Genomic DNA, 56,276 nt, shown 5'->3' on the forward strand with positions numbered 1-56,276 from the left:
CTGGCCCGGCACAGGAGTGGCATGTGACACGCCACTTTTTAGTTGAGACGAGGATGAACGCGGACCGCATCGGCAAGGTCGGGTTGGAGCTCGGGCCACTTATGTCGTAGAGCGTGAGACCCGGCAATCCTTGTTGCCCAGACCTGAAAGAATGCCGTATTGGGTGCAGCAGCCAGCTATGGCCTAGGAAACTCTTGGAAACGAACTGGACCGGCTGAGCAGCTCTGATGCCGAATCATGGTCTGGATCGTCCCATGCCGATGTCCAGTGCTGTATCCCTGTATGACGTTTCAGTGGCGAAGCATCTGGGTGCCCGGCTGGCGGGCACTCAGTTCGGCGTGCCTTCGCGGCGCTAGCCGCTAAAGAAACATGGCACTACAGATATACGAGCTCGATCGTTGCCGATCCATCCAACGCCACGGCTTCACGCAGCGGGAGTTCTTCGCTTTTGTTGATATTCGGAAGCAGCGTCATTCGGAAAAACAAGTCTTTCACTGAGAGAACCTCGTCCGAGGTGGGGCTACCGAATGCATACAATGCTCCTGTACTCCATTGGGTGGTTCTTACCCAGTTGGCGCCATCTTGCTTGAGGAATACTCCGCTCTGTCCGTCCGCGTGGATGGTAGACCATCCCGTCGTGAATTGGTATTGCCCGATGGGTTTGCCTGCTGCCAAACCAAGGCCAAGATAGTTGTCTGGCGAACTAGAGGCTTTTTTGGGAGGGGTAGCCGTTCCCGACCTGTTATCCACAAGGCGAAAACCGGTTTGCGTGGGAGCATCGCAGGAGACTGATACATTCAATGTCCGTGACTTCAAGGACGTGTACTCGGTCTAGCTTAAAGAAGAGGCGGGGATCGTTCCATAATCCACGACACCTCCGTCGCCCACATTAATTGCACGCTGCAGGGGTAACTCGACCTGAGACTTGGACATCTACGGATTGGGCGCTCGCTCCTGTTGTGGCTGCAAGGGTCGCCCCAAGAAGCGTCACGATTGCGAATCCTCGGCGCATTATCATATTTCATCCTTTTGACGTGTGGCGTCCCATGGGGGACATACCGCAGTCTCAAAGAGATCCGCTGAACACGTAATCCGAAACGGCATTGCTTCAGTGCGGCTGAGTTCATGCTAGACGTGCCGCTCAAGCGTGAGTCGGTATAAGACAATGGAAGGTCATATTGTCGCGGACTGAATTCGCGAGGGCGATAGGACGGGTACGAAAAACTGCTTGATGAGGTGTTCAATCAGGGCCAGCGTGGATGAAATGCACGGGCCGCGCTCTTAAAGCGCAGCCCCGTGCCTACACCGCTTAGTGGTGGAAGCCGCCAGATTCTTCCTGCGAACCCACTACGGCTACGGGATGCGCCTTGAAATAGTCGAGGCTGCGCCGGAAATCATCCAACAGCATGCCGGCCAAATCGCGGCTTACCCCGTGGCGCACGAGGATGCGTTGGATGACCAAGTCCTGGCGATTTGCTGGCATCGAGTATGCAGGGACCTGCCAACCGCGCGAGCGCAGGCGGTCAGCAAGGTCATACAGGTTAAATCCTGGGTACTCAATACCCTCTTTAAGCTTCCAGCAAAGTGCGGGAATTCCCTTGCTAGGGTCGCCATCGAACAGAATTTCAAACGGCCCCAACTTGCCAAGTTCGTCGGCCATGTAGCGGGCGGTGTCGTAGCAAGCGCTTTGAATTCGCTCGTAGCCTTCACGACCAAGACGCAGGAAGTTGTAGTACTGAGCCACGATCTGGCCGCCCGGCCGCGAGAAATTCAACGCGAAGGTTGGCATGTTGCCACCGAGATAATTCACGTTGAAGATCAACTCTTCGGGCAAATGGGCCGCGTCGCGCCAGACGATCCAACCTACGCCGAGGGGCGCCAAACCGAACTTGTGGCCCGATGTGTTGATGGATACCACTCGCGGAAGCCGGAAATCCCACTGCAGATCCGGCGCGCAGAATGGCGCCAGGAATCCACCACTTGCCCCGTCCACATGTATGGGGATATCGAGCCCGGTGTCTTGCTGCAACCTGTCCAGAGCATCGTGCACGGCCTTGACCGGTTCGTACTCACACGTGAACGTGACACCAAGGGTCGGCACCACACCGATTGTGTTCTCGTCGACGCGTTTGAGGACTTCCTCAGGCGTCATGATCAGACGCCCGTTCTCCATCGGGATCTCCCGCAGTTCCACGTCGAAGTAACGGGCGAACTTGTGCCAGCAGATCTGAACGGGACCGCAGATCAGATTGGGCTTGTCGGTTGAGAGTCCGGCAGCCTTACGCTTTTTCCTCCACGCCCACTTCATAGCCAGGCCACCCAGCATGGCCGCCTCGGACGAACCGGTGGTCGAGCAGCCCAGCGTGTTTGCGGCATCCGGAGAATTCCACAAGTCGGCGAGCATGTGCACGCAGCGGGCCTCGATTTCGGCGGTCTGGGGGTACTCGTCCTTGTCAATCATGTTCTTGTCGATCGACTCATCCATGAGTTTGTGGACTTCCTCGTCGACCCACGTTTGACAAAACGTGGCCAAGTTCTGGCGGGAGTTTCCGTCCAGCATCAACTCGTCGTGCACGACTTGATAGGCATGACGAGGAGCGTGCTCAGCCGAAGGAAACTTGTACTTCGGCATCGTTACAGCGAGGTCGCTGGAGGCGTATACGTCGTCCAGCAAATCCTCGCGAACAGCGTCTTTGGAATGCAGTGGCATTGAATTTTTCCAGGTGGTTTGATAGGTCGGATTGGTGCGCGATCCGGCGGTGTCGCGACTGGATCGCGTGGAGAAGTTGGCCTTATTTCTTTGCTTTTGACCAACTCTGTACAAGGGCATCCCGCAGGGCGATCTTCGGGTTTTCCTTGCAGAACGTCAGGAGTTCGGGCTGGACCCTTGTAATCCCGTCGACATCCAATGTGGCTGATTGCGGCTCGCCCTTTCGATTCACAGCTTCGGCAAAGCCGAGCACTGTCGGGCGATAGTTATCTTCGACGGCGAGATAATCGCTGCAAAGCCATAACGCAATAGGCTTATTCGAATCTGCCACCGCGGCGGAAGAGACGGACAGCGCGCCGGTTATAGACAGCGCGTAAAAAAAATTTTTCATCGGACACCCCTGACGACGAGTTAACTCCCAAGAAAGCGAAGCTCCGGCGGTCGTGGGAGGTGCCGAGCCGCTGAGCCTAGAGCTACTGCAAAAGTGGCTGCAACAAGCTGAAAATTAATACTGTGGCGCTAGCTCACACATTAACGACCAGCGTGGTTGCGCGTAACATATCATGCTTTTGTGAAATGTGGGGCTACATCGGAAAAGTGTCGTGCCAACGCGACGTCTGCCCCGACACGCTGTGAACATTGGAGTTTGACACTTTGATCGGGTATCTTCTGTTCTCGGAAGTATGTCAAACGTAACCATACGCTTCTTGAAAATCTCAATTTGTTTCGTTCCTTTCGAGGATTTAAAAAGCGAGCACTTATGTCAAAACTCGATTCAACCGCGTCACGGTCACGCACAAAAAAACTAACAATAGGGACTCTGGCGATAATGAACATCGTCGCCGTTGTGAGCCTGCGCGGTCTTCCCGCTGAGGCGGAATATGGTTTAGGCTCCATCTTTTTCTATGTTTTTGCCGCGTTGGCTTTTCTTGTGCCGGTATCGCTAGTCGCCGCAGAACTAGCAACTGGCTGGCCAGAAAAAGGTGGCGTCTTCAGATGGGTGGGGGAAGCATTCGGCCCGCGAATTGCATTCCTGGCCATGTTCATGCTCTGGATAGAAGTGACCGTCTGGTTTCCAACGGCCCTGACTTTTGCCGCGGTTTCTTTGGCGTTCGTCGGTCCGGATCAACGGTGGGACGAGGCGCTCTCGGCAAACAAATATTTTGTTTTGGCCATTGTGCTCGCCGTGTACTGGCTGGCGACGTTTATCGCCTTTAAGGGGGTTGAGACGTTCGCAAAGGTCGCGAAGTGGGGCGGAATTATTGGAACTATCGTGCCCGCGGTGATCCTAATTGGTTTGGGATTTGCCTACCTGTTTTCCGGCGGAGTACCCCAAATTTCGCTCGCTTGGGACACGCTCGTCCCGGATTTCGGGAATTTCAGTAACGTGGTCTTGGCGGCAAGCATTTTCTTGTTCTATGCGGGCATGGAAATGAACGCCATTCACGTCCAAGAGATCAACAATCCGACGCGCAGCTACCCGATTGCGATCATGCTGTCGGCCCTCGGGACCGTGTTGATCTTTGTGCTTGGAACACTGGCCATCGCGTTCGTGGTCCCTCAATCGAATATCAGTCTTACGCAAGGCCTGCTTGTCGCCTATGGAGAGATGTTCCGATGGGCGGGGATCGAGTGGCTCGGACCGGTTGTCGCAATCGCACTTGCCGTCGGCGTACTCGCTGGCGTGGTTACGTGGGTGGCGGGTCCTTCCACTGGCTTGCTAACGGTGGCGAAGGCTGGTTACTTGCCGCGCTGGTGGCAACATGAGAACAAGAATGGGATGGCGACACATATCCTGTTGGTGCAGGCATTCATCGTGACGCTGCTGGCCACGTTGTTCGTGATTCTGCCGTCCGTCCAGGCAGCCTACCAAATCATGAGCGCGCTCACCGTCATTCTCTACCTGGTTATGTACCTGCTGATGTTTGCGGCTGCCGTTCGTTTGCGATACAGCCAGCCGACGCGCAGCCGGCCATACCGAATTCCTGGTGGCAACGTGGGGATGTGGATCCTGGCTGGTGCAGGCTTTCTCGGATCGCTGCTGGCGTTTGTCTTTAGCTTCATCCCGCCCGACCAGATTTCGGTGGGCAGCCCGGAAACCTATGTAGGCATCCTCGTAGTACTCACAGTGTTCTTCGTTGCGTGTCCTTTCTTCATCTATGCCATGAAGAAAGACAGCTGGGAGAGCCCAGTCAGCGATTTTGCGCCGTTCACCTGGCAGCCCGCGGCTAAACCGAAAGCCGCATCGGCTTGACATAGCTTCTTGTGCCGCGCTTCAGGCGCGGCACGAAACAAACGAGATGAACGTAATGAAATCTGAACAATCAAGTCTTTTTGATGCAGTGCTGGCAGCACATGCGCGTTACGGCACGGCGGAAGGTGGCGCGAACGCGAGCTATATACCTTTTCTCGCCGGCGTCCCGTCTAACTTGGCTGCTATAGCCGCAATGACTGTTGACGGTGCAATATGCGCAGCCGGCGACGCCGACTATGCTTTTGCTCTCGAATCCATATCCAAAGTTTGCACTCTTGCGCTGGCAATGGAGGACGTTGGGCCCGACGCCGTCAGGGAGAAGATCGGCGTGGACCCAACCGGGCTTCCCTTCAACTCAGTCATGGCGCTGGAACTTCACAACGGCAAGCCGTTGTCTCCTCTGGTGAATGCAGGCGCGATGGCAACCGTAAGTTTGCTTAGAGCGTCGAACAACGAGGAGCGTTGGCAGCGAGTGCTGGATATGCAGTCCGCGTTGGCAGGATCGCCCGTGACGCTCTCGGATGAAGTCAATAAGTCCGAACAAGCCACAAACTTCCACAATCGCGCCATCGCGTGGTTGTTGAGTTCTGCAGACTCTATGTTCTGTGACCCGATGGACGCATGCGACGTCTATACACGGCAATGTTCGACGCTTGTCACCACGCGGCAGCTTGCGAGCATGGCCGCGACGCTTGCGGCGCAAGGCCGTAGTCCGGTCACGGGCCGGCAAGTACTCAAATGCGAACACGTCCCGTGCGTTTTGGCCGAGATGACGATGGAAGGATTGTATGAGCGATCTGGCGATTGGGCGTACACCGTCGGAGTTCCTGCAAAGAGCGGCGTCGGCGGCGGCATTATGGCGGTCGTGCCAGGAGTCATGGGGCTAGCCGCGTTTTCGCCGCCCTTGGATGATGCGGGTAACAGTGTGCGCGGACAGTTGATGGTTGCAGACGTCGCCAAAGCACTCGGGCTTTCGCTGTTCGACCGAAGATAACGGACGGCGCGAAATCAACTTCTGGATCTCCAGTTAGATCGTACATCTCGGTGGTTATGCCTGCCCGCTGAACATGGTGCACCATGCAAGCATTTCAAAATTTCGACCTTCATTCGATGTTAGATACGTCGCTGAGCTTGGTCGTGGCATTCGTACTGGGCGCACTGATCGGCCTGGAGCGCCAGTATCGCCAGCGCACGGCTGGCTTACGGACAAACGTCCTCGTCGCGGTGGGCGCTGCACTGTTCGTTGATGTAGCGAACCGACTCGCCGGTGCCGACGGTGCCGTGCGAGTGATCGCATATGTCGTCTCCGGTGTCGGCTTCCTTGGCGCCGGCGTCATCATGCGCGAGGAGGGCAATGTCCGGGGGCTCAACACGGCGGCCACATTGTGGGGATCGGCGGCCGTGGGCGCTGCCGCTGGGGCAGATCTACTTGCAGAGGCGATGCTCGGTGCTGTGTTCGTGTTAGCGGCTAACACGCTCCTACGACCATTTGTAAATGCGATTAACAGGCAACCCCTAGATGCAGAGGTCGTCGAAGTGACCTATGCCTTCCACCTCATTGTTTCAAAGCATGCGCAAAAGAGAGCGAGGCAGTCATTCTCGGAAGAGCTCGAACGCATGGGGCTTCACGGCTACACGCTAGAAGTCAGATCCTTCTCGGCCGAAGAAGTCGAGATCGAAGCGACGTTGGAGGATGCGACGCCGGACGCGATTGAGCGGGATGCGTTGTTGGACCGACTTGGGTCTATGCCCGGTGTACGGCAAGCGTTCTGCGCGCCCAGCACGCGGAATTGAGCACGCTAAATGCCGCGCAAGGCCCTTGCACTGCGACGTGCACAGCCCATTGAGAATTTCTACTAGTTGTGGGCGACCACTACAGGACTGATTAGATGACGAAGTCGGATTCGCCCGCGGGGCGCATAGTTGCAATTGTGTGCGCAACGGCCGCGACATACCTCGCGACGTCGATGGGCGGCGCGGTGAGCTTAGTTTTGCCAGAAATCGCCTCCGACCTTAGCCTGTCTTCGGCCCAGGTCCAATGGATTCTCGCCGGCTATCTCCTTGCGCGGGTGGGAATGTTGAAGCCTTCCGGCGCGTTGTCGGACCGGCTAGGAGCCCGAAAAATGTTCCTGGTTGGCATGACTTTATTCGCGGTCACATCCTTAAGCTGCGCACTGGTTTCCAGCGAGGCCCTCTTGATCGGCGTACGCATTCTTCAGGGCGCAGCAGCCGCGATGATTTCACCCTCGTCGCTTGTGCTATTGAGAACGTGTATGCCGGGATCTCGACAAGCTCGAGCGATGACCATCTGGTCGTTTGCTGGGATCGCCGGGTTTGGGTTGGCGCCTGCTCTAGGGGGGCTGCTTGTACACGTCTGGGGCTGGCCATCGATATTCTATTTCTGTGGCTTTGGCGCAGCGCTTTTCGGAGGCTTGTTCCTCATAGGCGTGAAACACGAAGACGCTTCTGCGGTTCCTCAAGGCCTCCCACCGCCGCTAGCCCGAAACTTGTTGATGTCAACGGCGCTGGTGGTGCTTGCTTATCTCATCGGCAAAGATGATGTCAGGGGGACTGTTTATTTCTTGGTTGGCGTATTGTTGACCACAATGGAGACGGAACGCGGGGTGCTTCTGCGTGCGGCCATATGGGAGGCTGGACTATCTCGTCTTCCCGCGATGCTGGCGGGGCTATCCGGGTTTGCTTCTATAGCTGCCGTCGTACTGTGGGCGTCCTACTTCATGCAGGGCGATCTCCGACTGAGCGCGTTGGAGTTTGGGCTGAGCTGCCTGCCAATGGCAGCGACGGGCGTCATTTCATGTCTCATCGCTTCTCCTTTGCTCTCATCCAAGCGCGCCGACCTGGCGTTTGTTTGTGGTGGCGCTGTGACGATCTGTGCGGCCTTACTCGCGTTCGTCGCGGAGGCTCGATCTTCCCAGGCGTGCGCTGTCGCAGCGCTAGCGGCAATCGGATTGGCCTATGGTTTCATTAATGGCGCCGTCTCGAGTGCGCTACTCGACACGTTCCCCGCGTCGCAATCGGGGGACGGTGCCGCAATGGCATCTCTCAGCAAGCAGTTCGGGCAGCTAATCGGAGTTGCCATCGTGGCAGCATGGAGGACGATGTCGGTCGATACGCCGGGAACAAATAGTTGGTTCTTCGCCTTCTTGGGCGGTGCGGGAGCTATTCTGCTGGCTTCCGCGACACTCTCCAGCACGGTCAAGCGCCCGTCTATAGCGGCGTAATCAGTACATGTGGTGAGTTTCAAACCTTAACCCCGCGTGGGCGACTTCGAAACCTTCGTGGCCAAAGACTGCCTTGTCAAAGTCAACTACGTTGGCGCACGGCAAAGAGGCCCGTTCGAGATGGCCGCCGCGAACGCTGATTGTCCACGTGCTGCAAGATCCTTGTCCCCTCTTTTGAGCAAATCGTAGACGACCGAGAACCGGGGATGCATCAAATATTCGATTCTCTGCCATTTCAAGAGCATGGTCGATCTCGATCTTAGCTAGCGATCTGACACTGGACGAGCAAATCCTGCAGGAGGTAGTGCGATAAAAAGTGGCCGCCGAGAGGCCTGAGCTGGCGACTTGGATGCACGAGCGCTGCCGGGTTGGCGCGAAGCGCGCTCGCGTACTGACGTTGCTGCGACGGTCGGCCTGGCCCGCCAAGAGTCATGCGCGAGCCGCTGCGGTTCGGCGCCAACGGAGTGTGTTAGTGATGCTGCAACGCAATGGCCGGCGCACACGAGGCAGGGTTTAAAGCTATGGCGGAACTATCCAGGGCACGACGGCAGCCACTCGGCGAAATAGACAAGCGATCAACGCCCGTTTTGTATGCGGAGGCCGGTCTGCTCCCGGCGAACGAAAGCGACTGCGTTGTAGAACGCCAACTAGAACGGGCAATACGGGTACAGCCCGCGGGGAAGGGCGCCTCGGCTTTCGACGGGTTGTGGTCGCAGCATACAAGTTGCAAAGGCGCATCAACGTCGTGAATATGCACGGATTTGGATTTTAGCGCCGCAACTCCGTCCTGGTCTGATACTACGATTGGCGCCAAGGGGATACTCGTTAGCATCCGGTCACCGTCTTCTGTCGGCACATGCTGGAGGCGATCGGAAGGGCCGAACGGCAAATGCGCCATGCTCGCCGCGGCGGAAAAATTGAGTTTGCCCTCTCCCCGAGTTCAGGGCAATTGCATCCCGGTGCATTTCTCGAACTCGTCCGATATTTGCGCCACATGCGGAGGTGCAAAATTGCCATGTCGCAACGTTGAACGCCTCCCTCGCTGCGAGGGTGGATGACCAAGCGATTAAACAGCCCTGCCGCGTATATACACACGCGCACCGCCGGGGCTCTGGACGAACCTCACGAAATAAAGGCAATACAATGACACTATTGAAATTAGGATTCGCGGCATTGCTCGCCAGCGGCATGGCGCTCAATGGCGTTGCAGCAGCGCAATCTGTAGACATTAAGGTGACCGGCTCCATCACGCCGGCCGCATGCATCCCGGTCTTCGAAGGGGGGGCTACGGTCGATTACGGCAAGATCGCTGCATCGTCGCTTAACGTTTCAGAGTCCACCTCACTTGGAGTTAAAGAGGTATCGATGTCCATTAGCTGCGATGCTAAGACACGGGTTGCGATCAGGTTCAACGATAACCGCGAGGGCACTGTCCCCACCGAAATGGCGGGAAGTTCCGCTCACCTTTGGTATGGGCTGGGCAAAGCATCAGGGACACCGATAGGCGGCTACCAGATGTATTTGGCGAACGAAGGTGTCACCCTCGACGGCGAGAAGGGTTTTGCTGTGTATTCGAGTGACTCGGGCGAGACTTGGAAAAGCGACAAATCGGACATCGTGGTCAACAAGACGGCGAGACAATGGCGGAGCTGGTCGCTGACCTCAGGCGGCCAGCCTGACGCTTTTAGTCACTTGAACAGCATCTTAAAAGTTGAGGCGTTTGTAAACAAGGCCGAAGCGCTACCGCTCGAAGACAAGATCCAACTGGACGGATTAGCGACCATAGAGTTGGTCTATCTTTAAACCAGCTAGCCTCCTAAGCCGGTGGGCCCGCGACCGGAACGGTGGTGCTAGGCATCGCACCAAAATCGGCGCTTTTGGCTCTCACAGTGCAGAGCCATTAGCGCTTCTACAGCGTACTTCAAGACAGTCCTGTAAGCCATTCAAGCATTATGTTCCACGTTGCTCTCAGCCATAGGCCCCCGGGTTCTGCAGTTCAGGTCCGATGTCGACCCCGGCGGCTTCTTCTTCAAACCGATCAATGACATTGGAACCTCAACGGTATCGCTAGTATCGCTGTCTGGGCTCGAGAGCGCGAAGTTTCGACATAATAGAAGTCGCGCTGCGTGGGACGGCTACTCCTCCTCGAGTCGATGACCGCGCGAAAACTCGTAAACGCATGAGCGCTAAGGTTCGTACGCCATTAGGCAATGTCATCGGTACTACAGTCCACTTAGCACATATCGGCGCGCGCACTCATCATGCCCAGGAGGACGTCGCAGCCAGCCTCGGGATCGGTTGGGTTGGCATCATCTATCCGTTAGGGCTGACACCGGTAAGCGCCTGCCGAACACACCCTTGACGGTTCGGCCTACGCAGCGGGCTGCCACCGATGCGGCAGCAGGTCGGCGATCTGATGGTTTTTTTGCACCGGCAACCGCGTGAGCACGTCCTTCAGATAGGCATACGGATCGTCGCTATTGAGCCTCGCCGACTGGATCAGGCTCATGATGGCGGCCGCACGCTGCCCGCCGCGCGGCGAGCCCGCGAACAACCAGTTCGAGCGCCCGATCGCCCAGGGCCGGATCTGGTTCTCCACCCAGTTGTTGTCGATCGGTGCATCGCCATCATCAAGATAGCGCGTGAGCGCCTCCCAGCGCTTGAGGCTGTAGTCGATGGCGCGTGCGGTACCCGAGCCATCGGGCACGCGCTGGCGCTGCGCGATCAGCCATCGATGCAAGGTCTCGGCGATCAGCTTGGCGCGGTCCTGACGTATCCGCCTGCGCTCGTCGGCAGGTAGATCCGCCACGTCTCTTTCCACGCCGTACAAGGCGCCGAACAGCTCCAGCGCCTCTTTGGCGATCTGGCTCTGGTTGCTCGCATGCAGGTCATGGAACTTGCGCCTGCCCGGCCATGCTCTCGATGATCGGTGCCGCGATATCTTCGAACGCGGATTGGTGAAGGTGGATTCGCGTGCCTATCTGATCGCCGTAACCGTTCTCTCGGAGCACGTGCTCAAGATGCGAAAAATTAGATCTGCCCTTTTCGACAAAGTGGTAGGTCGCATCGATACGCCGCTGGGTGGTGTGCCTATCAGTGTTCAGCTCGCGAACAGCTTCTTGAATGGTGCGGAGCAGCAGTAGGGGCGAACCCGGAAGCTCGTGGCCGCTTTCGTCCCGGGTACATACCTCCACCAGCGAATCCGTCAACGAGCGAAAGTGGCAGCACCGGTCGCTGGGGATTCGCCATGAGGACCTTGATATACCGGCTCAGGTAGTCCTCAATGACGAGATGCTTGATTCGGCTGTGGGCCTCAATAATGGGCGGAGGTTGGCGGATCACCCAAGCCCATTTGTCTTCAGCTGGTTTGCTCACGTGGAGGGAAGCTGCATTAAGCGCAGAATGTTGAATTGTCACCAATGTAACTAAATTGGTCGTGCATTTCCTCTGGCGATTTGTACAGTATTTTCTCCTGAGTTCCGGACGCTCGCGGTGCTGGCCGGGAACTCATGGACCCAATGGCTGCGCTAGTCCGTCATGACGTAGTCGGCGTAACTGGGAGAACGAACATCAACTGGGAAGAGGTGTCGCGAGGCTCTTTCAGTGTTGGTACAATTGGCCGGTCGGGACGCCGAACCGGATGAGATTGAGCGCTCCCCAGCAGCCGAAGGCTGTACTCGCGCAAGGCGAGTTGCAAATGGTGTCCGGATCTTCGCTTGGCGGGCGCCTATGAGCGGCTCGTCGTGCGGCCCCAATCTGCAGGCAACAAGCCAGCGTTCCCTGCACTGGTGCCCTTCTCCGAACTTTACTTGCTTGACTTTGACGGCTCCACCACTGCATGCATCCGATAACTAAGCTCCGATACCGACTTTCGCTCAAATTTCTTGCGAAAGACTCTCTGAATCGGGAGAGGTACTGACTCTGGGGTGTTTTTTCTTATTCTGCGACCTTAGCGATTTCAAAGACTTGGCAGAATTTCGCGATACAGACTTTATTTCGCTTATTCAAAAGAGGTCTGCTGGCTCGACGTACTTTCCGCCCAGTTACGGCCAACTTCAGTAAACCATGCTAAGAATCTGCCCCGGGTCCTACGTAGGGCGCGCGTCCACACGCCGTCCAATCGTCACATTCCTCGCGGCGTCTCAGCCTCTCGAATTCCGATTTCCCCGGTTCCGATAATGCCGCGATTTCGACATCTGGGCGGCCGGAGCCGGAGGCCGCCCGTTGGCGGGCGGCAGTGACGATGTTCAGCGATCGCAGTTGTGAAAAGGTTGCCGCCTTCTTGACCCAGGGAATCTGGCGCATCCGTACCTGCCGAAGCTCAACAAGGACGTCACGGTTCGAAAAGATCATACGCAGAAATTCCCAATCCCAACAATTGACCAAATGTGGACTTCTGTCCACGCCTCCATCCTGGCATTGCGCCGCGAGCAACTGTTGCTCGCTTGGAAAAAGGACGTTCATCTCGTCCAGGAGAAAAGCGGTGCTTGAAGATAAACGAGCCAGGGTAAAGACCTTAGCGTTTAGGTACTCCTGCACTCGCCGAGTCGGGCGCGAGCAGCACGTGCGTCAAAGTTTCAAGCGAATACGGTTTTTGCATCACCGGAAACGGGACGACCTCTTGGCCACTGATTGCGTCACTGTAGCCGCTGGCGAGTACCACCCGTATGTCAGGCCATTGCGCTCGAATACGGCGACCCAATTCAACGCCATTCATACCAGGCAGGACGACGTCGAGGATCGCGATGTCATAGCCCCCCCTTCCCTCCGTCAGATGCGCCAGCGCAGCCTCCGCGTCGAGAAGCCAGGTCGCATCTTGGCCCATGTCCTTTAACATCGAGACCACCACCTCGCCCACCATGCGATTGTCTTCGACCAGCAGGACGCGATTCCGGACCTGCGGGTCATCAGACTGCCGAACGCTCGCACTGTTGGGTTTGGTTGCGGGTTCCGCAGCTGGGAGATAGAGGGTAAAGGTCGTTCCCTGCCCCAGCCGGCTGTGGACTTCAACATCGCCGCCGGACTGCTGGACGAACCCCTGCACCTGGCTCAAGCCCAGGCCCGAATTTTCGTGCTGGCCTTTAGTTGAGAAGAAGGGTTCAAAAATATGCTTGGCCACCTCATCTTCCATCCCGATGCCAGTGTCCTTAACCGCTACTGCAACGTGCGGCGCATCCAAATCCAGACTTGCGCCTAGCGTAGGCGGGCGCTCTATTCCTTGCACCGAAATAGTGAGACGACCGCCGGCGGGCATCGCGTCCCGGGCGTTGATCACTAGATTCAACAGCGCCGAGTCAAGCTGCGCCGGATCTGCATAGATAGTCGTATTTCCTGGGCCAACCTCATAGGCTAGGGCAATGGACGATCCAACAGAGGCCTCGAACAGTTGGCGAAGCGATGACAGGCTGTCGCGCACGTCAAACACATGCGGTTTTAGAGGTTGTTTTTTTGCGTATGCCAACAGCTGGCGGGTGAGTTGTGCCGCCTTCTCCGTAGTGTCAGAAATGATCCCGACATAACGCATCAGAGAGGCAGGCATCTCGCCCGATCTTTTCAAAAATTCGGCGGAGAACCGGATAGCCGTCAAGAAATTATTGAAGTCGTGGGCAACGCCTCCGGTCAGGCGTCCAATTGCCTCCATGCGATGTGCGTGGTGCATCGAATCACGCGCTGCTTGGAGTTCTTCCCGATGCTTTTTCTGCTCAGTAATGTCGCGCGTGATCTTCGCGAAGCCTACATGTTGACCTTTTTCATCATGGACTGGGTCGATGACTACGCTACACCAGAAGCGAGTGCCATCCTTTCGCACGCGCCAGCCTTCTGCCTCGAAGCGCCCATCATTTCTCGCCGTTTCCAGCGCGCGCCTGGGTACTCCTGAGGCGCGGTCTTCCTCGGTGTAAAAGACAGAGAAATGCTGACCGATAATTTCCTCTTCTTTATAGCCCTTGAAACGCTCGGCGCCTGGGTTCCAACTGCTAACCCGACCCTTCGTGTCAAGGAGATATATCGCGTAATCCATCACGGCATCTACAAGGAGTCGATACCTGTCTTGTTCGGGTAACTCTGAAGGTGATTGCATCATGCTCGTTCTAGATGGCCGTAAATTTGTTCGCATCCCCAGGCGGTACTGTCTAAGCCCCCTGGTTTCGTGATCGTACGCTCGGAACCCCATATCGAAAATGGTGACAATCGTCATCCCGGAAAGCGCCTGGACCCGCCAGCCGCCCCGCCTGATCCAGACGACGCCGTCGCACCAGTACCCGACCGGCGCGGTGCTGTCGCTGACCTCTACGGTGGCGGACCCGCACTGGTCAATTCGGGCGGCCAGCTGTGGAATGCCGGCTACATCGATACCATCGGCGATCCGTCGGCGGACCTGCGGTCCAACATCGCCGCCGAGGCGCGCGCCAAGATCATCTATGAACGGTTGATCAACGCCACCGACGATCCCGGCGTGAAGGACGCGCTGGGCTTCCTGATGACCCGCGAGGTGTCGCACCAGCGCTCGTTCGAAAAGGCTTTGTATTCCATAGAGCCGAACTTCCCGCCCGGAAAGCTGCCCGGCGATCCGCGCTTCGCGTCCGTGTACTTCAACATGTCGCAGGGCGAAGGCGATACGCGCGGCCCCTGGAACAGCGATACAAATTTCACCTACGTCTCGGACCCCGAGCAGCAGGGCTCCATCGACGGAGACGGCATGCCGAACGTCAATCTGACGGAAGACGAGGTGTTGGCGCTACAGGCGATGGCCGGGCGAACGGCGTCGGATCCCAGCAGCGACCCGGTAACCGGCACCGAACTTGGTCAGGTAAATTCGCCGGACGACCCGAAACCGTAGGATCTGACGGCATTTGCGCGGCGTTTGTCGGAACGGCCCACACTCAGGGACGCGGCCAGGTTGGCGGCGATCAATGATGTTGGCTGCGGCAAACTGCCTACCCGGCCCAGGTCTCCCGTAATCGGTCGGCGATCTACCCCGCCACAGCAAGGGGACAGACGTGCTAGTGGTTTTCTCGGACTCCAGCATGAGTTTGGCCTGGACCGGCCGATGGGAATACAGCGAGTCGATCAGTCTCAGCGGCGTTCTCTGGCTTTAGCGGTCAGGCACGCCGCTTGCGGCATAAGCTCCCGTATCATCATGAAGGGAGCGCCATGCTGAACAGGTCCGCAGCAACGCGGAAGCAAAAATCTAAGCCGCGAAAATCGTCAGAGACGAAGAACCAGGGGAATGCGATTGCCCGGTTCTTCGACCACTTTGCCGCCCAAGTGACGAAATGGGCCGGATCCCCCCTCGCATTTGGCATCGCGTTGATCGCCGTCGTCGTCTGGGGCATTTCGGGTCCGGCCTTCGGATATTCGGCAACTTGGCAGCTCGTTATCAACACCGGCACTACGATCATCACGTTCCTTATGGTATTTCTGATCCAGCAGAGCCAAAACAAGGATAGCGAAGCCCTACACCTAAAACTGGACGAGCTGCTGATTGCAGTCGATGGCGCCGACGAAGGCCTGGTCGACGCCGAGCGTCTGGATGAAGAAAAGCTACTGGCTCTCGCCGCGGCCTGCACGGCACGTGCCAGGAAGCGGCACCGCCAGCGAGCACGGTCGCGCACGCCGAACAGTCACTGAGAGGAAGGCGCCCCGCACTGAACCTCGTCGGAGCACCCACCGATGACTCGTTTAAACAGCCACGGTGAGCGCGCTTTGCGGGTTCGCTCCGAACGCGCACATGTCGGAGCGCCTCATCGAGATACATGCACAGTAGTTAAGCGGGATCATGGTCTTCCAGAGACCTGCCGGTTGCAGCTCGCTGCCAGATCTTCTGCTTGGGATGACCGGATCGATATCACCTTCCGACCGCCGGAAGTGGATGTTGACAAGCGTCAGCTTCGCGCCCGAAAGCAGGCGGCCGGAAGCGCTGCCTTTCGCCCGCCCACCCCGGTGGCCCACGCTCGGCGCGAGCTGTGGTCGGCGGACAATAGCCGCAGTTGTGGTGGCTTAACCCGCTTGGCTTTTCTGCTGCGATATGACGCGTAGTCGTACCTACGCGGGCCTGTGCAGAAGAAGTTACGTATCTTATGGCTGCTTGATGGGGGCCGGTGGGTATGTGGGATAAGCGCGGGGTATGCGGTGGGCATACCCTGTGGTCAAGCGCGTGGGCAGGCGGAGCCTGTCCACCGTTTGTCCATAGCGGTTGTCCACGGGCCGAGCACAGCGAGCCGGCGGTCGCGGAGCGATCATCCATGTATCCACGGGTTCGGATAAACGTGGTTTGAATTTGGTGTTTAGCGGTTAAACAGAGCTGGAATGCCTGCAACTACCAGGTGCGAAAATCCGGGCCCTTCGCGTAAAGTTATTCAGTCATTCCGTCGATCCTCGGCCCACGGGCTTAGCGCTGAAAGGCCAGCGGTGGCCCAGCACGTCGCTGCGCGGCGCGGCACAGCACTTGCTGCTAGGGAAATATCGACATGCGGTCGGTTCAAACTAGCGGAGCTGAACAATGAGCCAAAAAACCTTGCAAGACCTTTTTATTCACGAGCTTTCGGACATTTACAGCGCTGAAAAGCAGCTGACCCGAGCCTTGCCTAAGATGGCGCGTGCCGCGAGCGATCCGCAACTGGCGGAGGCGTTTACCCTTCACCTGGAGGAAACGCGAGGCCAAGTGGAACGAATCGACAAAATCGTTGAGGCGTCGAAACTTCGACTAAAACGCATCAAATGTGCGGCAATGGAGGGATTAGTCGAGGAGGGCAGCGACGTCATCGACGATGTGGAAGAAGGCCCTGTACGAGACGCAGCGCTAATCGCCGCAGCCCAAAAAGTGGAGCATTATGAGATCGCGAGCTATGGCACCTTGTGCACGTTCGCCAAACAGCTAGGCGAGACTGAAGCATTGAAGTTGCTGAAAGAAACGCTGGCCGAAGAGAAAGCGACTGACGAGAAGTTGAGCATGCTGGCCCTACAGCAGACTAACGCCGAAGCGGCGCGCGAAGGAAAAGCCAAATAGCTTGTCAAACGCTGCGCAAGCCTGGACAGTGTGGGAGAGGACTATGGAAGAGCCGTCCGACAGCTCGCGAGGTTTCGACCTCTTTAGCCACTATCGAGAGGAGGATCCGTTCCTCCAGTACTTGGTTGCCATCGCCAACTCGAATTCACCGGTAGAGCTAGGAATCATCGTTACGTCGGGCGGTTTCGTCATCGGGAGTTTTGACGTCTGGCGCGCTGTACTTTGAACATTTTGCCAGCGCATTTACAGGTGCCACAGCAGAACGTCTTTCCCGTGTGCAACTGACGATCAAGGATGAGATCGAGGGGTTTGGCACACCATATCGGGAACACGCGAACGGCGGCGAGACCATATCTGACCCTAGGTACTTTCACATGAGGGAGGGCATTGTGGTCGGGGCCGACGGGAGCGCCACCATCGGCCCGGTTTGGTGGCATGGCCGCATCGACTTCGTCAGCGGCTTGGTGCTCGGCATCATACAGCCTGCGACAGCAGCAGATTCATAAGCCCACGCCGCGCGGGCAATCCGTTACGACCTATGTTTGCTGTGCAAGACGGGCGATGACATGCATTGGCATCATCCGCTTCCCGAAAGCCGGATGCCCTGTATGTCACGTTTCCTGGTGCGACTGATGCCTGGCAGGACGGACGGCTGATGCGACTCCGATCTGCTCACGGTTTGGTCCGGTTTGGTCCCGGTTTGGTCCCGATTTGGTCCCGGTTTGGTCCCGGTTTGGTCCCGGCTTGGTCCCGGTCGTGTCACATCGATTCAGCCTTTTTCGAGTTCAATTCGGTTTGTATACGGTCTCTACACCTCCCGGGCCCATATGCCGCGCGGTCTTTGCCTGGAGCCGAAGTTTCGTTGTCAGACAAAAGAAACAGCCAGCCGCAAGAAAAGCCCAAAAAAATCAAAGAGATGAACCCACCCGGAGGGTGCGTCCTGTGTGGTGGCTTTAAGGGACCCGCCGCCGCCCTGGCGGCGGGGGCCTTAAGGGCACCTGTGAGCGTCCGGGGGACGCTCACGAAGTCCGCAGGACGGCCCCGCCGGCGCAGCCGGTGGGAACAGCCGCCCCGCCCCAAATCCGACGCCGCAACCAAAGCAAAAGGCCGCCCGAGGGCGGCCTTTTGCTTTGGCGCAGGTTTTCTGCGCATGGACAAATGGAAGGCGATCAAGTCATCTGGTGCGTTTTCAGCCAGTCCTTCAACGCATTGTTCATACGGGTCTGCCAACCCTGGCCAGTTGCCTTGAAGGCAGCCAACACCTCTTCATCCAGGCGGATGGTAGTAGCAGATTTACGCACGGCGGCAGTACTGCCGACGGGTCGACCACGCCGCCGCACAATCTCATCGGGCGTGTGCACCCGGGCATATTGACCATCAACAGCCTGTTTGGCGCTGCGCAACAGAGCGGCTTCAAACTCGGCCATTTCGGCATCTGGTTTCTTAGGCATCAAAGCACTCCTTGAGTTTGGCCAGGAACGACGCGGGCAGGTTATCGAACTTGGCTTTGGCGTATACGATCAACAGCACCACTTCGCCGCTCGCCAACCGAAGGTAATAGATTACGCGGGCACCGCCCCGCTTCCCCATACCGGCGCGGGACCACCGCACCTTCCTGCATCCTCCCGAACCAGGGATAACATCCCCCGCTTCGGGGTTCGCCGCGATCCAATCTACGAATGCCTCCCGTTCGGAGTCGCTCCACACCTTCGCGGCCCAGGTGCTGAATTCGTCGGTTTCTATAACGGTGAGCATGATTTAATTGTACTAACAATTTATTGTTGATGCAAGATGCTGCGTGGTGGTGCCAGCCGGGGTTGTCCGGCTGGCTCAGCATTTATCCGTCTGTTCGTCCGCGTCCTCTTTTTCATCCGGGGACCGCCGAGAGAACTCGGCGGACACGCTCCTTATTCCTCAATTTCTCCCATCGGGTGTTCCACGGCCATTGCGACCTGAAGGGGCTGAGTGCGCATCAGTTCAGGCACCCAGCCCTTTCCTTCCAGCAATTGTTCGGCTGCGGCGGCGGCCTGGGCCTTCTTCATCGCCAGCAGCGGCTTCGCCTGCTCGGCGTCGACCGCTTCCGTGACCACTGCCGCGATTCGCTCCTTGGACACGTGGGCAAGGTAAGACTGCGCGGTCGGCTTCCACCACTTGCCCATTTCCAGGCCGATCACTTTGCCCAAGCGGTCCAGGTGCCGAGGCTCTTCGCCGTAGGAATTGCTTTGGCGGCGGTAAATGGAAACGCTGGTCAGGACGGCGAGCAGGTCGATGAGGTCAGTGTGCGACTGATTCAGCAGCCAAGGCAGCACCGCTGCGTGGTCTTCCGGCACATTCATCGTGACGGCTTCGATCTGCGCATGCACCGCAGCCCAAGCCGAACTTTCCTTGATGCCTTCGTCAGTCTTCGCCAGCTCGTCGTGCGCTGTCCGCAACGAAAAATCGAAGGTGTCTCCGGCGCTGCTGCGGCGGGTCCTGTCGAAATCCCCCAGCATTTGTTCGATAAGCAGGCAGAGCGCGAGCGTCGGACGCATCATGATTTCGGCCTGGAGTGCAATCACGCGCTGTGCTTGGAGCCGGTTGGTCAGCGCCTCCGAATGCACGGGTCGGGTCAGCACGGGGGGCAAGTCCACGTCCGCCGTCTTCTGGCCATCTGCGTCGTTGCTGCGCGTGGCCTGCGCCACGGCGTCGCGCTCGTCCTGGCGGATCAAGCCGCGAGTGACGGTCAAGTCGCCTTGATAGTCCAGGTGCACAATCGCGCCGCACAGGGCTTTCAGGTCGGCGGGGTAGTCGTAAAGCTCGGCCCGGATTTCACGAAGCTGCCCTTCATAGCCGCGAATCACGCCGCGAACCTTGTCCAGGTCGGCCGCGTCTTGGTCTTCGGTCTCTTGCAATTGAGCCAGCTTTGTCCGCGCCGTCTCGATCTTCTTTTGCAGTCCGTCGATCTGCTTGGCCTGGGCCTTGCTGGGCTCCTGAAGGACGCGCTGAATCTCGCCGAAGGACTTTTTATCGGCGTACTCGAACGACACGCGGCATTCCACCCACAACCAGCCTTCGGCCTGCACCGCCTTGAACAGCTTGGACCGCTGCATCTTGGCATCGGCCATGCTGCGCACCTTCTCCAGGTCGGTCAGATAGGCGTCGTTCTCAAAGAGGTCGCGGCGAACCTCGCCGCCCGCCTTCTCGTAAGCGGCGACGGTCACGTACCGCGCCACGGGCGTATCGCCGCGCATTTCGGTTTCCGCGAGCAACTGGCGGATGTAGTAGTCCCGATTCCAGGGTTGGCTCGCCGAAGTCTTCCATGCCGCCTCCTGACGGGCGTGGTCCGAAACCGACGCGAGCGCCTGCATTTCGTCCATCTTGATTTTGCCGTCGCGGAACAACTGCATGAGCGTGGGCGACACGCTGCCCAGCGCCAGCAGCTTCTTGACCGCCGATTCGGACGCGCCATGCGCGGCGGCGATGGCCGCAACCGTCCAGTTTTCGGCACGCAGCCGCGCATATCCCGCATACACGTCTGCCGGGTGCATCGCCTTGCGCCCGATGTTCTCGATGAGGCTGGCGTGGTGCGCGTGAGCGGTCGGAATCACAAGGCAAGGCACCGGGTAATCGGCGGGGAAAACGCCGTCCTCGATCAGCAGGCCCAGGGCCGTCCAACGCCGTCCGCCCGCGCACACCTCATAGGAACCGTCCGGCGCTGCGACCACCACGAGGTTTTGCAGCAACCCGCCCATCGCCTGGATGGTGGCTTTCAGTTCCAGAATCTGAGCGTCCTGCTTGCGGTCTTCCAGGCCACGGGCCTGATACGCGTCACTGAGGCGCAGTTGGGAATGCGGGATCTCCATGCGCGTGGCGGCGGCGTGGACGGCGGCGAGTTCGTTGGAATCGAGTTTCATCAAAATGCTCCAGGGCGATATCGAGATCAGTGCAGTTGCGTGGGGACTTCGGGCGCATCGAGCGCGGCGATGAGGGCGGTAAGCTGGCGCATCGTCATCGCGGGGATGCGAAAGCCGAGGCCCAGCAAGTGGGCGCGGCGCATGTCGTTCGCCAATCTGATAAAGTCGTGGTTCATCACGATTCTCCTAGTCCGAGGGTTGCGGGTGATGGCCCTTGTCGGTTGCCGCCGACAGGGGCCTTTTACTTAGTAGCCAAGCCAGTTCAGCAGGTCGCGCCCGCGATACAGCGGCTGATCGCCATGTTCGGCAAAGAATTCTTGGGCGTTCGCTTGGTGGTCGCGCAGTTGCAGCACCACCTGAAACCGGGTCAACACGGCTTCCTCTGCCGCGTCTCTTTCGCGCAATCCGTCCGCATCGACCAAGCCGGTATCCAGCAGGTCGGCCAACAGTTCGATGAGGTCGGGGCGATGACCTGTCCAGGCGATCAACTCGTTTTCGACGGCGACGGTGACGACGGGTGCGAAGTCATAGCCTTTACGAGCCAGCGCGGGCGCGTAATCCATCGCGCTGCGCTCGGCGTATTGAAGGCCGCGCTGCGCCAGGGCGGCTTTAGTCAAGGCGCATTCAGCGCCACCCAGGACGGTGTAAAGGACGATAGCCATATCGGTCGTGTCCTGTTCTTGGGATGCGTTCATGAAGCGTCTCCTTTCGTTGCTCGGTTGGTTTATCGCGGTGGTTACATCGCAATGGGGGCCAGGGAGCGCCCGCCGCTCAACTCTTTGGCGAAGTTCCAGCCGCTTGTCCAAGCGCCGACCAGAACGGGCACGTCTGCCAACAGCGCGGGTATATCGGCCTGTTCGTGGCCTGCCTCGCACTCTTCTTCACCCAGGTTGAAAGCCATGTCCATTGCCCGCGTCCACAGCAGCTTGCGGTGCTCTATGCGTTGCCGCTCTTGCGACAGAATCCACGTATCGAGCACGTCCACGCCGCGCCGGTCTTGACGCGCCTGCGCACCGCGCAATGTCTCTTTAGCTGCGGCCAGAAGGTTGGCATTGAGCGCCGCGTGGTCAGTCATGTTTGTTTGCCCCAAAGAAAGAGGTAGTGCGTCAGCCGATCCTGAAGAAGTCGTCCGAGCGTAGGTTTGTTGGATTTGGTTGTTCATGGTGTTTCCCTCCGCGTTATTCGCATCCGTTCCCGTGAGGCCTGTCCGTGCCGTCCGTGGCCACGTAGTGACGACTGGAAAGGGCCGGAGCAGAGGCCGCACGCGGAGCGCAGCCGAAGGCGAGCACCGAACGGGTGAGCACCGGACCCTTGGAGGGAGGAGCGCAGTGGTACGGTCGGCGTTTTAGGACGGGGCTCGCGGGAATGGATGCATTGCGAGAGACAGGGCGGCGACACCAAAGCCAGGCGCGCGCCGAGCGCCCCTACCCGCGCGGAGCGCGGGTCAAGCTGGCCGCAGGGCGGCCCGCAAGCGGTAGCGCGCAGCGCCGGCAGGCGCGAAGGCGTGAGCCGACCGCAGGGAGGGACGGCTGGAAGCCCCACCGGGGGTGAGACTGGCGGGGTTGGCCAGGCTCAACGCGAAGCGCGAGAGCCCGACCCGCAGCCGCAGGCGTAGGGGCACGCCCAGGGGTGAACACGCTGTGCGAAAACGGCCCGCGCCGGCGTCCTGACCCGGCTGGCCTTGCGCGATTCAGTGCTGAGAATCCGTCGAAGGCGGCATTGAAATGTTCAGCAGACCCATGGCCTTATTTGCCCTATCCGTCGCTTGGCCGATGATTTCATGCTGTCGAACGATGTAGTCGAACAGCGCTTTCGGACGATGTTCGGTCTCTACCAACGACTGATCGTTGATGATCTGGTTGCACATTTCCATGCACTCATCGCAGATCGTGATCCGGTTATCGCCATCTCGGGCAACCAGCTTTCGCACCTCGTACTGGGACTTATCGCAGAACGAGCAATGCAACTCTGGCGCCTGCTTTTTGGTACGGCGTCTCTTTTTCGGCTCATCCATCTCGGAACGGTACGTGGGTCGGGAAGGCCGGCAATCTAACACGAGCTGCGACACGGCGGATGCGTGTTTTTCCTAGTAGCGCAGCACTACTGGAGTGGCATTCTTAACTCGTGAATAAAGCCTCGAAGTCTATGTGGCAAGGAGGGACAATGGATGGCACCATGGTCGTAAATGGGGTCAGGGCTGCGTACACGATGACGCGTACGGATGACGGCGCCGGGATTGTGGCCAGCATCCGGTACGGACAGCAGGGATCGTGGGAACGTGTAGGCCCGCCCGGCACTTTTTTTACCACCGCGCTTGAAGCGCGCGCGGCGATTCGTAGCCAGATCGAAGCCCATAGGACGCGCGTGCTCGGAATAGTGTGAAGTGCAGCGCCGGCCGGCAGGCCGGCGCCGCTTTTCTCATTTCCGGCGATAGTGGTTAACCATGCCGGCCAGGTACGCGGCCTCCAAAGCCGCGCGCAACTCTGAAACGGACAGCCTGTAAAAGTTCAAATGTTCGCTGCCGCGACATTGCAAGGGCTCCAGTTTCAGAACGCGGCTGGCGATGTCCGCAATGGCGGCGCGAGCCGCCATGGAAAGTTCTACCATGGCCATGGGCTCACTCCGGGTCCAGCTCGGCCAGCACTCGGCGGGCCAATTCATTGGGGTCGATTTCCGACCGGGCAATCGCTTGCACTTCATCCAGCGGCAGTGATTCGATAATTCGCGCCATGCGCCGCTCGTTCTCGCGGGCGGCCAGCGCCGGCCAGGCGCTGTATCTGGCGATCGCCGCCAGGCCGTCCAAGTCGTGTTTTCCGTAGCCCTGCAAGAATGCGACCAGGCCACCCGTCATTGCATTTTCGTCCCGGCTCATGCTGCGATCCTCTCTTGGCGGGCGAGCTGCAAGCGCTGCGTTGCGGCTGCGTGATACTTCGGGTCCATTTCGATGCCGTAGAAGCGCCGGCCGACCTGGCGGGCGGCCACGCACGTCGAACCCGAGCCGGCGAACGGATCCAGCACAATGTCTCGCGGGCGGCTGAACGATTCGATCAGCGGCGCCAGGCATTCAACGGGCTTTTGCGTCGGATGGTGGCGGTTGCCGCTGTACTTCCATGGCATGACGTCCGGCAAGGGCTCGGCCGGCAACGCCGGCTGGCCCTTGGCCAGCAAGTAGGCCGACTCGTGCTGATACGCCAGAAATCGCGCTTTGGATTGGTATTGCTTCGCAAACACGAGGTGGCCGACGACGCGAAAACCGGCCGCGCGCCACGCGGCAAAGAATCGGTCTACGCGGTTCCAGCCGTAGAACGAGATGCAAAAGGCGTCATCGCGAAGGACGCGGAACATCTGTGCGAACGCCGGCGCCAGCCATTCGTCGGTACGATCGTTGGCGATGCTCCGGCCGGAGCGGTCCACGTAGTTGACGAGGTATGGCGGATCGGTCAGGACCAGATCGACGCAGTGATCGGGCAAGGTGGGGAGAACGGACAGGCAATCGCCCAGGACAACACGACTCATGGTTGGCTCCTTGCGTGCAGCAATGTCAGCCGATCTGCATTGCACTGCACGGGGCAGGCGGGCGCAGCCCACGAAAGCGCGGTCAAGGGACGTGGAATAAATAGCGAACGCAGTGAGCGGTTTATGCCGCGAAAGCCCTTGAAGATGGGGCCGCGGCTACAAAGCCGCGCGCAGCGGCCCTAGCGTCCGTGCGGGAGTGGGATGCGACTGTATGCTCCGTGCAGTGTTTGCGGTTCTCCATGAGCCGAAGATGGCGCGTCGCCGGCGCGCCCGGCCCCGAGAGGGGCCATAGCAACCTCGCTAGAAGAGCGACATCTGGCCAGCGGCAGCAGCTTGGCGGATGGCCTTAGGAATCGCCTGCATGGGCGCATCCATCTCGGCCGATCGACTGTCGGCCGCCACGTGGTCGACGTGGTTCTCGTCCATGGCCACCGGCGCCTGCAGGAGCGCTTGAGCGCCCTCCTCCGCTTCGCGACGGCGAAGCCGCGCGCCCCAGCCGCCCAGGATGTGTGCGGGCGTGAACCACTGCTCCCGGCACTCGCCCGTGAGGCCGTTGCCATGAATCACCACGGCCGGCACGTGCAAGAGCGCCAGCTGGATGAACGTCATATGCACGCAGCGCTGATCGATGTCGATTGCAGTGGCGTGCATGCACTGCTGATAGTTCAGCTGCGCATCGTGCATCGCGTGCGCCGCCGCGATCAACATGCCGCCAGCGCCGCAGGCCGGTTCCAGAACGCGCACGAACCCCTGCGCGCCCGTCTTGTCGACCAGGTCCTGGCCGTTGCCCATCATCATGTTGCCCATGAGGCGCGACACCTCGTACGGCGTGAAAAACTGGCCGGCGCCGGCGTTGCCCATGTCCAGCATCATGAACGTGCTGCCCAGCACGTCGCCAAAGTCTGCTGCCTGAACCCGGACCTCGTAGGCCATGACCAGGTGCGAGAACGCTTGCACCAGCAGGTCCAGCTCGGCCCGCTCGTACTGAGCGATTACCTGCAGGTAGCGCTGCTCGCGCGCCTCGCGCTGCGCGAGATCGGCACGGGCCAATGCGATCGCGCAGATCTCCACCCAATCGCTCCACACGCGGTCGATCCCCCGCGTGTGCGCGACCTGCCGTATGAGGCTGACGATTTCCTTCTGATGGGCGTCGGCGCCGTTCAGGAAACGGCGTTGTTGTGCATTTGAGGTTTTGGCCATGTGGTCTCTCCGGTTGCCAGGGCGGGAATGCCCGGAACTTGAGAGGCACGGCGCAGCGCAGCGCTTGTATGTTGATGCCAGGCCAGCATGGTAGATTTTTTACACCGTGGAAGCGGTTAGACCGGTCCGTGCAGTTAGCCTAGCGCTGGGGCGTCATAGCCCGTACTTGAGTAAAAAACGCACGAGCGCCGTGCTGGTCTTCCTGAAGCCCGAACGGTTACGCGCGCCATTCTGAGCGCGCATGCACAAGCAAGGGAGCTGAAGATCATGTCTATCTCGTCCGTAACGGTGGGAATTGACGTCGCAAAAGCGCACTTAGACATTTGTGTACTGGGGGCCGAGTTCACCGCACTCAGAGTCACTAATGACGTAGGAGGATTTGCGGAAATCACAACTTTTCTACGACCGCATGCGGTTGGCTTGGTGGTAATGGAGGCAACAGGGGGTTATGAGGCAACACTCGCGCGTGCGCTTCAAACCGCAGGTCTGCCCGTAGCGGTGATTAATCCAAGGCAGGCACGCGACTTCGCGAAATCCATGGGTCGCTTTGCGAAAACCGACACTGTGGATGCTCGAATGCTGGCGGAACTGGCCGCCGTATTGGTACGTCGAGATGATGCGGCTCGCTTTGCCCTTCCCCCTTTTGATGACCACCGCGCCTGGCTGGCCGCCCTGGTGACGCGCAGGCGTCAGTTACTGAGCCTTCTCAACTCCGAGCGCCAGCGTCTGCACACCACGCCCGTCCGATTGCATTCGAGTATCAAGGCTGTAGTGGAGGCGATAGAAACCCAGCTTGCTGAACTCGAATCCGAGATGGTCGCTCATGTAAGGCAGCAGTTCTCCCAATTGAGCCGCCTTCTTCAGACAGTCAGTGGGATCGGGCCCGTGGCTAGTGCCACGTTCATTGCCGAGCTTCCGGAACTCGGGCGATTGAACAGGCGCGCGGTAGCAGCATTGGTCGGAGTTGCTCCTATGGCTAATGACTCGGGAGGAACCAAAGGCAGGCGAAGAGTTCAAGGCGGGAGATTTGAGATACGGCGGGTGCTCTACATGGCTGCGCTAACTGCCGCACGTCACAACTCGGTCATCAGGGACTTCTACAAAAGATTGAAGGCAGCTGGAAAACTTCCCAAGGTGGCGCTGGTCGCTTGCATGCGCAAGCTATTGACCCTCATTAACGCGATGGTTCGAGATAGCAGGGAGTGGGATAGCTCACTTCACGACGCTTCGTCTTGCGTTCGTTTGAAGCCATAGCTTCGCAGCGAGGGCTCGCGCGGTGGGACAAGTGCGATCTGGGGCGCTTCAATCGCCTCCCCGGCAGCACTGCTGCGACCTGCGCCAGCTGCGCGGAGCTAGGCTGAAATTAACTCCCCCATTTAACGACTGTTACAGCCCTTGCCGGTTGACTCTCCCAGATCTTTCGCTTCATTGAGGCACTCATCGGCGCCTTCGACTTCGGCACCAGCATCAATAAGTAGCTGTGGTCGGTCACTAGCCCCAAGGCCACATCCTGCCAGGATGTGACGACGATAGCCCCGACCATCCGAACCGCTGGAAAGCGGGTTGAGGCAGGCTGCGAGCCAGCGTTTGCCGAAGCCAATCAGTGCACAAGCGTCCACTCAAGGAGACCACGGCACAAAGCGCAGATTTCGATGTCTGCCGTCGGCCAGAACCCGTCGTTGCCACCCTGTAAATTTGACTGTTGTGACGGCGTAGCCCTATCCGGCCACGGCGGCGGCTGGCGAATCGGTCATGCAGCGGAAGGGCACACTTCAATTTCGTCTAGAACCCGCTTGAACCGCTTGGGCAGGCTGTCGGAGCGGCACAGCTTCGGCTTGAAGCATTTGCAGCTGTGGTCGCGTGCGCACTGCTGACGGTTCAGATCAGCGCAGCGTGTGCGCGGCAGCGATCAGCATGCTGCCGGCGAAACGCATGCACGATCCAATACGGGAAGGAATTCGTGCGCATTCGCCGTGGCGACCGGTTCTCGGACATTCCCGAGCTGATCGCACTCAGCTCCCCCAGTCGCTCCGGCCGAGGGAGACCAGGCCCCGCAAGCTTCCTCGGCGTTCCGGGGTGCGGGGCCGAGGCCTCAGAAGCGCCAGCGGCCGAATATGAAAAGGACGTTACCCGTGCCGCTTGCACCTGGGATATAGGTGGCATAGAGCATGGCTCCCTTGTAGCTCGCGCTGACCAGTGGCAGGATGCCGGGGAAAGGTACATAACCCATGATGTCCTGGCGCGCGGTCAGAAATACGGTATAGCCCGCGCCCAGTCGGAAGTTCTCGCTGACCTGGCCGATTTTCAGGAAGCCATAGCCCGCCGCGGGTTGGACCTTGCTGTGTGAGTCCAGAAAGGCCATGGCGTACAGGCCCTGCCAATCACCGTCTTCGTCATAGATGCTGCGACCGTATCCGCCGCCCCAGGCTAATTCGTTAAAGCCGTTGATTTGTTCTTTGCTGTACGTGGCGCGGTTGTGCCACGTATATCCGCTGATGTAGAGATCGTTTCCGCCTTCGGTCCAGATCTGGTCAAGCCGGTTGCAGGCGGACCGCGCCCACGAGGGCATGCTGTCGCAAGACTGCGCAGGGGCCGCGAAAACCGAGAGCAGTACAAACAGTATCGCTACCCGCAGTCTTGCGGTCATTGCGGTCATTGCGGCCGTCGAGGAGAAACGACGGGTCCGGTACTGTAATGGGACAGTCCTTAATTTCCCGGTCATATCGACGTTCCCATTACGGCTGAAAAAAGCCTAGCCATTGAGTCTGTAAAGCGTATAGCGCCGACTTTTATACATCTCCACCAATCGGGCTCTAACGCTTACTGCTATTGAAGACTCCTTTTTTTTTGGGATGGCGACGATAGCCGATTCACCCTTCTGCAAGACCAGCTTTTCCAGCTCGCCCAGAGCGATAAGTTGGGCCTTGCCGTCCGAGTAGAAGCGTGCCGAGAAAGGTCGGCTGTCCACAAAATAGAGCTTCTTGCCATCGCTCATTTGAGACCGGGCGACAGCCACCAATTCCTTCTCGGTCATCAGTGTGGTGGGCGCCGTAAGCGAGATCACCCCGAGACTAACTGCCACTATCGGCACCAGTACTGCCGCCCCGATCAAAATCCGACTCAAGGACGGTGCAACGCCTGCGGGAAAAAACGCTTGCGCGTATATCGAAATAAGTAGTGCAAGCGCAGGCAAGCTTGGCAACACATACGTCCAAAGTATGTTTCCCGAGAAGGTGAAGAAGACGGGAGCAGCAATGGCCCACAGTGCCAGGTATCCGACGACAGGTGACTTATGAACCTCAAATGCCTTGGACCTGCGTGATGCGCTGGCACCGATCCAAACAGCTAGCAGGACCCCCATAATTCCCCACGGCAAGGACGCCAGCAGCCACTGCCCCCAGATACTGCCCAAGGGGCTCTTGTGCGCCGTCCCATACAGATCTCCCTGCCAGCCCGCATCCACGAATCGCAGGAAGTGCTCTCCCACTAAAAAATACTGGAGAAATCCGGGGGTCTTTATCTCTGCGCAGAGGTACCAGGGAACCGTCAGCACGAGCATGACCAGCGTACCGGTGAACCACGGAAGAACGGTCAGATGCACCGTGCGCTCGCGGTAGATGGCCAGCCAAGGTATTACGACCAACCCAACGAGGACGAACGTCAGGGGCCCTTTCGACAACAGACCGATCGCCAAGCCTATGAAGAAGCCATAGCGCCAGAACTTGGTAGGCGTCGTTGGCGCAACAATGAACGCCAACATCGAATAGGTGACTCCCAGCGCAAAGAACGGATCCGTCAGTACTGCGCCGGCCGCGACCTGAGGTAGAAGCATGGTGGAGAGAATGAGCGTGGCCCATCGCGCTGTCTCTCGACCGAAAAGGAGGGTGGCCGCGCGGTAAAGCAAGGCTGCCAGCGCGGCCATGGCAAGGAATGACGGCAATCGAACTGCGAACTCCGACTCCCCCAGGATTCGCATCCCCAGGGCTTGACTCCAGAACGACAGCGGCGGCTTGCCCCAGAAGGGCACTCCGGGTTCAAACCAGGGCGTTATCCAATCGCCGGTTTCGACCATAAGACGGGCGATCTCAGCGTATCTCGGCTCTGAGGGATCCATCAGCGGCACTGCCGCCATTGAAAACAGCCGAGCGATGACGATGCCTGCCAGCCCCCAGAAAAACCAGTTAGCCTTCAACTGCATTTTTTTCTCGGAATGGGGCGTAATGCGAGTGGGTCTCAGTGGCGTAATCGAGCACGTCGCGTACGACGAAGACTGGACGCTGTTTGCTTTCCAAATACCCCTTGCCTACGTATTCGCCCAACAGGCCGATAGTCAAAAGCTGAATTCCGCTCAGCAACGTAATCATGGCCATCAGTGACGGATAGCCCGGTACGTCATCACCGAACATCAGGGTTTTGAAGATAATCCAAAACCCAAATGTGGCGCCTGCCAATGCCACAACGGCGCCTATCCCCGTCGCCCATCGCAACGGAGCGGTTGAGAAGGAGGTGATTCCTTCAAGGGCGAGCCCGAACAGGGCGAAGTAGTTCCATTTTGTCTTGCCGGCAGCCCTGGGCGCGCGGTCATAATCGATGACTTTGGTCGGGAATCCAATCCAGGAATACAGACCTCTCATATAGCGGCACCGCTCCGGCATTTGAAGCAGGGCCTCTACCGTTCTGCGACTCATAAGGCGAAAGTCACCGGTGTCGGCGGGTATCCGCGAACGGCTCATACGACTGAGGATTCGGTAGAACGCATACGCAGACAACCGCTTCGCTGCACCTTCCCCCTCGCGCTTGCGTCGTCGCATGGAGACGATGTCGAAGCCGTCGCGCCAAGCCCTTACCATATCTGGAATGAGCTCCGGAGGATCCTGCAGGTCGGCATCCAACATAATCACGGCCTCACCGCGGGCATGCGCCAACCCTGCGCTCATCGCAGCTTCTTTTCCGAAGTTTCTGCTCAGGCGCACGACTCGCACCGTGGGATCCCGTCGAATCAGCGCAGCCACGAGCTCCACGCTGTTGTCCGTGCTTCCATCATCCACGAACACGATTTCGTAGGGTTGGGCCAGCCCTCCAAGAATCCCTTTCAGCTTCGCATAACAGACAGGCAAGACGTCCTGTTCGTTCAAGAACGGGACGACAACCGAGATCTGAATTGTGTTTACCGCTTTCTTGACGGCTTCAGACGGACTTGGTAGCGATGTGATCAAAGTATGACCCCGCTCGATATCGAAGGGCTGCCGACCTACAGAAGTTCACCACCATACTCGTCGAACGTGTGTGCAAGCTCGGAAGCGCTCCTGCCGCAGCATTCCCACGACCGTTGGCGCCTATTCGCTATATATCCGCATTTGATCTCTCGTCTGGAGGATGGCTCGAACGTTAGGCCAAGGGTAAAACCATACGCATAGAAAAATGCGCAATAAATTCCGCTGCGGCTTCGAGTAATAGCGGGAGACCTAGCCCTATGCACAGCCTGAGAATAACGCCTACCAAGACAGTCAGATAGCAGGGAATACCAGCGACCGATGCCTAACCTTTTTAAACATTCCACACAACAAGAAAACCACCAAAAGTAAAGGCTCCTGAAACACCGGCCAGATCAGTTGGCCGCCGACGCGATGCGCGAAGTTGGCACTTGGCTAGGCTCCGTCGCGAGGTGTCCGAATTTTGCTTCCAGGCGCACTCTCGGGCGGATAGATTTGCAAAAATCAACAGGCTCATTCGGCGTTGTCTTCGTCGGTGGGTCGTTCAGTTGACGCCTGCCCTGACAGATGGACCCCTACTACTCTGAGCAACGTTCCGTCTTCAAGTTGGAAGCGGCCATCCCCAAGACGCCAGACCCGCTCCCCGTCGGGCAAGCAATAATGGGAAGAAATGACCTTCCCGGCGGGAGTTGTCGCCCGAAGGCCCCTCTCGATACGATACGAAATGCCGTCGTCGCCCATCGCAATGAATGCCAATAGAGTTTCTGAGTATGCACCCGGCATGCACTCTCCTTCCGATGACACAGATCACAGATCGTTCACGCTAGCAGGGTCCGTGTGAATCCAGCATTTTTCTCGACTTCGCCTTAGGCGTGGGAAGTGGCCATCAAGTCACAAGCAGAAGAGGCGCCTTGTACCGGTGGCGGACCGGCGCGGCGACGCTTATCACTCTACTTACCGGCAGAGGGATGATCCATACGCCAAATTGGGTACGGCGACAGCACAGCAGGATGGATAAGTCTCACGCCTCTGTCTGGCACCACACGCATACAGGTCGCGTACCGATGGCACGTGCCCACTGGGGCAAGGGCTTGGCGACCGACGCGCTCCGGCAGGCCTGCGACTACGCGAAAAGCCATTTGCTTCTAAAAGAGCTGGTCGCTGTCGTTTGGCCTGCTAATTCCAGGTCGCAGCGGCTCCTTGAACGATCGGGATTCAACTTCGAGTGTGAGACACATCACTACGGCCGAGACGTGACGCTATACGTTCGTCCACTTTGAATGCGGGCCGTTATTCGAAGCTACATGGTTGTACTCCTTGTTCATGCCTAGATCTCGAACAGGGTGTGCACGGGATACCTACACTCGCGAAGCAAACCCTTGGCTGATCTTGTTGTTGCCGATGGCGGGCTTTGTCGTCGGTTGGCGCTATCTGCGGATGGGCCGGCCCGTAACAAAGCTCTTTACGCTTGACATCGAACACAGTTACTCAAGTGTCGAAGACGGCCCGCGGCCGCCAGCGGCTCGGGCGTAGCCCGGGGCGCGCCGCACTTGAACGCGAGAACGACGTGGCACACTGACCGGGAAAGCAGACCCGCCACCCCGTATGGCTTTCAACGGTCCAACTTCAAAGCGCAGCCGTTCCCCAGCAGCGCCACTTAGCAGGGGCTGCGCCGCGATGGTCTGCTGGCGCGCAGAAGAAAAAAGGCCCGCCGAAGCGGGCCGTGATGGCGTCAATCGATCGCCGCGAAGATGGCGTTTGCCTCGGCGTGTTCGCCGGCGAAGTCGCGCAGAGCGTGGTACTTCTCGGCCAGGTCGTCGCTACGGTATTGGCTGCACAGTTCGCAGAGGGCGTACAGCGTGGCCACGATGCCGGCGGCGTCAGCCGACATGTCCCGTTCGAAGTAATTCATCGGCCACACGATGCGAAGCTTGTCATAGTCGGCGGGCGCCATGTAGAAGCCGTTGGGGATCTCGTAGTAGTGCCAAAAACCGCCGCTGTATTCCTGCGACAGGCGATCCAGCCAGTTGTAGACGCTGATTTCTCCGCGCAACATCAGGCGACTACCGAACGCCTTGGGAAGAAAGTTCATGCGTTCGCCATCGGGAACCAGGCGTGCGACGGAAAGAGTGGCTTGGGTCATGTCGTGCTCCTCAGAAGTAGGGCCCGGCCGGGTGGCGGGACGGGAGCACTGGCGCCCTGCGGAACAAGCGCCGGGGGCAAGGGGACGTGGAATATAAAGCGAGCGCAGCGAGCGGCTATATGCCGCGAAAGCCCCTTGCGCCTGGTGCGCGCAGGGCAAAGATGCGCCCAAGGCCTGACACCAGCGCCAGGCCCGGCACTGCGGGTCAGGGCATGATGCCTTTCTCCGCGAACGAGACGATCCTGCTGCCGCCCACGATCAGGTGATCGAGTACGGTGGTGCCGACCAGCGCGAGCGCATCTTTGAGCTGACGCGTCATGTTGATGTCGGCCGAGCTCGGCTCGGCATGCGCGCTCGGATGGTTGTGCGCCAGGATCACGCTCGCCGCGTTGTGCGCCAGCGCTGCTTTGACGATTTCGCGCGGATACACAGGCGTAGTGCTCAATGAGCCGCGGAACGGTTCTTCGTATGCGATCAATTCTGCGCGCGGGTTCAGGTACATGATGCCGAACACTTCGTGCTCCAAACTGAGGTTCAGCCGCAGCTGCAGGAACTCGCGCACGAGCTTTGGCGAATCCATGAGCTGGCCCCGCTGGATCTCCTGCAGGACGACCTCACGCGCCGCAGCGAGGATCTCTTTCGGCGCAGCCGGGCGAACCGCGCCAGCGGAATCCTGTACGAGGAGCGCGCCGGCGCCGTGATCGTTGGTGTTGAACGCGATGGAATACTGCATTGCTGGATCTCCAGTGCCGGGCGGGATTGCCCGGCGATCCTGGGATACGCTGCAGCGGAGCGGTCAAGTGGCCCGCCGGCCCCTGGCCGCAAGCGGCGCCGGCACCGCCGGCGTTGCGCAGCACTTGACGGCGAGAACAGCGTGTCACAATCGCCAAAGACGCAAGACTGCCCCTCTCCCCTGGCGTTGACCTCCTGCCGTACACCACGCACGCGCCTATACTGGTCAGACATCTGCATTCACAGGGGTGATTGATGTGCGGTCGAATCGTTCAGAAATCAGGTCCGCTGGACTACGTCGAGCGGATCTTCACCAACCAGAGCCAGATCTTCGCGGACCCGACGGGGCCGCGATTCAACATACCCCCGGGCACGCGCCCGCTCACTTTGCATCGCCTGGCTGAAGGCACCGAGGCGATGGCCAGGCTGCCGTGGGGATACAAGCGTCCCGACTCCAAACACTTCATGAGCAACGCGAAGCTGGAGACCATTCTGAAGAACGGATGGCCCTGGCGCTTTCTCATCGGAGCCGGCCGCATCCTGGTGCCGGCAGACGGCTGGTACGAGTGGCCTGTGCTGGCGGACGGCACGAAGCAGCCGCACTATATCCACGGTGATGAACCGCTCTACTTCGCCGCGCTGACGGCCTGGTCACCTGGCGCGTCGCTCGATGCCGCTCATGGCTTTGCGATCGTGACTAACGACACGAAGGGTGGGATGGTGGACATCCACGCTAGGCGCCCGGTGGCATTGCCGCCCGCGATCGCGCAGCGCTGGGCTGATCCAGCAATCTCGGCTGCCGATGCCCGCGATTTGCTCCACGAAGGCGTACCCGAGGACGCCTTCACCTGGCACCCGGTGCGGCAGGAAGTGGGCAATTCGAAGTATCAGTTGCCGGACGCCGTCGAACCGATCTGACGGTCAAGATCGCGGCTGATGGTCAAACAGGGCGAGCGCGGCTTCAAATGACGCGCGCATGCCGATCAGCCGTGCCGTGTCCCCTCGGCTGTGCCATAGCTCGTGTTGGTAACGACCGTCGACCCAAACGCGGCAAACGGTCCACCCAGGCGGTCCCGCCCAGTAGTAGTCATCCATACGCCGCCAATCTTCGGGATTGATCATGGCCGTGGCCCAGTGTTGCCCCAGGGAAATAGGGGCTTATGGCGCGGATTCTAGGCTTGTTTATACTGTATGTCCATACAGTGGTACAGCATTATGCCGTTCAAGCCTCCGCTTCGCATAGCCCAGCTGCGCGCCATCCAAGACCGCCACCGTGGTCCGGACGGCAAGATCAGCGACGCAGATCTCCTGGCCCTCCTGCAGGAGGTCAAGCGCTACCGCTCGTTCATCTTGCGCACCAAGCAACTGTCCGGTGGATTCAAACGGCCGTCTGGCGTGCTGGGTCCGGTCTACGACGAATGGTTCGAGATACTGTCGACCGAGCCGTGCGTTGCCGAGCAAGAGCAGATGGTCCGCGAACTGCTGGAGGCGCCGGACAAACTCCGCAAGGGAATGGGGCCGCGATAAGACTACCCCGCCCAGTACAGGGGCACCATTGATTCGAACGTCGTTTCATCGGCATACTGGACCCCCGTAACTTTTGGAGGGCGAGGCCATGCTCGACGACATCCAGAAGCTGGGCGCGGAGGCGGCCCGCAGGGGGTTGAGCCTCTTGGATTGCCCTTATCTAAAGGCGGACGCTATGCCAGGTCACACCGGGGAAACTCCCGGCGAGTGGCTCAAGCGCGTAAATGCCTGGGAAGAAGGCTGGAAGAGAGAGTCGGCGCAACGCGGGGCCAAACGATCCACCAGTCCGTTTGCAGTCTCCGTCGCCAAGAGACGACCGGACTTCCGCCTACCGGCCCCTTGACCGGCCCACAAACCAGCGCCCCGAATGGGGCGCTTTCGTTTGCGGGATGTTCGCAGCTCGTTTAGCAGCTAAACACCGGCCACGCGGTCGCGATGATCCTCCCCACATCGACCAGGTCAGGACGCGTCCTTTGTGTTTAGCTGCTAAACCATGCTGACTTGCCGCTCAGTAGGCACGCTAGTTGCTGCGACTATGGGTCCAACACGAGAAGGAGGTATTCATGTCGGACGATCTGAAAAATCGGGGTGCGCAGGACCGGTCGCGTATCAACGTGAACGAGGCCCACGAGCTGCGTTACTGGACCAACGAGTTGGGCGTAAGTGACGAACAGTTGCGCAAGGCTGTGCAGGCCGTGGGCGTCTCAGCAACGGCGGTGCGAGAACATTTGAAGAAGTAGGCCGGCTCCAAGCGCTCTTGACTATCATGGCGGGGCAAGACCGTGGGCAACGTCCGAAAATTTATCGTTTATCGGTCCTTGACTCATCACGAGCGGTTCGAGCTCCAGTTGGAGATGGGCGAAAACATGCGGCGCTGGACGGTAATCAACGGGATCCCGCTTGACGCGCAGGCGAGACGCATCGCGGTGGAGCAGCCGGCAGTTCCCTCGGTCGGACGGAAGCGTAGAGGACGTAATGCGGTATCACCGCTCTCCGGTGAACCGGTATCTGTATGGGACGCCGGAGAGTGGTACTTGGCGGGCGATGCAGGCGGATACGAGGCCGGTCATCTGAGATTCCGCCTACACGGCGCGCTCCTGCAGGGCCGCTGGGCCCTCGTGCGGATGTCTGGCAGCGGAGCCGTGGAACGGCCCCCTTGGCTACTCATCCTCACCTCCGTTCGTGACCGGCAGCGGAACTGAACCATGTCTACCCGACTTCGGAATGGGAAGGCCCGTGCAACCGGCCGCTCCGACAGCAGAGCAGCGCCCGCTGCATCAAAGCTTCCAGGCCTCGAGGCAGATCTGCCACCGTCCCTAAAGCCCCAGTTGGCCACATTGGTCGACGGCGTCCCGAGGCACGGAGATGATTGGCTCTATGAGGTCAAATTCGACGGATACCGGATGTTGGCTAGGGTCGAGGGTTCCCGAGTCCGAATGTTCACCAGAAATGGCCACGACTGGAGCGCAAAGGTTCCACACCTGGTGGCGTCTATCCAGCAAATGCACGTTCCTTCCGCGTGGATCGATGGCGAAATCGTCGTACTGGCAGATAACGGTGTGCCAAGTTTCCAGGCGCTGCAGAACGCCTTTGATGGAAAACGCACGTCGAACATCATCTACTACGCCTTCGACCTTCCTTTCATTGGCGGGCGGGATATTCGCGGCGAGCCACTGCGCCTACGCCGTGAGCTGCTCGCCCAGCTGGTCGCGGCGGGCCAGGACGATCACATTCGTTTTAGCGAGGCATTCAGCGCTTCTCCTACGGACCTGGTCGCATCCGCATGCCGCATGGGGCTCGAGGGAATCATGGCCAAGCGCCAATCGGCCCGATATGTCTCGAGTCGCACGGACGATTGGGTCAAGATCAAATGCGCCCAACGGCAAGAGTTCGTCATCGTGGGATACACGGCGCCAAAGGGCGGTCGCGTCGGGTTCGGCGCCCTTCTGCTTGGCGTCCACGATGCGGCGGGAGGTCTGCGGTATGCCGGCAGCGTGGGCACGGGCTTTGACGATCGTGGTCTTTTGGATCTTCACAAAAAGCTCACCGCGCTGAACCAGAAGGCAACGCCTCTCAGCGCCGGAAAGCCGAAGTCGTTGCGGGACGTGCAGTGGGTAGCGCCAGTCCTTGTGTGCGAGGTGTCGTTCGCAGAATGGACCGAGGGCGGGCATGTCCGGCACGCGACCTTCCGCGGCCTTCGAACCGACAAGCCAGCACCTGCGATTACCAGGGAACGGGCATTGCAGGCCAGCTCGGTCGAACCGAAGACCAAGCCGCCGCCGCCGGCACCGTCAACGCCGGCCCAGCGGCCACCATCCACGCGAACAAAGTCTGGCAAGCTATCCAATCCGGACCGCGTCATCGACCCGTCGACCGGCCTGACGAAGCTGGACCTCGCACGCTACTACGGCCTAGTGGCGCCCCTACTCGTGACGCACTTGAAAGCCCGGCCTGTCTCCTTCGTGCGTGCGCCGGGCGGCATTCAAGGGCAGTTGTTCTTTCAAAAGCACCTTGACGCCCCGATCCCGGGCGTTACCGCCTTGCCAGAGGGGCTTCATCCTGGCCACCCCGCCTTGCTCGAAGTGCCTACGCCAGCCGCAGTCATGTCGGCCGCGCAGATGAACGTGATCGAATTTCACACGTGGAACGCTGTGAAGAACGCTATCGAGAAGCCCGACAGGCTGATCTTGGACCTGGATCCCGGTGAAGGTGTGTCCTGGCCAGCAGTCCAGCAAGCTGCCCAGCTGGTGCGCGTCCTACTTCACGGACTTGGTCTGGAAGGGTGGCTGAAGACCAGTGGTGGTAAAGGGCTTCACGTGGTGGTGCCATTGCGAAAGCAGCATGACTGGGATGTCGTGAAAGGCTTTTCGGCGGCCATGGTGCGCCACCTGGCCAGGACGCTTCCCCAGCTTTTCGTCGCCAAGAGCGGGCCAAGTAATCGCGTGGGCAAGATCTTCGTGGACTATCTTCGCAACGGCTTCGGCGCCACCACCGCCGCCGCCTGGTCGGCACGGGCTAGACCCGGGTTGGGCGTCTCAGTGCCATTGTCTTGGGATGAGCTGGGCGACGTCACTGGTGGCGCGCAATGGACGATTTCGAACATCCAGGATCGGCTGGACGTGGCCAACTCACCGTGGGACGACTACACGCCGCAAACGATCGGCAAGGCCATGAACGCGATCGGCTACAGCCGGGAGCGGACAAAGAGTTAGCCCGCCTTCAGAACGCCCATGCTGCAGCATTAGCACTGCTGTTTTGAGGTTCTGTATCTAATGATTGGCAGATGGGAGCCGGTGGGTATGTGGGTGAAACTCGGGGAGCCGGTGGGCATACCCTGTGGTCAAGCGTGTGGTCAGGCGGAGCCTGTCCACCGTTTGTCCATCAGCGGTTGTCCACGGGTTGAGCGCAGCGAGCCGAGTGGTCGCGCAGCGATCATCCACATATCCACGGGTTCGATGAACGTCTTTGGACTTGGTGGTTTAGCGGCTAAACACAGGCCCCCAGCAGTCGATGCCCGCGCCTCCCTCGAGGGTAAGACAGAGGGTCTGGTTCTGCGCGGGACCATCCGGCCGCGGCTTGATCCAGCAAGGGATTAATTAATCGTCTGTCCGCTCTGTAGATGGGCGCTGGCGGATGCGGGAGCCAAGTGTACGACTTGGCGCAGGAGCAACACACATCAAGGAAAATGCGATCTTTCTGAAAACGGCTCGAACTTGGCTTGGGATTGGCGCGGCTGGGAAATAGTATGTTGGAGTGAAAACTAACAGGATCTCCAGTGGCAACTTTTTTCCGTCTTTCTCGCTCTATGGCCTACGTAGTCGCTGCACTTCTCGGTTACGCAATCCATCACATCCTTCAGCCGCCCGTCATGTTCCTGACGTCGCGGTTTTCCAGGACGCGCTTCGGCCGTAGCACCTTCGCCTTGATCGCGCGCTCACCCATTGGCCTGCGGCATGTGTTGCTCGCAATCCTGATCTCCTTCGGCGCATTCGCCATTTTTTCGTGGCCCTCCACACCGCCTGTTTGGGCCATTGTGCTGGTTGCACTGACGCCACTGCCAGTCTTTACCCTGTTCAACTATTCCGGTCGCGTACTCACTGTGACCAATCGGGGAAGCGGGGACTGGCACGTCCACCTGAACACGCTTCGGTCGCGAGATCAGACAGGCGCCGCCCAATGGGAGGGCGCGTTCGCTGACCTCGAGGCCATCGCCAACATGGCTCGCGCGGCTGGGCTACAAACGTTGACGTTGGACTCCACGTTGTTGGCCCACGCCGCGACCGCTGAACGCTTGACGCGGAAATTGACAAGGGCATTTTCCAAGCACGGCTTGCAAACCGACGTGACCATTGAAGATTCTCGGGCGCTGGGAGTTTGGGGCACCGGCTTCATACACGTGTTGCGAGAACATCAGCGACATCTCAAAGGCCATCGCACCGTTTACCACGCCCCACTGAATCTGATGACGAGAAAGATCGTAGTCGGCCTCTTGCCGGTTCCTCGCTCGTCACTTGATGCCGAGCTCGCGGCCTGAGCGTAAGCCCATCGGATTCTCCCGATGTTTCTATACTTAATTTCCAACCTAAAGGAGCGACCACATGTCGACCGAGTACGTAGTGCCCTGGAACCCACCGCCCGCAGAAGACGCGACGGCGCTCATGGATGTTCTCTTCACTGTTGCTAGTGCTCTGAAAACGCAAACCCGCGCGTCAGCCTACCTCGCGTCTCCCCAGCGCTCGGCGTTGCACACCAGAATCCGTGAACTTGCCGACGAAATCCACGGCCTTCAAGGCGACGTAGACCTGCGAACGTAATCGCACGCAGCGAATCAGAAGTCAGTCTCCCCGTCTATCTCAGATTCTTGATTTCCGATTCAACTGATGATTGGCAGGAGCCGGTGGGTATGTGGGTGAAACTCGGGAAGCCGGTGGGCACACCCTGTGGTCAAGCGCGTGGGCAGGCGGAGCCTGTCCACCGTTTGTCCATCAGCGGTTGTCCATGGGCCGAGCGCAGCGAGCCGAGTGGTCGCGCAGCGATCATCCACATATCCACGGGTTCGATGAACGTCTTTTGGTTTAGCGGCTAAACACGTGACCTCAGCGGTCGATTTCGCGAGAGTTCTCGCGCTGCCGGGCAAGCTCGTGCTTTGGTCCGTCGATTGCCTTCTCAACTAGGCCAACTCTTCCGTGGGGATATCGGATTTCCACCGCCTGGCCGGGCACCGCAAGCTGCGCGTTCACAAGAGCTGTTCGGCGGTGAAGGACCATTTCTCCGCCACGATCCGTCAGTTCTTGGAGGATGTATCGTTCAGTGGATCCGACGACCATGCCATCGTATGTCTGGCCCTGAACCGCAAGGAGGGGCTGGGCGTCGTCTCCGAGCACGGCTCTGGCTAGATCTAGCGCAAACTCGCGGTCAAGATCACGCAAGCCAGAAAGGATTAAAGACGCCATGCGACTCGAATCACCCTCGTATGCTTCGATTGAGGCGCGGGTCATCGCCGTCCGATCGATCTCCTGCCAGTCGATGCCATATCCAGCGTCGCGTGCCAGCTGACCGATGAACTCGCGAATACTCCTTCCATTCCCTTCTCTGAACGGATGCAGCACGTTCAACTCGCCGAGGTAATGGCCAGCCCGGCTGCTGAATCGCTCGGGTGAAAGTCCCTGCAGGCGCTGGTCACGCGCGAGCGGGCGTGTGATCTGAGGTGCATAGCCTGCGATCTGCTGGTGGCTCGCAAAGCGTGTGGTGCCCTTCGAAATATCAACAGTCCTCAGCTGGCCCGCCCAGTCATACACGTCTCCGAAGAGCCGCCTGTGGATCTGTTGAAGGTGCGCCAGATCAAAATCGCCAGGAACCGGGTTGATCGCGAGCTCATAAGAGCGCACGGCCGCAAATGTCGCCTCCACCCTGTCGAGTTCAGCCTGGTCGCTGATCCCGAGCCGGTTGCGAAGGACACCGGTAGTAGGGTCCACATATGGATCCTTGTCGTCGCTGGGATATTTGGCCATGGGCGAAGAAAAATGGCCGCCTAGAAGGCGGCCATCGCTATTGGTCACTCGCTGGGGTGCGAAAATCGCCCGCAGCGATGCGGGAGCGCAGGGTTTTGATCACGTCCGAAATGCTCAAGGTGCCCTCCGCGACGCGTTCCAGCTCCGCGATTGTCTTCGGGTCGGGCTCCAGGCCTTCCAGACGCTGATTGGCGACCGCGTTCAGGACGGCGCGGCGACGTTCGTTGAGATCAAAGGCAGTCGGCATTGGCGTATCTCCAAGCGTTTCATTTTACCGCAGGGCAATCTCCAAGACCGCTTGTTCAGGCTCGTCTTTGAGACTTAAACCCGAAAGTCAGCCCGGTTGCGGCCTGCCTTCTCGGCCGACGTCAGCCAACGTGGGGCACGGCCCCGGCCGCTCCAAGTTTCACCCGATTCGGGATTGCGGTACTTCGGCGCCACGACGCTTCGAGAATCTGACCGACGCTGGACGTCGCGGCGCTTGGCGCGCGCGGGCCTATTTTGCGCATAGGCGGTTTGGATTTCTGCCGGCGAGATCTGGAATTCGTGCATTTGGCGCATGATTTTCTGTAGCGCCGACGCCCTGTGATTTATGCGAAGCGTGTCAGCCCGGCGCTGCAAGGTCTGAATCTGAGCATTGATTTTGGCCAGAGACTTTTCCATCGGTGGATCCTCTTTCGGTGTTTAGCGGCTAAACAATCTGTCAGGCGTCGCACAGTGCCGGGCGCCAAAGCGCCACGAGTGCCTTGAACTGTTCATGAATCTCGGTCCCGAGGGTATCGGGATATGCGCGTGTTTGGCGAATCAAGCCAATCACGACGAGCATGTCATCGGCTATCTCAGCGTCGACGCTCCAGAAATCGGTCAGGTCAAACCCGCCGCAGCTGGTTGCGTTCCACCACGACAGGAGAAAGTCCGCCACACGTTTGCTTTGGCCAGTATCGCGCCATGCGACGTTGATGAGGCGTGCTAGGGCATCAGTCCCCTTCTTTCGAAGCGCGGGGTTTGCGCTCTCCCGGCGATGCTGCTCGAGGCGATCCACACTTCGTTGGACTTCCTGGCCAACTGCCGGCGGACGGTCGCCATTTTCGGGAGGAGTGCTTGGCTCTTTCGCGAGGAACACATGGGTCGAACATTGCGCCACTACGGCGCGGGCTGTCGTCTCATCACTCGACGACTGTAGCGTCTCACCCGCCGGTGCATCTGGCGAGTTGTCCTTGGCCCCTGCGGCCTTCCGAATTGCCTTCACTGCCGCACGCGTGGGTTTAGCCTCGGTCGCGGTCAACAGATCTGCGACGGCCTCCGGGTGCTCACGGTGCGCGACGGCCAGTTCGTTGGCGAGCGTCACATCGGTCACCTTCCCCGCCGCAACCGCTTCGGCGACGGGTTCGGGCAGCGTGAGTAGACCAGCATGATGGCTTACCCAGGCCTTGGATTTCCCGAGTTCACGTGCCAGGTCGGCCTGGGTCCAGCCGGCCGACAGTTTCCCGCCAATGAAGTCGGCGATTTCACGGAATGTCAGATTCTCGCGCTGCACGTTCTCGACGACTTGGTCCACGTCATCAAAATCAGGATCCTCAAACCCCGGCACAGACGTAAAATCGGCGACCTTCGCGGCGCGAAAGCGGCGATGACCGTGATTGATGATGAAATCTCCCGGAATGGTCGGGTGCGGGCGCAGCGACAAAGGAGACTTGATGCCGCGTTTGCCCTGGCGCTCGCGACGTTTGAACGATTCCGCAAGTTCGCGGATGCTCTCCTCGCTGTACCCAGGATTATCTTCACCACGCGAGTTCCGCTCATCCTCATGAATGCGACTGATGTCGTACATCCCCGGCTCTCGCGCCTGGGGCTGTGCTCCGTCCAGCATCGCGGCCAGATCACCGAGGCCGGCCAGGTCCAGGCCGCCGGCATCACCGTGTTTAGCGGCTAAACTCATTTCACCACTCCCATCGTTTGCAGTACATGATTGCCGAGGGCGCGCATCTCCGCGCCTGCTGCCCGTGCCGTTGTCTTCCTGCTCTTCCAGACGGGCTCACCCGCCGCCAGTGCCTCTGCGACGCTAGTGCGCAGGCCCACCACGACTGGGGCCAGAAGTTTGCCGTGCGCAGCTTGTACCTCGGCAAGATGTTTGACCTGGCGCGGGTTACGTCGGTCAACGCGGTTCGGCACGATACCCAGGAAGTGCAGCTTCGGGTTGTGCTGCTTGGCCCCGACGATCACGCGCATCATGTCCTTGATGCCCTCGATGCTGTAGTCCTCCATCTCGACCGGACTGATCACCGCATCCGCGGTGCGCAGTGCAGTAATGGTGGCGATGCCGATGCTGGCGGGCGTGTCGATCACGCAGAGTTCGAAGCCTCGCTTTTCAAACTCGCGCAGATTTACCGGGAAATTCCGAAGCGCACGTTCGAAGGGCATATAGATCACGTTGGCCAGCAGCCGATCTGCGTGCAACAGCGAAATGGGGCCTTTGGCATCGGGAACGACCGGCACCTCGTCGAGGAACAGTGCGCTCGCCGGCACCTCCAGGCGGTGTTGCCGCATGGTCTTGGACAGGTTCCCCGTGTCCAGATCCACCACGAGTGTCTTGAGGCCCTGTTCGGCGGCGTGGAATGCAATGTGAACGGCATCAGCGGTCTTGCCGACACCACCTTTGTTTTGTGCGACCACGGCAATTTTCATAGTCATTAGATGTTTTCCTAGTGGACAACGGGCGTGAGTGTTTAGCGGCTAAACTCGGCGGCCGCAGATGCAACGTGGAATTGAATTGAGATGAGGGCCTTGCTATTCGCGCTCTTTCGGGCGGGGCAGGTCCGGCCACCAGTCCCAATAGTCGTTTGGCCGGAGGTCCTGTCGTTTGGCTACGCCACAGCTCTCGCGCTCAATGATCACGGCACGGTCGGAGGGAACCTCCGCGCGTTCGATCCATTCGTAGATGGAGCCGCGCTGAATTCCGAACCGGCGTGCCCATTTTGTGACGCCTCCGGCATTTCGGATGGCAGCTCGCACGATGGCTTGTGCTTCAGAATGGGCAAGCATGGAATGAAAGACCTCAGTGTATTGTTTTACCATACATTCTATCGACGGCGCTGCCATTCACGCAAGTGCTAGGCTTCGCGCATGCACGATTTCGGCGAACGCATCCGCAAGCTTCGCGTAGAGCGAGGCCTTACCCTGCAGCAGATCGGGGAGCACTTTGACATCCAGCGTTCGTCCGTTTCCGACTGGGAAAACGGCCGGACATACCCTGACGCGAGGCGCCTTATCAAGCTCGCGCACCTGCTGAACACCTCAGTCGAGTTTCTACTGACCGGCCGTGAGGAAGCCTCATGGCCCTTGCACCCCATCGAAAGAGCTCGGATCGTCCAGCTACCACCCCAGCAGCAAGAAGAGTTAATCATTGCCATTTCGGCAGCACTGGCAATGATTGAAGCGAAACTCGCTAGGCACCCTCACACTGAGGAACCACCCCCCCGAAAGACCGGAACCACCGGAAGACCCTAGCAGTCGTTCGGCCGGCCGGTTTCCCCTCCTGATCAATCCCCATCCAAGGCTTTCGCCACCAAGAGGGCAAGCTCAGATAGTGGATTCTTCATTTTTAATCTCCTTGTAACAAGGCAAGAAAAACGTAAGTATGTGGTTGCAACCGCGCAACCGCTTGCCGATAAATCCACGCACATCCGCACGCATCTGTTGACTGCGTGTATTGTTTAGCCGTACTATCCTTGTACGGTTTAGCAGTACACGTTCCTTCAAAACTTGACATTGATTTCAGTCCCGCGCGGCCTTATGGCCGCCGCAAGGAGGGGAGACGGCTGCGAGTATGGAAAGCCCCAGGGACGAAAAGAAGCAGCAAAAGTCGATGCGCCTATTGGTGACCCGTGAAGTCCGCTGGCCTACCGGGGCAGAGCAAAAAACAAAAACAGGGTACCCGCCGGTGAAAAGAACCAACGCACATTGATCTCGGAGGTGTCGAGAGAGGCTCAAGAGCCCTGACACCGCTCAAGGTACAGGTGGCGACCAAGTCGCCCATGCCGAGACCGAGCGCCTAAGCACTATTTGCATGCCCTCCGTGGCGAGTAACGGCGGGGCGAATATCTGGCCGGGAAAACAACTGGCCTGCGCCGTGCAAGTCGGCAGGAATCCGCCAGCGTCGTGGTATCTCGCTGGCGGCATCCGAATCGGCGTTCAGCAACAGGAAGTGTTTAGCGGCTAAACGCCTCCTGGTTGAGCGCTCCGATTCGAATGTGTCCACTCCAAAGTCGCAGCAAGGCCGATACGCCTTCTGGTTAGCGGCTAAACACCCTGCCCTCACTTGCAGGAGGGAGGACGACCCCACCTTACGTCGGCCTCTGCATCGTAGCGACGCGCTCGCGTCTGCGTGTCCCCTCCGCATCCACCATCCCGCACATGGAATCTTGATGAAGCAATTTATCGTCTGGACGCTCGCCGCGTTGATCTTCGCAGCGGGCTACGCGATCTACCTCGTCTACTCCGACATCAAAGACGACTGCGCAAAGCAGGAATTCGTGAGCACAACGCTGTGTGCCACAGTGGGGAGCTAAGCGATGGATCGCAAGGTTTACCCGGTGGAAATAACGCTCGGTCCCAACAAACGCCCTTACTCCCCTGAGTTTCAAACGCAGGACGAATACAAGGACGGCTGGAAGCGAGTCCTGCTGGTGGCTCATGGAAAGGCGGACGTGCGCTGCAAGTGCCCTGGTGCCGGTGAAAAGCGCCTGTCAATCCACAGCAGGGCCAATTCCGACAGGTTCCATCTCGCCCGCTTCCCAGAGACGGGCGCCGAGCACAGCGAAGACTGCATCTACTACGGCGTCGACCCCAGCATGTCCGGCCTTGGCTCATATCGCCGCGGTGTCGTGCAGGAGTTGGATGACGGCGCAGTGAAGATCAAACTCAAGGTTGGGCTGCAGCAGCGTGCGGCTGTCGCGCCTGAGGAAAGTGACAATGCCGGGCCGGCCGAGACGAAGGTCGCCACTCCCCGGCCCCGGTCCGGCCAGGCGAGCATGACGTTGCTCGGCCTTCTTCATTTCCTCTGGACGCAAGCCGGCCTGAACACGTGGACTCCTGGCATGGAGGGCAAGCGCAATCTCGGCGTGGTTCACCACCACCTGATGCGCATTGCGACATCCACCTATGCAGGCCGCGTGCGACTGTCGCAAAACCTCGTGATTGCCACGCCATCCAGCTCGGGGCAGCAGGCAGGACACAACAAGGCTAAAAGTCTGGAAGCGATCACACAGCGCCGCCGCCTGGTCATTGTTGCGCCGCTCGCTCAGCATCAGGAAGGAATGGACGGCAGTGAAAGCCTGCCTATCACCGGGTTTCACGGCATACCTTTCATGACCCTGGACGACGGCATCTGGGCAGCGCTCGAGCGCCGCTTCGGTCGCGAGATTGACGCTTGGCGCGCTGGCAACCCGATCATTGCGGTTGCACAAACAGATCCGCCGAAATCCTCGTCGGGGAACATGCGAGCGCAGGTAGTTGACATCGCGCTGATGCAGATCACGCGTGACTGCATTCCGGTCGATTCGGGGTACGAGGTTTTGATTGCTGAGAAGCTCGTTGCGGAGAAGCGCCGGTTCGAAAAGCCCCTGCGCTTCGACGCTGGCGAAGACGCAGTTTTCCCGGACTTCTGGCTACGGGACCTTTCAACACCGATACCGCTCGAGGTTTGGGGCATGACTACCAGTGAATACGAGGCCCGCAAGCGAGAGAAGGCTGCCCACTACGACGAAACATACGGGGCAGGGCGCTGGTGGTCGTGGAATGCCGCCGTTGGCGATCCAGTGCCCGCCCTGCCCACGCTGGCTGACGAGAAACGGCTCCTGACGGAGTGAGCGTCATGGAAGAAACTTCAATCGCAGTTTTGATAGTTGTTGTCGCGGCGGTCGTTTGCTATGCGCTTTTGCTGAACTCACGGCGGGCGGCGTGGCGACTGCTACTGGGTATTTTTTTTGTCGTGCTCGGCACCGCCGTGATTTATCACCTGGTGCATTAGCTCACTCGCACTGCGGACCGTCGCGTCCGATCAAGATTCAAAGGAGGGTTCGTATGTCAGTCGTTCTGGAATCGCCCGAGTCCCCTCATGAAGCTGACTGCAGGTTCAGCGCCGTGAGTTACGGGGGCCTCGAAGTCACGACCCGAGAGGGAAAACCGGCCACCTTGGCCGTCATTGACGCTGAAGGCCGGGTTGTCGCAGCAGGACCCGAGATCGTGAAGGCTGCATGGAAAGCCAGTGTCTTGGCATACCGCAATTTTCTGATGGGCGCGGGGCACCTCCGTGTCCATACGGCGCCGCCGAAAGTTCCTCGCTGATCGGCCAGGCCCTTCGTTATAGTCCCGGGGGCAGTGGCACTTCCCCAGCGGCGCGGCTAGGCAGATGGAGATCCTCTCCGGCCTTCCACTCGCCCGTCTGACGATCGATGTGAAGCATGCGCGTATTCCCATGTTTGCCAACCAGCAGAAGGTCAATCACGCCCGTCTTCGCTCCTACTGGACCAGGCGTCACCCCACGATGAAACACGACAATTCGCGAGAAGGTATCAGCGACGAGCTGCCGAGCTTTCATCCGTGCTTCATTGTCCAGGGCCTCTACGCCCGCCATCAAGGCGCGCCACGCCTTCGCGGTTGCGGTGGTCGGCCCCCTAGAAATGCTGGCTAACTCGCGTTCGAGACTTGCGATATCAGCCTGCGCCATGACCTCTTCGGATTCCAATTCCGTAGCCTTGCGCCGGAAGGAAGCTGGCGCCACTCCCTCTCCATCCAGGATGGCTGCAGTGATCCTTTCCAACTGCTGGCTCAGATCAGCGGCTCGAGCCCGAGCGCGCGCCAAGCGAGCCACAATTTCCGTCTCACGGCTACCACCCTCCGCGAGACGGGAGAGATTCATCTGATCGGCGCAGAAGTTCATGACGGCGCGCTCGACGGGAACAATGCTGCAGCTACCCGGAACGGAACATCCCTGGTTGTGCGAGTTGCCGACGCAGATCATGCGCCGGTGGCCGTGTTGAGGTGTGCCGTCAGGCCGACGATTGCGGCCCATCAGGTTCTGGGCAACCATGGCCTGGCCGCAGTAGCCGCAGTAGGTGATCTTCAGGCCGGTAACGAAGCCTGCAATTTCTCCTCGGCCCTTTCGTAATCCACGGGTCGCGGCCAGTTGCTGAAGTTCCAAAAATTCGTCGTCGCTCAACATCGCCGGGTAGTAGCCTGGCAGACGGAACGTTTCACCGTCGACCTCAAGGCTCTTCTCGCCGATCAACGCTCGGTTGTGAATCGTCTTATAGAACTGTGACGCGCCATTGCCCTTGATAGTCAGCTTCAGGCCATTCGCAGTCAGATGCCGCATGATGGTCACGGCGCCGTGGCCCTCCTTGAACAGCGAAATGCCCAGACGGATGGCTGATACACGTTCGGGCACAAGTCTGAATTGCCCGTCTTCAGAGTGCACCCACTGCGGATCCTTGCCATTCCGGATCTGCCCTTTCCAAGTACCGGCGAGCCAGTTTTGGCACTGGCGCCGAATCGCCGCTTTGACACGTTTGCTCTTGGTGTCCGACTCTTCATGCGCGCGGATCATCACGAGCAGGCTGTAAACCAAATCCATCGGCTGCCGTTTCAGACTCTCCCGGTTGTATTCGCGACCATCACTTGCCGTCACTACCGTAATACCGCTGTTCACGATCTGAGCCAGTTGCGCCTGGGCCTGGATGGGCTCCGCGCGGCTCAGGCGGTCCAGTCCCTCGACGATCAGGACGGAGCCCGCTGGGATGTGTCCGTCTTCGACGGCCCGCAGAAATACTCCCAGGGCGCCCTGCTTGACGTGGCGTTGATGGTAGGCGGACAACCCCTCGTCGCGCAGCGACAGGGTGGAATCCAGCGTCATCCCATGTTCGGAGGCCCAACGTTTCGCATATTCGATCTGTCTGTCGGCGCTACTACCCGCCGCCTGCTTCGGGTCGCTAAATCTTAAGTAGCTGTAAACTATAGGTTTTGTCTTCACGAATTGGATTTCCAGATGGAAACAAAGCGGGCACCGAGTATAGCTATGGTCTCCTTAGGGTGTCCGAAGGCGCTGGTCGACTCCGAACGCATCCTGACCCAGTTGCGCACCGAAGGCTACGAAGTCACGCCCGAGTACAACGACGCGGACGTGGTCGTCGTCAACACCTGTGGCTTCATCGACAGCGCCAAGGCCGAGTCGCTGGAAGCCATCGGCGAGGCCCTTGCCGAAAACGGCAAGGTCATCGTGACCGGCTGCATGGGCGTCGAGGAATCGGTGATCCGTGACGTGCACCCCAGCGTGCTGTCGGTGACCGGCCCCCAGCAATATGAAGAGGTCGTGCGCGCCGTGCACAGCGCAGCGCCCCCCCGCACGGACCACAACCCCTACGTGGACCTGGTGCCGCCGCAGGGCGTGAAACTCACGCCGCGCCACTATGCCTATCTGAAGATCTCCGAAGGCTGCAATCATCGCTGCAGCTTCTGCATCATCCCCTCGATGCGCGGCGACCTGGTCAGCCGTCCGGTCGGCGACGTGCTGAACGAAGCCGAGCGCCTGGTGAAGGCCGGCGTGAAGGAACTGCTGGTGATCTCGCAGGACACCAGCGCCTATGGCGTGGACATGAAGTTTCGCAGCGGCTTCTGGAACGGCCGCCCGGTCAGGACGCGCATGACCGAGCTCTGTATGGCCTTGTCCGAAATGGGCGTCTGGACGCGTCTGCACTACGTGTACCCGTACCCGCACGTGGACGAAGTGATTCCGCTGATGGCCGAGGGCAAGATCCTGCCCTACCTGGACATTCCGTTCCAGCACGCCAGCCCGCGCATCCTGAAGCTGATGAAGCGCCCGGCCTTCGAGGACAAGACGCTGGCGCGCATCAAGCGCTGGCGCGAAATCTGTCCGGACCTGACGATCCGCTCGACCTTCATCGTGGGCTTTCCCGGCGAAACCGAGGAAGACTTCCAGTACCTGCTGGACTGGATGCAGGAAGCGCAGCTCGACCGCGTGGGCTGCTTCCAGTATTCGCCCGTCGAAGGTGCGCCCGCCAACCTGCTGGACGATCCGGTGCCGGACGACGTCAAGCAGGACCGCTGGGAACGCTTCATGGCGCTGCAGCAGACCATCTCGGCCGAGCGTCTGGCGCTCAAGGTGGGCCGCGAGATCGACGTGCTGATCGACGAGGTCGATGAAGACGGCGCAGTGGGCCGCAGCGCGGCCGACGCGCCCGAGATCGACGGCTGCGTCTACGTCAGTTCCGACAAGCCCCTGCAACCGGGCGACATGGTGCGCGTGCGCGTCACCGATTCCGACGAATACGACCTCTGGGCCGACGCGATCTGATCCGGCTTCATGCAGACAAACGCCGTCCGGCGCATCGCGCGCCGGACGGCGTTTTGCATTGACGGCTTAACGCTGCGTCACTTATCCAGGAAGTCCGACAGATCGTCGGCGTGTTCCTCCTCGACCGCCAGGATTTCCTCCAGCAGACGACGCGTGGTGGAATCCTGTTCGCCGATGTATTCGATCATCTGGCGATAGCTGTCGATGGCGATCCGCTCGGCGATCAGGTTTTCCTTGATCATCTCTTCCAGCGTATTGCCTTCGACGTATTCCGAGTGGCTGCGCTCCAGCAGCCCCTTGGGCGACAGGTCCGGCTCGCCGCCGAGCTGCACGATGCGCTCGGACAGCTTGTCGGCGTGCTCCTGTTCCTGCGCCGCATGCTCGGCGAATTCCGCGGCAACGGGTTCGGCATTCAAGCCGCGGGCCATGAAATAGTGGCGCTTGTAGCGCAGCACACAGACCACTTCCGTGGCCAGCGCTTCGTTCAAGAGCTTGAGCACGGTTTCACGGTCGGCGCGATACGTGTCGGTGATGGCTCCGGACTCGATGTCCTTGCGCGCCTTGGCGCGGATCGCCTGCACGTCCATGTTGAACGGACGATTCGTTTGCTGCGGGGTGCGGGTTGCTTGTTCCATATCGTTAGCTCCTCTAGTCAGTGAAAGCAGCACGACGCTGGACTTCCAGTCGTTTTCGCAATCTTCAGTCTACCGGCCGTGCCAGAACATGCTGTGTCCAAACATTGCCCGTGCCGCACGGCCCGGACTTGCTGCCCGCAAAAAGGCTCCTGCGCAACCTTGCGTAAACTATCGGCTTCGCGAAAGGCATCGTGACGCAATCTGTAACGCGGCCGGCAATTTCCCACCGTTTTTATGACTCTGAAGAATATCTGCGTGTATTGCGGCTCCAACCCGGGCACGCGCCCGGACTACGTCGAGCAGGCCCGCGTGCTGGCACGCGAACTCGTCAAGCGCGATCTGGGCCTGGTGTATGGCGGCTCGATCGTCGGCATCATGGGCGTTGTGGCCAATGAAGTGCTGGCTGGCGGCGGCCGCGTGATCGGCGTGATTCCCGAGCTGCTTCTCAAAAAGGAGCAGGCGCATCTGGGCCTGACGGAGCTTCACATGGTGCAGAACATGCACGAGCGCAAGGCGATGATGATGGAGAAGGCCGACGGCTTCATCGCCCTGCCCGGCGGCGCCGGCACACTGGAAGAGTTCTTCGAGGTCTGGACCTGGGCGCAACTGAACATGCACCAGAAGCCCTGCGGATTGCTGAACGTCGCCGGGTACTACGATGCCCTGATGCAATTTATCGACCACACCGTCGAAGAAGCATTCATCCGTCCCCAGCATCGCGACATGCTGGTGGTGGAAGAAGACCCCGCCTTGCTGCTGGATCGCTACGCCATCTACGAGCCGCCCAACGTCTCGAAGTGGTTTGATCCGGTCAGAAAGCCCTGACACCGACGCTTGAGACTTGAACGGAAGCCCCCCGCAATGCCCACCGATTCGTTGTTCCCCGCCTGCACCGAGTCCGTATTGCGCGACTATTTTCACGCCAAGGACGAGAACCGCCCGCATTACATGGCCCGCGCATTCGCGCCGGACGCGGCGCTGAAGATGGCGCTGCGCACGCAGGCCATCGCCTTTCCGCCCGAATCGCATGGCCTGGCCGCCATCACCGACACGCTGGTGCGCAAGTTCGGCCAGACCTACGACAACGTCTACACCTATTACCTGTCGCGCCCCGACGCTGACGCGCGCCTGTCCGAGTACCACTGCGACTGGCTGGTCGGCATGACGGAAAAAGCCACCGGCAACGTGCGCGTGGGCTGTGGCCGCTACGACTGGGAGTTTCAGCCCGACCCGTATCGCGCCAAACGCCTGACCATCACGATCGAAACCATGGTGAGCCTGCCGCCCGGAAATACGGCCGCGGTGTTCGGCTGGCTGCTGGCCCTGGACTACCCCTGGACCAGCGCGGCGCGCGTGGTCGCCGGCGCCCCGCCGCTTGAAGACCTGGCGCCGGTCGTGCACTATCTTCTTCACCCGCACGGCGTGTAGGGCTCGCGCAAGGCGCCTGTGAAACGGGCGTCCTTGCCCGGCCTGCCGGCACTGGATTCCAAGAATTGAAATACGACATTGCAGCCTTCGACTTTGACGGAACCCTGGCAGACACCATGCCGTGGTTCAACTCCATCCTCAACACCGTGGCGGACAAGTACAATTTTCGCCAGATCGATGCGGCCGAACGCGAGCAACTGCGCAGCCGCGATGCGATGGAGATCTTGAAGTACCTGAACATCCCGCTGTGGAAGCTGCCAGCGATCATGACGCACGTGCGCTCGCTGATGCAGGAGATCGACCCCAGCGTCCAGTTGTTCGACGGCATCCCCGAAGCGCTGGCCCGCCTGAAGGCGAGCGGCCTGCGCCTGGCGGTGGTCAGCTCCAACTCTGTCGAGAACGTGCGACGCGTACTGGGCGAAGAAACCGCCGCGCTCTTTGACGACTACGAATGCGGCACCGACCTGTTCGGCAAGGCCGCCAAGATCGACCGTTTGCTCAAGCAGCACGGCACCGCGCCGGAGCGCTTTCTGCTGGTGGGCGACGAGATGCGCGACATCGACGCGGCCCGCAAGGCGGGCGTGCGCGTCGGATCGGTCGCCTGGGGCTACAACCACCCGGACGCCCTGCGTGGCCGCGGCCCCGATGAACTCTTCCTGACGGTCGAAGACCTTCCCAACGCACTGGCGTAACGCCCAGATCCCATGCACACCGATCCCGCCCACCTGATTACCGACGCCAGCACCCTGCAAGCGCTTTACGGTTCGCCCGGCGAAGCCTCCCTGAAAAAGGAGGTGGACCATGTGCATCCGCACTACCGCGCGTTCATCGAGGCCGCGCCCTTCGCGCTGCTGGCGACCGCGGGTCCGGACGGGCTGGACGCGTCCCCGCGCGGCGATCCTGCGGGGTTCGTCGTGGTGGAAGACGAGAAGACGCTGCTGTTGCCCGACCGCCGCGGCAACAACCGCGTGGACAGCCTGCTCAACGTCATCGCCGATCCGCGGGTGGCCCTGCTGTTCCTGGTGCCGGGCGTGGGCGAGACGCTGCGGGTCAACGGCGAGGCGCGCATCAGCGTCGACCCCGCACTGCTGGCGCGCTTCGAGATGGACGGCAAGCTGCCGCGCTCCGTGCTGGTCGTCGACGTGCACAAGGTCTACTTCCAGTGCTCTCGCGCGCTGCTGCGCTCGCGCCTGTGGGATCCGGACACGCAGATTCCGCGCACCGCGCTGCCCAGCGTCGGCCGCATGCTTTCCGATCTGACGTCCGGCACCTTTGACGGCGTGGCCTACGACCGCGACCTGCCCGCCCGGGTGGCCAGTTCGCTCTACTGAACCCGGAGGCGCGCATGGCACGCAACGTGGAGATCAAGGCGCGAGTCGACAGCCTGGACGCCATCGAACACCTGGCCGCGGCGCTGTCCGGCAATGAGCCGACGTTCGTGGACCAGGACGACACCTTCTTCACGTGCGTCAATGGCCGCCTGAAACTGCGCGCCTTCGCGGACGGCTCGGGCCAACTGATCTTCTATCAGCGCGCCGACGACTGCGGCCCCAAGGAAAGCTTCTACGTCATCTCGCCCACGGACGAACCCGATTCCCTGCGCGAAGCCCTGTCGCATGCGTACGGCGTGATCGGCCGCGTGAAAAAACACCGGACGGTGTTCATGGCCGGACGCACCCGCATCCATCTGGACCGGGTGGAAGGGCTGGGCGAATTCCTGGAACTGGAAGTGGTGCTGCGCGAGGACGAAACCGTCGAGGCAGGAATGGAAGAAGCCCGCACGCTGATGGCCGGGCTGGGTGTCGCGCCCGAGCAATTGCTGTCGGGCGCCTACCTGGATCTGCTGGCGGCGCGCCGCAAGGGCTGATCCCTCGCGCGCCGCCGGACGTGATCTGTCTTGGGGCGGGTTCAGGCCGGCTGCCAGCCGCGCACGAACACATCCACGGGTTGGCGCTTGCCGCCCGCCTTTTGCAGCTCAAGCAGGCGCAGCACGCCCTGGCCGGTGGCGATGTCGATGCCCGCCGCATCGACGCGCAGCACGCTGCCCGGTGCGGCAGTGGTGGCCTCAGCCAGCGCCTCGGCGCGCCAGACCTTTACCGCATCGGGCAGTCCCGGCAAGCGGATGCTGGCGCCGGGCACCGGATTGAAGGCGCGCACGCGGCGCGCCAGCAATTCGGCCGGCTGGGTGCAATCGAGCGCGGCTTCCGCCTTGTCGAGCTTGGCCGCGTAGGTCACGCCGTCTTCCGGCTGCTTGCGCGCGGTCAGGCCGCCCTTGGCCAGCGCGTCCAGCGCCTCGACGATGGCTTCGCCGCCGGCCAGCGCCAGCGCGTCGTGCAACTGCGCTGCATTGGTGTCGTCAGCAATCGGCACGATGCGTTCGAGCAGCATGTCGCCCGTATCCAGGCCCTCGTCCATCTGCATGATGGTGACGCCGGTGCGCGCATCGCCCGCTTCGATGGCGCGCTGGATCGGCGCCGCGCCGCGCCAGCGCGGCAACAGGCTGGCGTGGATGTTCAGGCAGCCCAGGCGCGGAAGGTCCAGCACCCATTGCGGCAGGATCAATCCGTACGCGGCCACCACCATGACATCGGGCGCCACGCTTTCCAGCAGGGCGCGCGCTTCGGCGGCCTCATCGGGATAGCGGCCATCGAGACGCAGGCTGCGCGGCTGAGCGACGGCAATGCCGGCATCCAGCGCGGCCTGCTTGACCGGACTGGGCGTGAGCTTCAAGCCCCGCCCCGCCGGCCGGTCGGGCTGCGTCATGACCAAGGGGATTTCGTGGCCGGCGGCCCGCAGGGCGTCGAACGCGATACGGGCGAATTCCGGAGTGCCGGCAAAAACGATGCGCATGAGGGTGACAGCAGAAGAGGTGAACGAAGGCGGCAGGGCGAAAATGGGCCGAAGTCCGGCCCGGGGTCAGGCGCGCAGCGCTTCGCGCTCGGCCTTCTTGAGCCTCGTCTTGATGCGGTTCTGCTTGAGGTTCGACAGGTATTCGACGAACACCTTGCCTTCCAGGTGATCCAGCTCGTGTTGCACGCACACGGCCAGGAGGCCGTCGGCTTCGAACTCGAACGGCTTGCCGTCGATGTCCAGCGCCTTGCAGCGTATGCGCGACGCGCGTTCCACTTCGTCGTAGACGCCGGGCACGGACAGACAGCCTTCTTCGTAGATCTTGTAGTCGTCGCTGCGCCAGGTGATCTCAGGATTGATCAGCGTCAGCAGTGCATTGCTGTCTTCGGACACGTCGATCACGACCACGCGCTCATGCACGTCGACCTGCGTCGCGGCCAGGCCGACACCCGGCGCGTCGTACATGGTTTCGGCCATGTCGCGCACGAGTTGGCGGATGCGGTCGTCGACCTCGGCAACCGGCTTGGCTTTTTTGTGCAAGCGCG

The 56,276-nt window shown here is 59.9% G+C and carries 58 protein-coding genes and 1 pseudogene (1 of these 59 running past the window's edge); 29 read left to right on the forward strand and 30 right to left on the reverse strand.

Translation table 11 applies throughout. The annotated features are described in order from the left end of the window. Nucleotides 1-1,309: 1,309 nt before the first annotated feature. Together ASD71_RS04040 and hdeA are read right to left on the reverse strand one after the other, a co-directional pair. Nucleotides 1,310-2,710 (reverse strand): glutamate decarboxylase, encoded by a 1,401-nt coding sequence (locus ASD71_RS04040; protein WP_056560101.1) that lies wholly within the window; start codon nt 2,708-2,710, stop codon nt 1,310-1,312. 82 nt (nt 2,711-2,792) lie between these two features. Continuing rightward, on the reverse strand, nt 2,793-3,101 hold the full coding sequence (hdeA, locus tag ASD71_RS27430; protein WP_082578783.1) for an acid-activated periplasmic chaperone HdeA: 309 nt from the start codon (nt 3,099-3,101) through the stop codon (nt 2,793-2,795). 369 nt (nt 3,102-3,470) lie between these two features. Here hdeA and gadC point away from each other — a divergent pair, with 369 nt between their 5' ends. From gadC to ASD71_RS04065, 5 genes are all read left to right on the forward strand, one after another. After that, nucleotides 3,471-4,964 carry a putative glutamine/gamma-aminobutyrate antiporter GadC gene (gene gadC / locus ASD71_RS04045; RefSeq protein WP_056560102.1) on the forward strand — a complete coding sequence of 498 codons (1,494 nt, stop codon included), beginning with the start codon at nt 3,471-3,473 and terminating at the stop codon, nt 4,962-4,964. A 55-nt stretch (nt 4,965-5,019) separates the two neighbouring features. Beyond that, complete coding sequence (gene glsA, locus ASD71_RS04050) at nt 5,020-5,958, forward strand: glutaminase A (protein WP_056560104.1); 939 nt, start codon at nt 5,020-5,022, stop codon at nt 5,956-5,958. 83 nt (nt 5,959-6,041) lie between these two features. After that, nucleotides 6,042-6,758, forward strand: coding sequence for an MgtC/SapB family protein (locus ASD71_RS04055; protein WP_056560106.1), 717 nt, complete (start codon nt 6,042-6,044; stop codon nt 6,756-6,758). Nucleotides 6,759-6,853: 95 nt separating this feature from the next. After that, a complete protein-coding gene (locus ASD71_RS04060; RefSeq protein WP_056560108.1) occupies nt 6,854-8,206 on the forward strand; it encodes an MFS transporter in 1,353 nt (450 codons plus the stop codon). A 1,143-nt stretch (nt 8,207-9,349) separates the two neighbouring features. Next, a complete protein-coding gene (locus ASD71_RS04065; RefSeq protein WP_056560110.1) occupies nt 9,350-10,009 on the forward strand; it encodes a DUF1120 domain-containing protein in 660 nt (219 codons plus the stop codon). Between the two features lie 568 nt (nt 10,010-10,577). On the opposite strand, the pseudogene ASD71_RS04070 reads toward ASD71_RS04065, so the two are convergent. Continuing rightward, nucleotides 10,578-11,111: pseudogene (locus ASD71_RS04070) on the reverse strand (transposase); the annotation flags it as partial. On the opposite strand from ASD71_RS04070, the gene ASD71_RS27900 reads away from it, so the two are divergent. Then, the gene (locus ASD71_RS27900) at nt 11,104-11,349 is read left to right on the forward strand and encodes a hypothetical protein (RefSeq protein ID WP_156395072.1); all 246 of its coding nucleotides are present in this window, start codon (nt 11,104-11,106) and stop codon (nt 11,347-11,349) included. The pseudogene ASD71_RS04070 and the gene ASD71_RS27900 overlap by 8 nt on opposite strands. 1,373 nt (nt 11,350-12,722) lie before the next feature. Here the strand turns inward: ASD71_RS27900 and ASD71_RS04080 are convergent. Then, nucleotides 12,723-14,288, reverse strand: coding sequence for a PAS domain-containing sensor histidine kinase (locus tag ASD71_RS04080; protein WP_056560113.1), 1,566 nt, complete (start codon nt 14,286-14,288; stop codon nt 12,723-12,725). A 66-nt stretch (nt 14,289-14,354) separates the two neighbouring features. On the opposite strand from ASD71_RS04080, the gene ASD71_RS04085 reads away from it, so the two are divergent. The 3 genes from ASD71_RS04085 to ASD71_RS04095 all read left to right on the forward strand — a co-directional run bounded on the left by ASD71_RS04085 (nt 14,355) and on the right by ASD71_RS04095 (nt 17,213). Further along, nucleotides 14,355-15,044 (forward strand): manganese catalase family protein, encoded by a 690-nt coding sequence (locus ASD71_RS04085; RefSeq protein ID WP_235512018.1) that lies wholly within the window; start codon nt 14,355-14,357, stop codon nt 15,042-15,044. Nucleotides 15,045-15,358: 314 nt separating this feature from the next. Then, nucleotides 15,359-15,835: a low affinity iron permease family protein gene (locus ASD71_RS04090; RefSeq protein ID WP_082578785.1), complete on the forward strand. Its 477-nt coding sequence runs from the start codon at nt 15,359-15,361 to the stop codon at nt 15,833-15,835. Nucleotides 15,836-16,706: 871 nt separating this feature from the next. Beyond that, nucleotides 16,707-17,213, forward strand: coding sequence for a ferritin-like domain-containing protein (locus tag ASD71_RS04095; RefSeq protein WP_056560114.1), 507 nt, complete (start codon nt 16,707-16,709; stop codon nt 17,211-17,213). A gap of 1,169 nt (nt 17,214-18,382) precedes the next feature. On the opposite strand, the gene ASD71_RS04110 is transcribed toward ASD71_RS04095, so the two are convergent. The 11 genes from ASD71_RS04110 to ASD71_RS04160 form a co-directional block, all read right to left on the reverse strand. After that, nucleotides 18,383-18,664, reverse strand: coding sequence for a BrnA antitoxin family protein (locus ASD71_RS04110; protein WP_056560122.1), 282 nt, complete (start codon nt 18,662-18,664; stop codon nt 18,383-18,385). Further along, complete coding sequence (locus ASD71_RS04115) at nt 18,657-18,968, reverse strand: hypothetical protein (RefSeq protein WP_056560124.1); 312 nt, start codon at nt 18,966-18,968, stop codon at nt 18,657-18,659. The genes ASD71_RS04110 and ASD71_RS04115 overlap by 8 nt, the downstream gene beginning before the upstream one ends. Nucleotides 18,969-19,120: 152 nt before the next feature. Beyond that, nucleotides 19,121-21,106, reverse strand: a complete 1,986-nt coding sequence (locus ASD71_RS04120) for a ParB N-terminal domain-containing protein (RefSeq protein WP_056560126.1) — start codon at nt 21,104-21,106, stop codon at nt 19,121-19,123. A 26-nt stretch (nt 21,107-21,132) separates the two neighbouring features. Continuing rightward, on the reverse strand, nt 21,133-21,282 hold the full coding sequence (locus ASD71_RS28165; RefSeq protein ID WP_172802421.1) for a hypothetical protein: 150 nt from the start codon (nt 21,280-21,282) through the stop codon (nt 21,133-21,135). A gap of 69 nt (nt 21,283-21,351) precedes the next feature. Continuing rightward, nucleotides 21,352-21,801 (reverse strand): hypothetical protein, encoded by a 450-nt coding sequence (locus ASD71_RS04125; protein WP_056560127.1) that lies wholly within the window; start codon nt 21,799-21,801, stop codon nt 21,352-21,354. Nucleotides 21,802-21,842: 41 nt separating this feature from the next. Continuing rightward, complete coding sequence (locus tag ASD71_RS04130; RefSeq protein WP_156395073.1) at nt 21,843-22,268, reverse strand: hypothetical protein; 426 nt, start codon at nt 22,266-22,268, stop codon at nt 21,843-21,845. 528 nt (nt 22,269-22,796) lie between these two features. Then, nucleotides 22,797-23,174 (reverse strand): ClpX C4-type zinc finger protein, encoded by a 378-nt coding sequence (locus tag ASD71_RS28590; protein ID WP_082578786.1) that lies wholly within the window; start codon nt 23,172-23,174, stop codon nt 22,797-22,799. A 350-nt stretch (nt 23,175-23,524) separates the two neighbouring features. Continuing rightward, nucleotides 23,525-23,719, reverse strand: a complete 195-nt coding sequence (locus ASD71_RS04145) for a hypothetical protein (RefSeq protein WP_056560134.1) — start codon at nt 23,717-23,719, stop codon at nt 23,525-23,527. A 4-nt stretch (nt 23,720-23,723) separates the two neighbouring features. Then, complete coding sequence (locus ASD71_RS04150) at nt 23,724-23,978, reverse strand: hypothetical protein (protein ID WP_056560136.1); 255 nt, start codon at nt 23,976-23,978, stop codon at nt 23,724-23,726. Continuing rightward, a complete protein-coding gene (locus ASD71_RS04155) occupies nt 23,975-24,622 on the reverse strand; it encodes a DNA methyltransferase (RefSeq protein WP_056560138.1) in 648 nt (215 codons plus the stop codon). The genes ASD71_RS04150 and ASD71_RS04155 overlap by 4 nt, the downstream gene beginning before the upstream one ends. Before the next feature lie 300 nt (nt 24,623-24,922). Beyond that, nucleotides 24,923-25,822: an N-6 DNA methylase gene (locus tag ASD71_RS04160; protein ID WP_056560140.1), complete on the reverse strand. Its 900-nt coding sequence runs from the start codon at nt 25,820-25,822 to the stop codon at nt 24,923-24,925. Nucleotides 25,823-26,086: 264 nt separating this feature from the next. Between ASD71_RS04160 and ASD71_RS04165 the strand changes: the two genes are divergently transcribed. Then, nucleotides 26,087-27,076: an IS110 family transposase gene (locus tag ASD71_RS04165; RefSeq protein ID WP_056560142.1), complete on the forward strand. Its 990-nt coding sequence runs from the start codon at nt 26,087-26,089 to the stop codon at nt 27,074-27,076. An 838-nt stretch (nt 27,077-27,914) separates the two neighbouring features. On the opposite strand, the gene pagP is transcribed toward ASD71_RS04165, so the two are convergent. The 3 genes from pagP to ASD71_RS04185 form a co-directional block, all read right to left on the reverse strand. Beyond that, on the reverse strand, nt 27,915-28,469 hold the full coding sequence (gene pagP / locus ASD71_RS04175; protein ID WP_056560144.1) for a lipid IV(A) palmitoyltransferase PagP: 555 nt from the start codon (nt 28,467-28,469) through the stop codon (nt 27,915-27,917). Nucleotides 28,470-28,574: 105 nt separating this feature from the next. Then, nucleotides 28,575-30,020 (reverse strand): glycosyltransferase family 39 protein, encoded by a 1,446-nt coding sequence (locus tag ASD71_RS04180; protein WP_056560145.1) that lies wholly within the window; start codon nt 30,018-30,020, stop codon nt 28,575-28,577. Beyond that, the gene (locus tag ASD71_RS04185; protein WP_082578787.1) at nt 30,004-31,038 is read right to left on the reverse strand and encodes a glycosyltransferase; all 1,035 of its coding nucleotides are present in this window, start codon (nt 31,036-31,038) and stop codon (nt 30,004-30,006) included. Before ASD71_RS04185 ends, ASD71_RS04180 begins: the two co-directional genes overlap by 17 nt. Before the next feature lie 1,007 nt (nt 31,039-32,045). Between ASD71_RS04185 and ASD71_RS28595 the strand changes: the two genes are divergently transcribed. Beyond that, entirely contained in the window at nt 32,046-32,315 is a 270-nt protein-coding gene (locus ASD71_RS28595) for a GNAT family N-acetyltransferase (protein WP_369818920.1), read from the forward strand. A 452-nt stretch (nt 32,316-32,767) separates the two neighbouring features. Here ASD71_RS28595 and ASD71_RS04190 read toward each other — a convergent pair whose 3' ends face one another. Continuing rightward, the gene (locus tag ASD71_RS04190; protein WP_056560146.1) at nt 32,768-33,178 is read right to left on the reverse strand and encodes an antirestriction protein; all 411 of its coding nucleotides are present in this window, start codon (nt 33,176-33,178) and stop codon (nt 32,768-32,770) included. Nucleotides 33,179-33,383: 205 nt separating this feature from the next. Then, entirely contained in the window at nt 33,384-33,911 is a 528-nt protein-coding gene (locus ASD71_RS04195; protein WP_056560148.1) for a JAB domain-containing protein, read from the reverse strand. A gap of 254 nt (nt 33,912-34,165) precedes the next feature. On the opposite strand from ASD71_RS04195, the gene ASD71_RS04200 reads away from it, so the two are divergent. From ASD71_RS04200 to ASD71_RS04225, 8 genes are all read left to right on the forward strand, one after another. After that, complete coding sequence (locus ASD71_RS04200) at nt 34,166-34,828, forward strand: SOS response-associated peptidase (protein WP_056560150.1); 663 nt, start codon at nt 34,166-34,168, stop codon at nt 34,826-34,828. 297 nt (nt 34,829-35,125) lie between these two features. Further along, nucleotides 35,126-35,437 (forward strand): hypothetical protein, encoded by a 312-nt coding sequence (locus ASD71_RS04205; protein WP_056560152.1) that lies wholly within the window; start codon nt 35,126-35,128, stop codon nt 35,435-35,437. A gap of 88 nt (nt 35,438-35,525) precedes the next feature. Then, entirely contained in the window at nt 35,526-35,780 is a 255-nt protein-coding gene (locus tag ASD71_RS28525) for a CrpP-related protein (protein ID WP_056560153.1), read from the forward strand. A gap of 220 nt (nt 35,781-36,000) precedes the next feature. Beyond that, nucleotides 36,001-36,177 carry a DUF3606 domain-containing protein gene (locus ASD71_RS27445; protein ID WP_082578790.1) on the forward strand — a complete coding sequence of 59 codons (177 nt, stop codon included), beginning with the start codon at nt 36,001-36,003 and terminating at the stop codon, nt 36,175-36,177. A gap of 42 nt (nt 36,178-36,219) precedes the next feature. Then, nucleotides 36,220-36,639 (forward strand): DNA polymerase ligase N-terminal domain-containing protein, encoded by a 420-nt coding sequence (locus ASD71_RS28600; protein ID WP_369818922.1) that lies wholly within the window; start codon nt 36,220-36,222, stop codon nt 36,637-36,639. A 3-nt stretch (nt 36,640-36,642) separates the two neighbouring features. Beyond that, nucleotides 36,643-38,649: a DNA ligase D gene (gene ligD / locus ASD71_RS04215; RefSeq protein ID WP_369818923.1), complete on the forward strand. Its 2,007-nt coding sequence runs from the start codon at nt 36,643-36,645 to the stop codon at nt 38,647-38,649. 563 nt (nt 38,650-39,212) lie between these two features. Then, nucleotides 39,213-39,971, forward strand: coding sequence for a hypothetical protein (locus ASD71_RS04220; protein ID WP_156395075.1), 759 nt, complete (start codon nt 39,213-39,215; stop codon nt 39,969-39,971). Between the two features lie 64 nt (nt 39,972-40,035). Next, nucleotides 40,036-40,251: a hypothetical protein gene (locus ASD71_RS04225; protein ID WP_056560156.1), complete on the forward strand. Its 216-nt coding sequence runs from the start codon at nt 40,036-40,038 to the stop codon at nt 40,249-40,251. A gap of 282 nt (nt 40,252-40,533) precedes the next feature. On the opposite strand, the gene ASD71_RS27450 is transcribed toward ASD71_RS04225, so the two are convergent. The 6 genes from ASD71_RS27450 to ASD71_RS27455 form a co-directional block, all read right to left on the reverse strand. Beyond that, nucleotides 40,534-41,496, reverse strand: coding sequence for a Fic/DOC family protein (locus tag ASD71_RS27450; protein ID WP_235512019.1), 963 nt, complete (start codon nt 41,494-41,496; stop codon nt 40,534-40,536). Then, complete coding sequence (locus tag ASD71_RS04235; RefSeq protein WP_056560157.1) at nt 41,486-41,695, reverse strand: antitoxin VbhA family protein; 210 nt, start codon at nt 41,693-41,695, stop codon at nt 41,486-41,488. The genes ASD71_RS27450 and ASD71_RS04235 overlap by 11 nt, the downstream gene beginning before the upstream one ends. Before the next feature lie 74 nt (nt 41,696-41,769). Further along, a complete protein-coding gene (locus ASD71_RS04240) occupies nt 41,770-42,111 on the reverse strand; it encodes an H-NS family nucleoid-associated regulatory protein (protein ID WP_056560158.1) in 342 nt (113 codons plus the stop codon). A 40-nt stretch (nt 42,112-42,151) separates the two neighbouring features. Then, nucleotides 42,152-43,387 (reverse strand): ParB/RepB/Spo0J family partition protein, encoded by a 1,236-nt coding sequence (locus ASD71_RS04245; RefSeq protein ID WP_082578792.1) that lies wholly within the window; start codon nt 43,385-43,387, stop codon nt 42,152-42,154. Then, nucleotides 43,384-44,139: a ParA family protein gene (locus ASD71_RS04255; RefSeq protein ID WP_235512020.1), complete on the reverse strand. Its 756-nt coding sequence runs from the start codon at nt 44,137-44,139 to the stop codon at nt 43,384-43,386. The genes ASD71_RS04245 and ASD71_RS04255 overlap by 4 nt, the downstream gene beginning before the upstream one ends. A 96-nt stretch (nt 44,140-44,235) precedes the next feature. Beyond that, nucleotides 44,236-44,523, reverse strand: coding sequence for a Cro/CI family transcriptional regulator (locus tag ASD71_RS27455; protein WP_162253547.1), 288 nt, complete (start codon nt 44,521-44,523; stop codon nt 44,236-44,238). Between the two features lie 48 nt (nt 44,524-44,571). Between ASD71_RS27455 and ASD71_RS28605 the strand changes: the two genes are divergently transcribed. From ASD71_RS28605 to ASD71_RS27910, 4 genes are all read left to right on the forward strand, one after another. Next, nucleotides 44,572-44,955: a helix-turn-helix domain-containing protein gene (locus tag ASD71_RS28605; protein WP_056560167.1), complete on the forward strand. Its 384-nt coding sequence runs from the start codon at nt 44,572-44,574 to the stop codon at nt 44,953-44,955. A gap of 917 nt (nt 44,956-45,872) precedes the next feature. Next, the gene (locus ASD71_RS27905) at nt 45,873-46,016 is read left to right on the forward strand and encodes a hypothetical protein (RefSeq protein WP_156395076.1); all 144 of its coding nucleotides are present in this window, start codon (nt 45,873-45,875) and stop codon (nt 46,014-46,016) included. Nucleotides 46,017-46,019: 3 nt separating this feature from the next. Further along, nucleotides 46,020-47,315, forward strand: coding sequence for a DUF1173 family protein (locus ASD71_RS04265; protein WP_056560169.1), 1,296 nt, complete (start codon nt 46,020-46,022; stop codon nt 47,313-47,315). A 5-nt stretch (nt 47,316-47,320) separates the two neighbouring features. Next, nucleotides 47,321-47,476, forward strand: coding sequence for a hypothetical protein (locus ASD71_RS27910; protein ID WP_156395077.1), 156 nt, complete (start codon nt 47,321-47,323; stop codon nt 47,474-47,476). A gap of 333 nt (nt 47,477-47,809) precedes the next feature. Here the strand turns inward: ASD71_RS27910 and ASD71_RS04270 are convergent, their stop codons facing one another. Then, a complete protein-coding gene (locus ASD71_RS04270) occupies nt 47,810-49,477 on the reverse strand; it encodes a recombinase family protein (protein ID WP_056560173.1) in 1,668 nt (555 codons plus the stop codon). 15 nt (nt 49,478-49,492) lie between these two features. Between ASD71_RS04270 and rimO the strand changes: the two genes are divergently transcribed. Beyond that, on the forward strand, nt 49,493-50,818 hold the full coding sequence (rimO, locus tag ASD71_RS04275) for a 30S ribosomal protein S12 methylthiotransferase RimO (protein WP_056560175.1): 1,326 nt from the start codon (nt 49,493-49,495) through the stop codon (nt 50,816-50,818). A 77-nt stretch (nt 50,819-50,895) separates the two neighbouring features. Here rimO and ASD71_RS04280 read toward each other — a convergent pair whose 3' ends face one another. Next, nucleotides 50,896-51,453, reverse strand: a complete 558-nt coding sequence (locus ASD71_RS04280; RefSeq protein ID WP_056560178.1) for a bacterioferritin — start codon at nt 51,451-51,453, stop codon at nt 50,896-50,898. A gap of 234 nt (nt 51,454-51,687) precedes the next feature. On the opposite strand from ASD71_RS04280, the gene ASD71_RS04285 reads away from it, so the two are divergent. From ASD71_RS04285 to ASD71_RS04305, 5 genes are all read left to right on the forward strand, one after another. Beyond that, nucleotides 51,688-52,278: a TIGR00730 family Rossman fold protein gene (locus ASD71_RS04285; RefSeq protein ID WP_056560179.1), complete on the forward strand. Its 591-nt coding sequence runs from the start codon at nt 51,688-51,690 to the stop codon at nt 52,276-52,278. Nucleotides 52,279-52,314: 36 nt separating this feature from the next. Then, nucleotides 52,315-52,881, forward strand: coding sequence for a hypothetical protein (locus ASD71_RS04290; RefSeq protein ID WP_056560182.1), 567 nt, complete (start codon nt 52,315-52,317; stop codon nt 52,879-52,881). A gap of 65 nt (nt 52,882-52,946) precedes the next feature. Further along, on the forward strand, nt 52,947-53,573 hold the full coding sequence (locus tag ASD71_RS04295; protein ID WP_056560188.1) for an HAD hydrolase-like protein: 627 nt from the start codon (nt 52,947-52,949) through the stop codon (nt 53,571-53,573). Between the two features lie 12 nt (nt 53,574-53,585). After that, nucleotides 53,586-54,212 carry a pyridoxamine 5'-phosphate oxidase family protein gene (locus ASD71_RS04300; RefSeq protein WP_056560189.1) on the forward strand — a complete coding sequence of 209 codons (627 nt, stop codon included), beginning with the start codon at nt 53,586-53,588 and terminating at the stop codon, nt 54,210-54,212. Nucleotides 54,213-54,226: 14 nt separating this feature from the next. Beyond that, entirely contained in the window at nt 54,227-54,748 is a 522-nt protein-coding gene (locus tag ASD71_RS04305) for a class IV adenylate cyclase (protein ID WP_056560190.1), read from the forward strand. Nucleotides 54,749-54,789: 41 nt separating this feature from the next. Here the strand turns inward: ASD71_RS04305 and fmt are convergent, their stop codons facing one another. Both fmt and def read right to left on the reverse strand, forming a co-directional pair. After that, entirely contained in the window at nt 54,790-55,731 is a 942-nt protein-coding gene (fmt, locus tag ASD71_RS04310; protein ID WP_056560191.1) for a methionyl-tRNA formyltransferase, read from the reverse strand. Nucleotides 55,732-55,797: 66 nt separating this feature from the next. Next, nucleotides 55,798-56,276 carry the 3' portion of a peptide deformylase gene (def, locus tag ASD71_RS04315; RefSeq protein WP_056560192.1) on the reverse strand. It continues 34 nt past the right edge of the window, so 479 of the gene's 513 nt are visible here — the last part of the coding sequence; the start codon falls outside the window, past its right edge — the gene reads right to left on this strand; its stop codon occupies nt 55,798-55,800.

Origin of the sequence: Achromobacter sp. Root565, assembly GCF_001427425.1 — a bacterium.
Taxonomy (GTDB): domain Bacteria; phylum Pseudomonadota; class Gammaproteobacteria; order Burkholderiales; family Burkholderiaceae_B; genus Achromobacter; species Achromobacter spanius_D.

Coding starts and splice junctions, on each gene's coding strand:
- ASD71_RS04040 (WP_056560101.1), bottom strand. CDS start 2,710: ATGCCACTGCATTCCAAAGACGCTGTTCGCGAGGATTTGCTGGACGAC.
- hdeA (WP_082578783.1), bottom strand. CDS start 3,101: ATGAAAAATTTTTTTTACGCGCTGTCTATAACCGGCGCGCTGTCCGTC.
- gadC (WP_056560102.1), top strand. CDS start 3,471: ATGTCAAAACTCGATTCAACCGCGTCACGGTCACGCACAAAAAAACTA.
- glsA (WP_056560104.1), top strand. CDS start 5,020: ATGAAATCTGAACAATCAAGTCTTTTTGATGCAGTGCTGGCAGCACAT.
- ASD71_RS04055 (WP_056560106.1), top strand. CDS start 6,042: ATGCAAGCATTTCAAAATTTCGACCTTCATTCGATGTTAGATACGTCG.
- ASD71_RS04060 (WP_056560108.1), top strand. CDS start 6,854: ATGACGAAGTCGGATTCGCCCGCGGGGCGCATAGTTGCAATTGTGTGC.
- ASD71_RS04065 (WP_056560110.1), top strand. CDS start 9,350: ATGACACTATTGAAATTAGGATTCGCGGCATTGCTCGCCAGCGGCATG.
- ASD71_RS04080 (WP_056560113.1), bottom strand. CDS start 14,288: ATGATGCAATCACCTTCAGAGTTACCCGAACAAGACAGGTATCGACTC.
- ASD71_RS04090 (WP_082578785.1), top strand. CDS start 15,359: ATGCTGAACAGGTCCGCAGCAACGCGGAAGCAAAAATCTAAGCCGCGA.
- ASD71_RS04095 (WP_056560114.1), top strand. CDS start 16,707: ATGAGCCAAAAAACCTTGCAAGACCTTTTTATTCACGAGCTTTCGGAC.
- ASD71_RS04110 (WP_056560122.1), bottom strand. CDS start 18,664: ATGCCTAAGAAACCAGATGCCGAAATGGCCGAGTTTGAAGCCGCTCTG.
- ASD71_RS04115 (WP_056560124.1), bottom strand. CDS start 18,968: ATGCTCACCGTTATAGAAACCGACGAATTCAGCACCTGGGCCGCGAAG.
- ASD71_RS04120 (WP_056560126.1), bottom strand. CDS start 21,106: ATGAAACTCGATTCCAACGAACTCGCCGCCGTCCACGCCGCCGCCACG.
- ASD71_RS28165 (WP_172802421.1), bottom strand. CDS start 21,282: ATGAACCACGACTTTATCAGATTGGCGAACGACATGCGCCGCGCCCAC.
- ASD71_RS04125 (WP_056560127.1), bottom strand. CDS start 21,801: ATGAACGCATCCCAAGAACAGGACACGACCGATATGGCTATCGTCCTT.
- ASD71_RS04130 (WP_156395073.1), bottom strand. CDS start 22,268: ATGAACAACCAAATCCAACAAACCTACGCTCGGACGACTTCTTCAGGA.
- ASD71_RS04145 (WP_056560134.1), bottom strand. CDS start 23,719: ATGGCCATGGTAGAACTTTCCATGGCGGCTCGCGCCGCCATTGCGGAC.
- ASD71_RS04150 (WP_056560136.1), bottom strand. CDS start 23,978: ATGAGCCGGGACGAAAATGCAATGACGGGTGGCCTGGTCGCATTCTTG.
- ASD71_RS04155 (WP_056560138.1), bottom strand. CDS start 24,622: ATGAGTCGTGTTGTCCTGGGCGATTGCCTGTCCGTTCTCCCCACCTTG.
- ASD71_RS04160 (WP_056560140.1), bottom strand. CDS start 25,822: ATGGCCAAAACCTCAAATGCACAACAACGCCGTTTCCTGAACGGCGCC.
- pagP (WP_056560144.1), bottom strand. CDS start 28,469: ATGACCGCAAGACTGCGGGTAGCGATACTGTTTGTACTGCTCTCGGTT.
- ASD71_RS04180 (WP_056560145.1), bottom strand. CDS start 30,020: ATGCAGTTGAAGGCTAACTGGTTTTTCTGGGGGCTGGCAGGCATCGTC.
- ASD71_RS28595 (WP_369818920.1), top strand. CDS start 32,046: ATGGATAAGTCTCACGCCTCTGTCTGGCACCACACGCATACAGGTCGC.
- ASD71_RS04190 (WP_056560146.1), bottom strand. CDS start 33,178: ATGACCCAAGCCACTCTTTCCGTCGCACGCCTGGTTCCCGATGGCGAA.
- ASD71_RS04195 (WP_056560148.1), bottom strand. CDS start 33,911: ATGCAGTATTCCATCGCGTTCAACACCAACGATCACGGCGCCGGCGCG.
- ASD71_RS04200 (WP_056560150.1), top strand. CDS start 34,166: ATGTGCGGTCGAATCGTTCAGAAATCAGGTCCGCTGGACTACGTCGAG.
- ASD71_RS04205 (WP_056560152.1), top strand. CDS start 35,126: ATGCCGTTCAAGCCTCCGCTTCGCATAGCCCAGCTGCGCGCCATCCAA.
- ASD71_RS28525 (WP_056560153.1), top strand. CDS start 35,526: ATGCTCGACGACATCCAGAAGCTGGGCGCGGAGGCGGCCCGCAGGGGG.
- ASD71_RS27445 (WP_082578790.1), top strand. CDS start 36,001: ATGTCGGACGATCTGAAAAATCGGGGTGCGCAGGACCGGTCGCGTATC.
- ligD (WP_369818923.1), top strand. CDS start 36,643: ATGTCTACCCGACTTCGGAATGGGAAGGCCCGTGCAACCGGCCGCTCC.
- ASD71_RS04225 (WP_056560156.1), top strand. CDS start 40,036: ATGTCGACCGAGTACGTAGTGCCCTGGAACCCACCGCCCGCAGAAGAC.
- ASD71_RS04235 (WP_056560157.1), bottom strand. CDS start 41,695: ATGCCGACTGCCTTTGATCTCAACGAACGTCGCCGCGCCGTCCTGAAC.
- ASD71_RS04240 (WP_056560158.1), bottom strand. CDS start 42,111: ATGGAAAAGTCTCTGGCCAAAATCAATGCTCAGATTCAGACCTTGCAG.
- ASD71_RS04245 (WP_082578792.1), bottom strand. CDS start 43,387: ATGAGTTTAGCCGCTAAACACGGTGATGCCGGCGGCCTGGACCTGGCC.
- ASD71_RS04255 (WP_235512020.1), bottom strand. CDS start 44,139: ATGACTATGAAAATTGCCGTGGTCGCACAAAACAAAGGTGGTGTCGGC.
- ASD71_RS27455 (WP_162253547.1), bottom strand. CDS start 44,523: ATGGTAAAACAATACACTGAGGTCTTTCATTCCATGCTTGCCCATTCT.
- ASD71_RS28605 (WP_056560167.1), top strand. CDS start 44,572: ATGCACGATTTCGGCGAACGCATCCGCAAGCTTCGCGTAGAGCGAGGC.
- ASD71_RS27905 (WP_156395076.1), top strand. CDS start 45,873: ATGAAGCAATTTATCGTCTGGACGCTCGCCGCGTTGATCTTCGCAGCG.
- ASD71_RS04265 (WP_056560169.1), top strand. CDS start 46,020: ATGGATCGCAAGGTTTACCCGGTGGAAATAACGCTCGGTCCCAACAAA.
- ASD71_RS27910 (WP_156395077.1), top strand. CDS start 47,321: ATGGAAGAAACTTCAATCGCAGTTTTGATAGTTGTTGTCGCGGCGGTC.
- rimO (WP_056560175.1), top strand. CDS start 49,493: ATGGAAACAAAGCGGGCACCGAGTATAGCTATGGTCTCCTTAGGGTGT.
- ASD71_RS04280 (WP_056560178.1), bottom strand. CDS start 51,453: ATGGAACAAGCAACCCGCACCCCGCAGCAAACGAATCGTCCGTTCAAC.
- ASD71_RS04285 (WP_056560179.1), top strand. CDS start 51,688: ATGACTCTGAAGAATATCTGCGTGTATTGCGGCTCCAACCCGGGCACG.
- ASD71_RS04290 (WP_056560182.1), top strand. CDS start 52,315: ATGCCCACCGATTCGTTGTTCCCCGCCTGCACCGAGTCCGTATTGCGC.
- ASD71_RS04300 (WP_056560189.1), top strand. CDS start 53,586: ATGCACACCGATCCCGCCCACCTGATTACCGACGCCAGCACCCTGCAA.
- ASD71_RS04305 (WP_056560190.1), top strand. CDS start 54,227: ATGGCACGCAACGTGGAGATCAAGGCGCGAGTCGACAGCCTGGACGCC.
- fmt (WP_056560191.1), bottom strand. CDS start 55,731: ATGCGCATCGTTTTTGCCGGCACTCCGGAATTCGCCCGTATCGCGTTC.